The organism is Bacteroides sp. 1001136B_160425_E2 (assembly GCF_015559655.1).
Classification (GTDB): domain Bacteria; phylum Bacteroidota; class Bacteroidia; order Bacteroidales; family Bacteroidaceae; genus Bacteroides; species Bacteroides luhongzhouii.
Genome location: NZ_JADMQH010000006.1, coordinates 57,672 through 115,342, shown reverse-complemented (window position 1 = coordinate 115,342; position 57,671 = coordinate 57,672). Strand labels below are relative to the sequence as shown.

Genomic DNA, 57,671 nt, shown 5'->3' with positions numbered 1-57,671 from the left:
TTGTGTTTATTCGTTATACAAATAATCAGCCGACTCTCCAAGTTGACACTCATTTACGTTATTACACGTATAAGTCTTTCCCCCGTCCAATGTTGTGAGCATCGATACAATGACACGCATATGGTCTACATTCCACCCAGATTCCAACTGATAAGAACGTTGCATGGTAGATTCCACTCCCGCATTGACCTCACCATTGAAACGATCTCCGTTCAATGATGTGGAAAGCACTGCGCGAACTACATTATTATGAGTATAATCATTCCCGCCGTTCGTTTGGAAATATTTAATTCCGTCTTCCACCAGATAGATCAGACAACGGTAAGTGTTCGTTACATTGGAGGTTAACTTGGCAGTAACTGTCACCTTACGGTCAGAAGCATTATACACAGATTCAATGGCAACCCCACAAGAAGCAGGATAGTTGTTCAGTTCATTTTGAAGCTCCTCCTCAATCTGGCTTTTTATGCTGATCATTTCTTTTGTTCCTTTACGCAGATTGTAAAACAAACGGGGTAATCCTGAAAAATTGCCAAGAATATTGGTCCGGTAATTATTGGTAGCCGCTGTAGTCATAGGGTCTGTCATTCCTCCGAAATCCATATGGAAAGAAGCAATAGCCAATCGTCCCGGTTGTTCCGTCTGAATGGCCTTCAATGTAGTGCTAAGTGCCGGACAAGCCTGACAACCGATGGAGGTAAACTGCATTCCCAGCAACTTATGATAATAACTGACTCCTCCTGATATGGAACTGGCCCGGACAGTCACTTCATTTTCACTGACCATTGACTTTCCCTCATAATAACGGGCTTTAAAAACATATGTACCCGGCACCGAAGTGCTGAAAGCACGAACGCCATAATCCAGGTTTTCTTCCCCTGATTCCTTTACCAGAATCAGGTTCATCGTGCTTTCATCACTTACATCTTTTGTGCCTAGTCTGACTGTAAAGGTCACTTTCTCCACGCCGTCTGCCTGTATCGCGGTTTTATCGGCTGTGATACGCAAAATGCCGTCATCCGTCCCTCCATTCTCTATTTCGTCCGAACTGCCGGAACAGGATGACAGCATTGCTAAACAAAGGATCATTACAATTGGTAGAATTGTCGAGTATAATTTCTTCATAAGCCTTAGTCATTATAAATATAATCTACGCTTCCGTCGATAGAACATTCGGTTACATTATCCACCATATATGCATCATCCACTTTACGTAATGCATAAACCACTATACGTGATGTTTCAGGGCTTAGGTTCATTGCTTTAGAAACTGTAAAAGTACCGCCAGTGTGTTCTTCATTGGCTTTTACAGTAAATCTTCCGTCAGTTGACATTGCCATGTAGTTGTTGGAAATAACTCTTACTGTATAATCATAAGAATTCTCGTTACCTCCTGATGCCGTCAGACCGTCAGTAACCAACGCATAAACCAGATCATATTCTCCTCCCTTACTCGACTTCAATGCAGCATTTATCGTAATCTCACCAATAGAAGAGTTGTAGGACGTATTCAGTTTGATACCGCAAGTGGCCGGGTATTTTCTGATCTGGTCTTTCAAGGTTTGTTTGATAACGCTCACATTTCTGTCTATCGACATCACCTTCAAGTCATAGATATTAGTAGGAAAACCGGATGCTCCGAAACGGCTCATAATAGCACTTGTCTGTGACAAATGGAACGGGTCGGTGGCAGAACTGCTGGAAGAATGAAAAGCCATTTTCACCATACGGTTCGGCATCACGTCTTCAACTTTCTTCAATGCTGAAGTCATAGCGGGACAATAAGTACACCAGGTTCCGGTCATTTTGAAAACAGCCACTTTACGGTAAAAAAGTTCATAATTTTTCCGGTTCTGTACGGTTACGGCAACTTCTTCCGATTCCCAGTCCAGATAATATGCTTTAAACCGATGGGCTCCGTTCTCTACTGCCGAGAACGTATTAGTTCGTCTCTCCAGATAATCACCGGTATTAAGGTCCTCAAAATATACATTCTTCATATATTCAGGAGTCGTCAGCACTTTCCCATTCGCATCGATTACCGTGAAAGTTGCCATATCAGTTCCGTTCGCTTCAATCTTGGCTTTATCCACAGTCAAAGTAATAGGTCCTGTCACTTCGCCGTTATCCGGTTCCTCACCATTTTCGTCGGAATTACCACTACATGACACAAAACATCCGCACAGGCACATCAGGCCCGGCATAAAAAACATTGCAAATTTTCTCATATTCTATATTCTAGTTAATAAATGATTCACTGGCCTCAGAACGAAGTGGTAATAGTCAGGTTAGCCCCTGTGTATTTAGGTATCGTCCGGCAGACTCCACCGGAACATACATATCCTTCCCTGTTACGACCATAACTTAAAGCTATACGCGTACGTGATTTTGCATAACTGGCCCCCACATTGTAATAATGGATTTTTTCCTTGCCGTGATTATACATATCACTTCCATAAATACTCCATGCAGGAGCAAAGTTTATTTCCAGCAAAGCAGCCATCCAGTCTTTCTCATTTTCTTGGGTAGTCAGGTATTGCAACTCCATGCGGGTTGAAAAAGAAGGGGTGAACTTATACTGCAAATCCGCTACAAAAATATTCGACAGACAGGTCGCTTTTTTCGCTCCATAAGAAGGACTATATTCTTGCATGGAATAAAGCAGATTCATTTTGAATGACTTTGTCCACTGCTTTTCTACATCAAAACTAAAATCACGGAAGGACAAGTTACCAATCTGGGCTGTACCTTCTTTTTCTAAAGCATAATAGGTAGAAAAGTTAGCATGCAATTTCAGACCACGCTTACCTCCAATAGCCGTTCCTCTTTTGAAATGATAAAAGACATCCAGTTGTCCCCCCATCTCACCGCTGATTGTATTCGTCACATCTCCCACTTGCGGGGTATGAGGATGTAAATTGGTCAGCATATAGGTGTATTGCGTACTCATGGCCGGAACGTAATTCAACAGATTCGATGTAGAACCATTGCCGACAATAATCTCGCTGTTCATCCATTCCAGACGGCGCCCGGTCAGATTCACACCTAGTCCGCTGCCACTATATCCCAGTTCCAACAACTGCGCATTGGCACGTTTCTTCACAAAAGCCTTATCGTCGTGAATGAATCCGTAATATTTATTGCCACCATCTACATATTCACCTTTCATTATAAATCCGGAACGTTCAAAATTTACCCGTCCCGAGAAACCATTCGAATAAGGTTTCCCTCCTTCCTCTTCCAGATCGATGCTGATTTTCTCATACCGGTTCAATGCCCCTCCTTCAATACTCAAGGAAGTCTTTTGCCAACGAAGCATTTCAGATAAGGAGAAACTTACATCTACGCCACGTACTTGTGTATCAGAAAAATCCATACCAAAACGTGGAGTACCCCAGATGGCTTTCAAACCTATAATATTCTTGTAATTATAAGTAAAGCGTGCTCCCATCACCGCATTATTCAATCCAAGCATACGGTCCTCCCAGCTACGGAACAGCAGTCCGCTACCGAACTGTTCATAAAATGTACCCGCTGTTACGGAAAAGTCCTTGTCGGCCCAAGAAACGTAATAGTTGGTCAGTTTTGCCTTTTCCAGTTCTGACGGGTATCCCACCAGTACAGGCTCATAGGCTTCCAGCTGTACACCTACGGCAAACTTGCCCTGATAATAATCCAGTTTCAGATAATTGTTCGAACCGAAATGGTCTTCCGGAGATTCTGCATCTGTTTTACTATCATCTTTGTAATAAATCGTATTTGTTTCAAAACTTCCTGTCAAATAACCTTTCTTGTTATTTTCCTGTGCATTGGCCAAGGTCGATGCTAACGCTAATAAAGCGAACATCCGAAATCTTATTCTAGTCATGTCGTTGCATTTATCTATGAATAATAACAGATTTATTTCTGTAGTTTTTTAATCGCTTTCAGTAGCTCCAACTCACTTCCCGGAGCATAGCCGGTATGTGAATAGACAATTTTTCCCTCCGCATTTACCACATATACCTGCGGAGTCAAGCTTACATTCATAGCCCGCATAAATTCCTGGTTCTTATCATACAACATGATAAAATCGTCCCATCCATGTCCCTCTGCCAGCGCACGCGCTTTAGCTGTAGAACGGCTGTCGTCTGTTGAAACAGCTACCACACGAAACTTGGCCTCTTCCAGCCAGTCGGGCAACAGTTCATTAATAGCATCCAATTCACGAATACAAGGTTTACAGGTAGTTGCCCAAAAAGAAATAATCATAGGTGTCTTGTGATTAACCAGGGAAGCGGTGTTCACCTGCGTTCCTTTGGAATCTTCAACCTTGACTGAAGGTATTTGTGCCATAGCACAAGTTAGAAAAGCAAACAACAGAGTAATACAAACAATTAATGCTCTCATAAATTCTTTTATTAGTGACGTTAGTAATTTAGTTTTTTATCTTATGTGTTCCATTTTACAGTCGAAAAGCCTGAATTTCTGTATCTGTATCAAACCGTCTTTGTACATATCCCCTATCAGGTTGGCATTTTCGAAGATGACTGTTTTTGTATCGACATCATATTCCCCCCGGTAAACATTGGAAGTACTTCCATCCAAAGCCAGCCTCCTGAAACGGATGGTATACGAACCATAGGAAGCAACATCCTCATCCGACACAACAGACAAATATGTTTTCCGCGTAGCTGCATCATATTCATACTGTAACCGCCAGTTAAATTCCCACTCAATATCATTATCCGGATCAAATCCGTTTTTATTCGAACAAACCAGATAGTGTTCGTAAGCCTCCGTACCTTCTTCCGCCGTATTTACTTTTACGGAGAAGCCCACTGATACATTGGAAACATTGGTGGCAGACGCTGTTCCGGTAAATATCCAAGTTCCTGAAAGTGTTTCATAAAAACTGGAATCATTATCTTTGATAGTCACGGTCAACCGCTTCTTTTCACCAATAGACGCTCCTTCCACACTGGCTATTTCAATATCAAAAGAACGGTCATCATTGACTAATTTGTCATCTACGGTCTTAAACTCGAAATTAACAATCTCCTGTCCGGCAGGAATAAGTAGTGTTTTGGTTGTGACGATGTAGTTTTCATCTTCTTTTGCATTATGATCCTTTAACTCGAATGACACGCGGATCGTTCCAGTATGTTCACCCGTCACTACGACAGGTACAGTGCACAACCCGGCAGACTCTTTCACCGTCATCGCTGCCTCTTGTAGGTTTACCGTAGCCGCCCCGGAATTTAACTGCTCCTCATCGTCCGAACAGGCAGTTATAAGAACAGCACACAGAAGAAGGGTATATATTTTCAGATAGTTCATTTTACTCAAGTATTTGATGATTTACTTTATTCATTTATTAATATCCCGGATTCTGCTGACCTGCCAATTGAGGATTGGCATCCATTTCAGTTTTAGGAATAGGCCAGAGCATCCGCTGGTCGTCAGCCGGCTTATCCAATCCGTCAGTGCTTGCTTGTCCCGGGAAAAGTACTAACCCTTTACTTTGCGGCTTTCCACGTCTCACACCTTTTCCCCAACGTTTCAGGTCCATCAGTCGGTAACCTTCACCCACAAGTTCCCGCTCCCGTTCGTTCATGACTTCATTAAGCAAAGCCTCCTGATCATAGGTCGCTTCAGCCAGTCCTTCGATTCGCGCTTGTTTTAGCGCATTCAAGGCATCATTGCCTTTTTTCACAGCAGCTGCGGTCCCGATCCGGGCATTAGCTTCAGTAGCAATCAGATACATTTCAGCAATGCGAAATGGTTTCGGCTGATTCAAATAGCGTGTTTCGTTTCCTAATGCATTGAAATATTCATTTCCCGGATATTTATTAAAGAAATATATATCCGCCGCATTACCGGACGATACGGTCAAGTGATATTTTCCGAAATAAGTAACCAGTCGGACATCTTTTTCATTGTACAGATTGATCAACGTTTGTGTAGGAATATAATCCTTCTTGGTAGTAGGATAACCGATAAAAAGAGTTCCCAAAGGTACCCCAGCGTCATCAGCACTAGTCATAGCAATCTGCCAGATAGTTTCCGTTCCCTTGTCGCTTTTCCAGATACTTTCAAAGTCTGTTACCGTAGTTGATAACGGGTAATTATTCGCCTTAATCAGATCATTTGCATATTTTGCTGCATTTTCATAATCGTCCATTTGCAGGGCAACACGTGCTTTCAAAGCTGTCACTACGTCTACCGTAATATAATTCCCGCAGTTCTTGGGAGCGGTTTTGACAGTTACGTATGCTCCATTGATATATCTGTCATAATCAGCAATACCGTTTTTAGCTGTCTCTATACGTACTGCTGCTTCTTCCAAATCATTCACAATCTGTTTATAGGTATCTTCCAGTGAAGAACGTCCCGGGTACTGGGTGGCAGAAAGTTTGGGTTCATATTTCACCTGAAGCGGCAGTCCCGGAGTACTGCTTGCGGTAGCTGAATTATAATCACGGCAAAATAATGTTGCCAGATAAAAGTAACAATATGCTCTTGTAAAATAGGCTTCTCCCTCATATACATTTATCTGCTGCTTCTGGACTTCCGTCAATTCAATCTCCGGATTCTCATCTATCTTACCTACTCCGTCGATAAAGAAATTGGCACGTCCGATAGCAGCATAACAATTTGCCCAGATCGTTTCTATAGCCGAGTTGGTACTTTCGAAAGTCCAGCGGTGCAAATCACCATATTTATTAGAGAAATCCGCCACTGCGTTAAAGGCATCCGCCTGAATTTCCGGTATTAGCACATAGCTACCACCAGTCAGTCCCAGATATACGGAATAGATACCGGCACGCGCTTCTTCAAAACCGACTATGGTTGTCAATGCTTCCTCTGTCGGAATAGCATCGTATGGCATTTTATCCATATCACAGGAAGTCATTCCAAATGTCAGTACAGTCAATGCTATCATAGATATTTTCTTCATATTCACCATTCTTTATGTTTTTAGAAAGTTAGTTCGACACCGAAAGAATATTGCTTGGTATTGGGATAGTTACCCAACTGGATATTACTGTCCACTTCCGGATCATATCCTTTGTATTTAGTCACTGTGAGCAAGTTACGTCCCACAAAATAGATTCTGGCATTGCTGATTACTCCGGTTTTCTGAATCAGCTTGGCAGGGAAAGTATATCCGACAGTCAGATTTTTCATACGCATGAATGAAGCATTTTCCAACAAGTGCGTATCAAACTGCATTGGAGAATCAAGAGTAGAGATATTAGTCACGTCTCCCGGTTTCTGCCATATAGTGAGCATTTCGGTGGTCTGATTGTCCTTACCTGCAAAAGTCGGATTCTCAGTAAAGAAGCGTTCATTATTCAACATATATTGCCCAAGCATAAAAGAAAAGTCTGCACTGACGGAAATCCCTTTCCAACCGAATTGGGTACCAAAACCGCCTGACCAAGGCGCATAACGTTGCTTACCGACAAAAACGGCATCTTCTTCAGAGTAACTTTTCGTCAGGTTTCCATTCTTATCATACCACATATTATATCCGTCACGCGGATCAACTCCTGCCCATTTTACATAGTAATATTCTCCCCAAGGTTTTCCGACTTTCATTTTCAAACCGGTATCAGGCAAGGTATATTCATCCAATCCGTTAAACAGTTTGGTTATTTCATTTTTATTATAATTCAAATTTCCGGAAACACTCCATGAGAAATCTCTGGTTTTCAGAATATCTACCCCCAATGTGATATCCAAACCACGGTTACGCATACTTGCCACATTTTCCACACTGCTACCATGTCCGGTAGTGTATGACAGCGGATAACCCATCAGCATATCTTCTGTCTGTCGATTATAAAATTCCAGATCTATAGAAAAACGGTCAAACACCCTCGTGCTAATTCCTACATTCAGTGTTTTCATACTTTCCCATGTCAGATTATCATTACCGACGGTAGATGGAGCAATACCCGGTTGCCCGTTATACAGCAAACCGGAACCGACCAATGCCAACGCATTATAGGCACTGATGCCGGAATTACCCGTTGTTCCATAGCTTACTTTCAACTGCAAATTGTTCAACCATGAAACATTTTGCAGGAAATTTTCTTTTCTTATATCCCACATGGCTCCCAACGAATAGAAATTTGCCCATTGGTTATTCTTAGCAAATAAAGAAGAGCCGTCACGTCGTGCTGCCAGATCAATATAATAACGATCAGCGAGGCTGTAGCTGATTGTGCCAAAATAAGAATTGAAAACTTTATCATACATTGAATGTATCGGCACTTCAGATTCCGCTCCTGCTGCCATCAGCATCATACGTGAATCTACCATTTTCTTAGAAGTAGCCGAGAAATTTTCATTCTTTGTAATGATGGACTCCTGTCCTGCCAGAACTGTAAAATAGTGCTTGTCGGCCAAGCTGAATTTATATTCTGCCGTATTGGTGAAAGTAAACGAATAATAACGTTCAAAAGATTCGGAGGCCACTCCTGTACCTTCAAACGGTCCTTCCGGATATGCTTTATGAGAGTTGCGATAATCAAAAGCATCCACTGCCTGTGAAGTACGGATATTCAGTCCTTTTATCGGGTTTATATTAAAAAAGGTATTACCGTTGATGCGTACTGTACTCCGGTCATTAGGCTGAAGTTCTGACAGGTAATACGGACTATAGTAGCCCATATCATCAAAATAATCCAGTTGTTTACCATAACCAGTGAAATTACCTTCTTCATCGGTCAATATCTCGTTCAGTGTCTGGTCGGGACGATAAATACGGGCGGCGTATGCTTTATTATAAACGCTATTGGCTTCTGTACCAAAAGTGGTCGTATTATATTTCTGATAGGAAAGATTCACATTAATCCCGGCTTTCAGCCAGTCGGTCACCTTAACTTCCACATTACTGCGCAAAGTCTCACGGCGCAGGGAGGAATCATCCATAATTCCCTCTGTATCATAGTGTCCAAATGAAATATAGTAGTTGATACCTTCGGAACCACCGACCACATTTACATCGTATTGTTGGGTAGGAGCTGCATCTCCGAAGAAGACATCTGCCCAATCTGTAGATATACCATTATCTATATAGAACTTCTTCCGTTTTTGAAATGTTGTGTCGTATGCTTTTCCCGGGTCCAGCATTTCCTGCAGGTTAAGCCATTGATCGGTATTCATCATCTCTATGTTATCCCCAGTCATTCTCGACCAGCCATATTGCGCATTGATACTAACACGGGCTTTCTGTCCCATTTTTCCTTTCTTGCTAGTCATTATCACCACACCATTAGCAGCACGGGAACCATATATAGCTGTTGAGGAAGCATCTTTCAATACGGTCATGCTTTCGATGTCATTCGGGTTTAATGCTGTAAATGCTCCGGATGATATAGGTGAACCGTCGAGAATAAAGAGAGGTTCTGTATTTGAATTGATCGAGCTGACTCCACGCAATCGCATTACGACACTTCCACTTGGTTCCCCACTGGGAGTAAATACTTGTAAACCGGCAACTTGTCCTTGTAATGCATCTCCGGCATTAGCTACCGGTCTGTTGGCTATCTTGCTATTATTTACCGTTGTTACCGAACCGACTACTGACCCCAGTTTCTTTGCTGATCCGTAACCAACCACAACAACTTCATCCATCAATTGTGCATCAGATTTTAAGATGACTCTAACAGTCGGTTGAACAGGAACCGACTCCGTTTTCATACCGATATAAGAGATTTGCAATATTTTTGCTGAATTTGGCACATTTAATAATGTGAAACGCCCATCCACATTTGTTATTGTACCTAAGTTAGTGCCTTTTACAACAATCGAAGCCCCTACAACAGGTTGTTTGTCATCATCGGAAATAACTGTCCCCGTGACTTTCTGCGTTTGAGCTGTTATCAGCCCGATACCTATAAAAAGGTATCCAAATAGCAGCGCTAATTTTTTCTTCATAAATCTCTTTTTAAATTATTAAATAGCCCTAAAACATTTAAACTCACTTTTTACACTTTGATAAGTTCTATCAGAACTTAATTATAATCCATTGTTTTTGTAGTGTTTTTACATCAAATATGTAATTCAGAAAAGAAATGTTGCTTGATTTTACTTTTTCAATCAAATTAGATGACTATTTCATAAAAAAAATATGTCTTTTCGTTGTTTTTTGCAAAAAGAATATATACTTTTGTTCCATTATATAATACCAAACAGGAACTGTTAATAAATGCAATCCGAAAAAGAGATATAATTTGTATTTTAAGAACTATATATTTATTTTAATAAGAATAGAATATAAAAAAGCACTAAGTTCTGATAGAACTTAGTGCTTTTTCGTTTTAAAGAACTACTAATAGCCATTTTACTTAGATTTACTTCCTATTCTACTTTTCAGTTACCTTATAATTATATTTTAAATCTCCCTCAAACATAAAATAAAATCAGAAATATAAAAGAGGCTCATTTAAACTATGTTAAATAGCTTTCATCTAAAATTTCTTCATATATGACACTCTGTATATTTCTTCATACAGATAAAAACAAGCAAATATACAATAGTACTATTTGTTTACATCAAAAACAAACAGGTTATTTCATGATTTCAAGATTTTGAGAGATTTACTCTAGCTTTATCTCTTGATTTTAAGGAGCACCTCGTTGCATTAAAACCAACGAGGTGTTTCTCGGTGTGCAACGGGTCGTTCCTTTAAAAGGAACGACCCGTTGGTTTTAAACCAAAAACCACTTGTATAACCATCTGAAAAGCAAAGCATTACAAAAGTGTCCTCTCATCCTTTCTTTTTAAGTAAAATTTCCAACAAGAGAAAACGGATACCAATATCAAACACGGTACTCCACTAATAAATATTTTACAAATCAAATCTAAAAACAATGGTTACAGTTACTTTTCAGATCAAGCCCTATCTAGCGGCTTACATGTACATGCGCTATAAAAATCACCTCGACGTACCGTCAGACCGCTCTTCTTCCTCACTTTCCGCCATCCATCTTCTTGACACCCACCCCATCTACCACTTTCTCCACCGGCTCTCCATTCCCCACCCTTCCAACGCCTCATGGCACGAAACCGGAAATATCACCTTCACCCTCCCCCATCCCAGAAACGGAAAAAATCCAAATGTATATAATTATATAGGTCATGACAGCGCACTTATCATTGAAAAAGTAATGGAAGTAGAAATGAGGGTCGAGCTTTATGAATTTCTACTGGAAAATAAATACTGCCACGGCATCATGTTCAAAAGATCAATGGAAACTTTTGTCGAACATTATAATATGGTAGAGTTAGTGGAAGAAGAAAGTTTGATGAGAGCGTTTCAGAGATGGAGGAAGATGATGAAGGAGGAGAAAAATATGTGACTCTTTCATAGGTACCATATAAAATAAGACATCCTGCTTTTATTTTTGTGTCATACTTCATTAATAATCAAAACAAAAGTAGTATGGCAATAAAAAAGTATCAAATGAGTTTATGGCTAAGGTCCTTAACGATGTAGTTTGGAAAGAACTTTTCAATAATCAAGTTATATAAATATCAATTAAATCAAAATTATGATACAATAAATGAGGCTGTCTTTTCGTATTTTTGTATTAACAAAATATTAAAAATATGGAATTGAATGATCTTTTAATGGAAATAAGCAAGATTTGCCTTATTGAGCAAGAGCGAATGAAGCACAAACAGCGAAAAGGCGATTGTTTTAACGTTTTCAACACTCTTGGATTACGGTCTAACGAAGTTAGATTGCATTCCGCATTTCTTGCAGAATTGTTGAATCCTGACGGGAATCATGGCCTAAAAGATGCTATGCTTAAAGAATTTCTTGCAGCCATTGGCTTAAAACGAGATTATATATCTAATTGCAATACCAATATGGTCGAACGATATATTGGTGAACGGACAGAAACTACTGGTGGACGGATCGATATAATCTTGGAAGATGGTGAATATGCTATTATCATTGAGAATAAAATATATGCTATTGATCAATACCATCAATTACTGCGATACAATAACTATGGTAAACAACATTTTCCGAAAGGCTTTAAGTTGATTTATCTTACGCTTGATGGTCATGAGGCAAGCAAAGATTCATTAGGGGACAATGAGATTGACTATCACTGTATCTCGTACAAAGGACATATCCTAAATTGGTTATCAAAGTGTGTGATGTTAGCATACGACAAACCTCTGGTACGAGAGACAATTTCCCAATATATTACACTTATTAAACAAATCACAAGACAAGATATGAATAAAGATAGTAGTGATAAAATCGTAGATTTAGCCATCAATAATATGGAAGCAGTAGTTGCTTTGATGGATAACAGAGCTGAAATAAGTAGCAAATTAAGAACAGAATTCATTTTTAAACCGTTAAGCGAATTCGCAGTTAAAATGGGGATGGAATTTAAGCCCATTACAGAAGGAGACGAAAGTCCGGCTCTAAAATTCAGAATGCCCCAGTGGTCCCATTACATAGTCATTACAAGAGATGACGGAAGAGATTCGGATTGGAAGAACCTTTATATCGGTATTTCACAAAATTCACTGCTGGGGGCTAAAGAATTACCAATACGGCAATTATCATGTTTTTCAGAATGTAGTAATACGTACTGGCCTTATGGATGGGAATGGATTCTATACACCGATTGGCATTCCACCAGTAGCTACTTACCAATACGCACAGGAGAGGTCTCAAATTGGATTATCTCCAAAATCAGACAAATCATAGAAGAGATAGAAGATAAAGGTTTGCCTATGTAACAATCCGAGATACTACAATTTATGTCACTCATACAAAAATATATTTGGGTCATAGAAACCATTTACCGTGCCTGTCAAATCTCATTAAGAGAACTTAGTGAGAAATGGATGGACACGGAAATGAGCGGTAGCTCGTCTATATCGCGCCAGACATTCGACCACTGGGAAACAGATATTTTAGATAATTTTAGAATGATTTCTTTATCCCTTCATTATAAATATTTTAGGAAAATTACCCGATTTTGAGGTAACGAGTTGCCAACCATTTTTGTTGCTGTATCCTGCCCTGATATGCTTTCTTGGCATCTCGTCTATATCACAAAGGTGCATGATGTCCTCCTGACAGTCACGCAGAGGCGGGGTGGTAATCTCCGCTCCTGTATGGCGTAGAGTAATATCTGCTGGGGTTCCATAGCGAGATTGCCCACTTCGTTTAAGAACGCCGAGCCGTCACGCGAGAACACGGACATACGGCTTCGTCCAACGTGCCCAAACCACCGATAAATATGGGTGTTATCATTATTATTTCTTCATTTTTAAGTGGTTAATATCCTAATTTTTCGATCCACACACGGAAGGTTTTCTCATCGGTGCAGTTCAGAAGGCATCCTTCTTTCCAGTTCAGGGCGGGATAGGTTTTCTTCAATGCCGCCGCACTGCTTGCCAACGTACTGCCTCCGGATGTGGCGAATGGAATAACTGTTTTGCCTTTCAGGTCATGGCTTTCGATAAAGGTGTCGATAATGTGCGGTGCGAGATCCCACCAGATGGGATAACCGATGAAGACGACATCGTAATCAGCCATGTTTTCCTTTTTACCTTTGATTGCCGGCCGTGATTTGGGGTCGTTCATCTCCACCGAACTACGCGACTGTTTATCGTTCCAGTCGAGGTCGGCACTCGTATAAGATTTGGCGGGCGTAATTGCATAAAGCTCTCCACCTGTAACGTTTGCCAGTTTTTCGGCGGCTCGTGCCGTCGTTCCTGTCGCTGAGAAATAAGCGACCAGAATTCGTTTTTCATTATTCTGTGCCATAGTCTGTAAACTCGTGAATAAAAAAGTGATAGCGATAAATAAAAGTGTTTTTGTTTTCATGATTTCGTTTTTTTTTATTGAACATTGTCGAAAGTGAACTCCAACCGACTCTCCATTTCATCGAATATACCCAAGTCGGAGGTTACTTTCCCAATAGGGATAATACGCATCGTCAAAATACCCATGCTCGGATCATCGGCTTTCGCGTAGAAGATGGCAATCGTATCATTCACGTCACTGCATCCCGCAAAAGTCATCGTAGGAACAAGCTGCATCAGAAGAATGAATATCTTTTTCATATGCATATATCATTGCATTAGCGTCCCACCTGCCGCTGCTGTTCGGCATTGTAGCGATCGCCCACGACGGGAATGGCGGCGACAGCCGTTTCGAGTTTGCGCCACTCTTCGGGTGAAACGGTGAAATTGAGCGTGCGTAGGTTCTCATCCAAATGCGAAAGTTTCGTCGTTCCGGGAATCGGCACGATCCACGAGGCTTTCTGAAACAGCCAACCAAGCGCCACCTGCGCCGAGGTCATGCCGCGCGTGCGTCCGAACTGTTGCAGCACATTCACGATGCGCGTGTTGGCCCGTATCGCCTCCGGCTGGAAGCGCGGCAGGGTCTGGCGGTTGTCGTTCGTCGGATCGAAAACCGTGTATTCGTTGATGTTGCCACCCAGAAATCCCCGGTTAATCGGACTGTACGGCACAAAGCCGATACCTAATTCGCAGCAGACGTCCAACACACCGTTCGTCTCCACGAGTCTGTGCATTAGGTGATATTCGCTTTGTATAGCCGTGAGCGGACATACGGCATGCGCCCGGCGGATGGTGTCGGCACTAACTTCGCACATGCCCCAGTGCTGCACCTTGCCCTCTTTCATCAGGTCGGCGATGGTTTGCGCCACCTCTTCGGCAGGAGTGTTGGGGTCGGCACGATGCTGGTAGAACATAGGGAGTGTTTCAAGTTTCAGACGGCGGAGTGAGTCTTCGCAATATTGACGTACTGTTTTGCGGCTGCTGTCTTGGCGTCCCGTACCCTTGCCATTGATCACTTCGTGCCCGAATTTGGTCGTCACATTGATTTTGCCCCTGAATTCAGCGAGGGCTTCGCCAACAAGATTCTCGTTGGTCAACGGCCCGTAGATGATTGCTGTGTCGAAAAGCGTTACGCCACGTTCTACGGCTTCGTGCAACAGGCGGATACACTGCTTTTTGTCCGGATGCTGGCTGCGGTTATAGGTCATACCCATGACACCGAAGCCAATGGCGGAGACCTCAAAAGCCGCTTTGCCCGTGCCAAGTGTGCGGTGCGGTATGTCGCCTTTTTTCATAGACAAGGTATTTTCTCCATTGAGTGCGACATTGGCGGCTTTCACCCTATCTATTGCGGGCTGAATGGTCAATGCCGCTCCTGCTGCGGCCGCCGTTTTCAGAAAACCGCGACGGCTGATTCCTTTTTTCTCTTCCATAGTTTACTTGTTTTTGATTGTTTTAATGATTCTTGCCGGATTACCTGCCACGACGGCCATGGCCGGAACGTCTTTCGTTACTACACTGCCTGCGCCAATGATGGCTCCGTAACCGATTTTCACACCAGGCAATATCGTGGAATTGATACCGATCCACACCTTGTCCTCAATGACAATAGGACGTCCGTAGGTGGCACTGCGCTTATCAGGATCAGGGTCATGGTTGATCGTTATCAGGTTCACTTTCGGGCCAATGAATACGTCGTTGCCAATGGTGATGCCGCCACGTCCGAAGAACGTGCAGCATTGCTGGATGAAGCATCCCTTGCCAATGGTGACGGGCTTACCGTAGTCGATGTAAAGCGGCGGTAATACGGTGGTGCTTCCGTCGAGCGGCTTGCCGAGTATGCGCCCCATAAATCCGTGCACCTCTTCGGACGTGCGGTAGCCCGTGTTCATCTCCGTCGCAGTCTTCATTGTGGCGAAAATGTCGGCAATCAGTTCTTCGTAACCTGCGTCATTAGGCGAAACCATTTCACCGTTCAAATCCCTTGCGAAAATATCGTTGGGCGTTGCCCTTTGATTCTCTCGCTCGGTTGAGAAAACTTGTTTTCTCTCCTTTCGCTTATTCGAATCATTCATAATTTCTTTTGTTTTTAATATTCTGATGCAAAGGTAAAAAGGAAGCCTCGCAACAATTTTGCTGCGAGGCTCAAATAGCTTTGTTGTGAAGTTCACATGAATTTTGTTCCGCTCTGTCCGGCTCAAATCAGGCTGGGAGCATAACCGTAGGCTTCCTTATAAACTTTCGAGAAATGGGAAAGATTCTTGAATCCGACATCAAAGCAGGCTTCCGTCACTTTTTTCTTGCCGGATTTTATCAACTCATGCGCCGCCTCCAACCGGCGTTTGATAAGCCATTTCTGCGGTGTCAGGTCGCTTACCTTGGCGAAATCACGTTTGAATGTCGCCAGGCTGCGGCCCGTGTAACTTGCGATTTCTGCCATCGACAGGTCGTACATGTAGTTCTCGTTTAGATAATCGAGAATGTCAATCTTCCACGGATCAATGAAATCGAATAGCGATGCGTAGAGATTCTTGTCCGTGTTGAGCAAGACATAAGTTCCCTCTATCATTTTGAGTTTCAATACGTTGTCGGAGGGTTTCACGCCTGCGTCGAAATAAGGAATAACAGACTCGAACAAGCTACGGATGTCGGGACGGTTATTCGGCAGCACACGCAGGCTCGCTTTTTCTCGTTTTGATTCCACAGGAATCTCTTTCCGGTCGAGCGTCTGATAGAACTCCCGCAGAAACGGTTTTGTGAATTTCAGCACGATGGAACGATAAGGATGCTCCTGATCAGCATGTTTCTGCAACCACATCCGGTTGTCCCGCCGCATGAAAGCACATTCGCCTGGATGCAACACTGTTTTCTTACCGCGTTCTTCGATTTCAAGCTCTCCAGAACACAGATAGATAAGCGTATGCTCCCGATTTTCGTGAGCGCAGCTCCGGTCATCAGTGAAAAAACTCGCTATCAGGACGTTCGAGCAGTCGAATACATTCAGTCGTTCCATATCAATCTCTATTTTTTTGCAAAGATAAGGATTTACATGTACTCGCATTTTGTTGATAGGCTCATTTTTTTCGAATGATAAATATTTATGTGGCATTAAAATGCTTGCTATTTTAATATAGGTACTTTATCGAAAGCTTATCATCAAACAAATATCATAGTTGTTAACATTATCAAAAAAAAATCTTACCTTTACGGCAATAAACAATTCAAAATAAAATTATGGCACTTTACAAATATAATACCTCAGGCGTCTTTTCTGAAATAAAGGAAAAACCTTTTAAATTGGAAAGAGATATTCAACGTATGTTTGAAACTAATATGTCCGAAATCATGGGACTTGAAATGATTAAGTCCGAATTTACGATCAAAGACCGCCGTATTGATACGCTTGCCTTTGATCCTCAATCGAAGGCTTTTGTTATCATTGAATATAAAAGGGAAAGAAACTCCAGTGTCATAGATCAAGGATTTACTTACCTAAGTCTAATGCTGCAAAATCAGGCTGATTTTATTCTGGAATATAATGAAACACAAGCAAGGAATTTGAAACGGAATGATGTGGACTGGTCGCAGACAAAAGTCATTTTTGTTTCACAAGGATTCACGCCTAACCAACGAGAGGCCGTCAATTTCAAAGATTTATCCATTGAGTTATGGGAAGTGAAGCGCTATGAGAATGATAGTGTATCCATCACCCCTATTCGTAAAAGTCACGCATCGGCAAGTATTAAAACTGTGATGCAAAATAGTCCGGAATTTAAAGAAGTGACGGAGAAAATAAAAGAGTATTCCGAGGAAAATTTGTTAAAAGGAAAATCTGACGATGTAGTAGAATTATACGAGAGTTATAAGAATGCAATTCTTAATTTGAATACAGAAATTGAAGTCAAACCACAAAAGTGGTATATTTCATTCAAAAAGGCCAACAACCATATTTGTGCGCTTGAAATCCAGAAAAACGGAATAAAGCTTATTATAAATGTAGCTAAAGGACATTTAGAAGATAGTAAGCAATTAACAAGGGATATTTCAACTGTCGGACATTTTGGCAATGGAGATTATGAACTCAAAATCTCGGATACTAAATATTTAGAATATATCATGAGTCTTGTGAAGCAAGCGATCAAATAAACGCACAGATCTATAACAGACTTACATGTGAAGAACAAGACTACTTGGTTCCACTGAAAGGTATGTTGGATATATTGCTTAAGTAATACAATAGTACATATTTTAGTTTATATCATTTAAACTGAAAATATGTACTATATATTCTTTTACCCTATAATACTTTTAATGTAATCCGTAGGACATACATGATAGAAGTCTTTGAACTTCTTTCCAAAATATTTAGCATCACAATATCCCAGCATTCCTGCTATTTCCGAAACGTTGTACTGCTGGGAGGCCAGCAGTTTAAGCGCCTTGTCCATTTTGAACGAATAGATATAATTTTCCGGAGGATTCCCGGTAATCTCTCGTATCCTGCTATAAAAAGCAGTACGGCTCATTCCTATATCAATACTTAATTTATCTATTGTATATTTATCAGTAGAAATGTTCTTTTCCAGAATTTTATTGACTTTATCCATAAATATCTGATCCGTATTTTCTGTTTCCATTTCTTCTTTGGTAGGGACCATCGGAAAAACAGCATCCGACAAAAACAATTTGACCCGTTCACGCAAAACCATGCGGTTTTCTACAAGCATACGTATGTTCGCCCTTAGTCTGCAAATGCTTTCTGTTCGTAATTCCAAACGATCCGCCCCACTTCCTAAATGAGACAGATAACTTTCATTATCAAAGGCCCTTATCAAAAGGACAACCGGTATATACCCTATCATTTTATCTGTTTTGATCCGAAAACTAAGTGTATCTCCATTTGTTCCGTTGACATTATCGTCAATAATGATAGCATCAGGATTTTGACGGATTGCTGTATCCATCAGCAAATCAGGATCTTCCAAAACTGAAATCTGAAAATACCGCGATAAGGCTTTCCTTAAATAATTCCTGAATGCCCCGTCCGCCATTATCAACAAGAGATGGGATGTATCTTTTGTTTTAGCATTCGGGTTATCATCTTTATCACTTTCAGAAGATCCTTTCGTCTTTTTCTTCGTGTTTGCCGAAGAATGTTTGATAGCCGAACATTCCTGATTCCGGCAATGACAATCTGTTGGAATGGCAATTTGGAAAGCAAATGATTTGCCGTGTCTATATCCGTTTATTTTTCCACCATGCAGGCGAATTATTTTTCTTACAGTCCACAAATCACTATACCCATATATGGGAAATATGACCGGAATAAAAGGAAACATTTTCTCTACTCTTTTTTCTGCTATCTCACAATTAGTAATCTGCAACTGCCAGGAATCTATTGTATGTGTTATATTGATTGATATGCAACAGCCTAAATCAGAAACCAAAATTAGTTTACTTATAAGATGTTGAAGCGCTGCCGTCATTATGTTTTCATTGATCCTGCAACTGACGCAATCCGAACATTCACTGACAGTCAGTTGTATCCGGCGCGAATCAGCATAGGGGCGACATTGATTGACAATAGAAGTAATATAAGAAGAGAGTTCCAAATTTACTGTTGATGTCTTAGGAAGTATTTTTTTGTTTACCGTATTGAGCGTTACAATATTCTGGTTGCAATATATGATGCATTCGGTATATCCCAATGCCTCTTCTACTTGTTGGGAAAGCGCTTCGGGAAGATTACCGGTTTTAAGTTCTTCCAATTGATTTCGTAACAGTATCAATGGGGTATGCGTAGTATGGAGCATGTTCATGGCTATCTTAAGTTTTTCATGTGACAACAACTGAACATTATACTCTACCGCAAGATACACAAACAAAATAATAAATAGCCCAATGCCGAAACTCTCTACAGGAACTGCATAACCAAGCAATGATAAATCAGGCAAAATTACGCCAATAGCTTGTTTACTGTTTACTAAATTGGCTCCACTATCTATAGAAAGTAAAGCGCGAAAGTTTAATAATAAACTCAGGTAACAATCATTCATACTTATATAGGATTTGATTAATACTTACATTTTCAGCAAAACACGTTTGATGACCTTTTAACGTGTCTAAATCCGGCACAAGTATAAACTTTTCAATGCCCACACATGAGGTGGATTCTAACAAAAACAATGGGTGTTTTCTATCAAAAGTGGTAACAATATCGTTTGTTACCGAAATATTAAGGGGGAGATTATAAAGTTATCATTTCATTTGGAAGAATACAGCATTTGTAAAATATTTTATCACCAATAATACAATCACACGATAATATAGTTCCACTGAATCATTAAAATAATGAAATTAAGTAGAATTATAAAACCGCGTATATAATTTGAAAATAATAGACTTCAGATAAATACAGTCAGATCATGATTTACAGGAATACCTCATCATAAGACGGTATCTTTTGGATTCATAATAGAGTTCTCTGTCCTTGATACGTTTCTCCTGTCTTTCTTTGGGGCTATTCCGCTGGATATTTCCTCTTTCAAAATCAAGAACGAATTTTGCACGTTTCCAATACAAGTCACGACGCGTAACGAAAACCACGATCTGCGAGGCGGTAGAGGTAGCTTTCTGATCGAGACAGGTTCTTGAAACCTTTGCCAATAATTCGGGCTGCGTGATATGATAAAATTCCCACAGCTGCATGTCAGAACTATTGGGAGCCAGTGTTGCCAACTCCAAACAATGTTTCACTTTCTCTGCGTCTATTTGCTTTTCTTTATCATACACTCGTACGGAGCGACGATAATTTAAAATTTCGTCTAAATTCATATATTGCTTGATTTAATTGAATAATATTTTATTTGTGCAATGACAAATAGGTCTTGTTCCATATTGATTAGAACAGATTTGCCTGTTAATTGTATTTCAATCTACAGTATTTTAACATAATATATTCTCATACCTCACACCTGTTTATGACAAAAGCGGGCAAATATGAATATATTGCATATTTGCCCGCTTTCTATGATGAGAATCAATTTCTTACTTTCCGGATATTGAGTCTTTCTTGCCTTGTTTATTTACAACAGACCCTGATTGAACTGAAATTACCTATGTTATTCAAATCTTTCGTGATATACTTCTTACTGGGAGTAACGCTCTGCGCCTGTATGCCTGTAATACACAAGAACATCAGCATCACAAACATGGATGTAACATTAAAACTTTTCATAATTTCTTTTTATTAAATATTCTAATGACAAATATAGGAAGTATATTTCAAAATATGGCAACTAAAGATTGAATAAATAACTTCTGATTATTCCTGCTTCTTACTACGCGCATAGTGGGTACAAAATTCCCTTTCAATCGTCTTTTTATAAAAGTATAAAAGCAATTGGAAGGAAATGAATAAAAAGAGATTAATCGGATATCTGTTCGTCACGATGTCTGTTGGTTGTATTCAGGCACAGGAACAGAAGTCTTCTGTACCCGAATACAAGCTATGGTATGACTGTCCCGCACAGGTATGGACCGAAGCATTACCCCTTGGGAATGGTCGTTTGGGGGCCATGGTATATGGAACACCAGGCACAGAACAAATACAACTGAACGAAGAAAGCATTTGGGCGGGACGTCCCAATAATAACGCCAATCCGGATGCACTGGAATATATTCCGAAAGTGCGTGAGCTGGTCTTTGCCGGAAAATACCTTGAAGCACAGACACTGGCCACAGAAAAGATTATGGCAAAGACTAATTCAGGAATGCCATATCAGAGTTTTGGTGACCTGCGAATCGCTTTTCCCGGCCATACACGTTATTCCAACTATTATCGGGAATTAAGTCTGGATTCCGCACGTGCAATCGTACGTTATGAAGTAGACGGAGTGCAGTATCAACGCGAAACGATCACTTCATTTACCGATCAGGTAGTAATGGTACGACTGACCGCCAATCGTCCCGGACAAATTACTTTCAATGCACAGCTTACTTCCCCTCACCAGGATGTTATGATCGCTTCTGAGGAGGAAAATTGTGTGACACTCTCGGGAGTCTCTTCCTTGCATGAAGGATTGAAAGGGAAAGTAGAATTTCAAGGCAGATTGACTGCTAAAAATAAAGGTGGAAAAATAGCTTGTACCGATGGAATACTTTCTGTTGAGAAAGCCGACGAAGCGATTATCTATGTATCCATTGCAACTAATTTCAACAATTATCAAGACATCACAGGTAATCAGACAGAGCGGGCAAAAAACTATTTGGAGAAAGCAATGGTTCATCCGTTCATTGAATCGAAGAAGAATCATGTTAACTTCTACCGACAATACCTGACACGTGTTTCTCTTGATTTGGGAGAGGATCAATATGCGAATGTAACTACCGATAAACGTGTGGAGAATTTCAGAAACACCAATGACGCACACCTGGTTGCCACCTATTTTCAATTCGGACGTTATCTGTTGATCTGTTCTTCCCAACCGGGAGGACAACCCGCCAATTTACAAGGAATTTGGAATGACAAATTATTCCCTTCCTGGGATAGCAAATATACTTGTAACATCAATTTGGAAATGAATTACTGGCCTTCGGAAGTAACGAATCTAAGTGAACTGAATGAACCGTTATTCCGTCTGATAAAAGAAGTGAGTGACACAGGTAAAGAGACAGCTAAGATTATGTATGGAGCCAACGGATGGGTGTTACATCATAACACGGATATATGGCGTATCACAGGAGCAGTTGACAAAGCTCCTTCGGGTATGTGGCCCAGTGGTGGCGCATGGCTTTGTCGGCATCTTTGGGAGCGTTATCTATACACCGGGGATGTGGAATTTCTGCGTTCCGTCTATCCGATACTGAAAGAGTCCGGACGTTTCTTTGATGAAATTATGGTGAAAGAGCCCGTACACAACTGGCTGGTAGTCTGCCCCAGTAATTCACCGGAAAATGTACATTCGGGAAGTAATGGAAAAGCCACCACAGCTGCCGGATGCACCATGGACAACCAATTGATTTTCGATCTTTGGACAGCAATTATATCTGCTTCTCAAATACTGGATACAGATCAGGAGTTTGCCTCTCATCTGACGCAACGTCTCAAAGAAATGGCTCCCATGCAGGTGGGACATTGGGGGCAATTACAAGAGTGGATGTTCGACTGGGATGATCCGAAGGACGTACACCGTCACATTTCTCATTTGTACGGACTCTTCCCCAGCAATCAGATTTCTCCTTACCGTACTCCTGAACTATTCGACGCAGCACGTACTTCTCTAATTCATCGTGGCGACCCGTCAACCGGGTGGAGCATGGGATGGAAAGTTTGCCTTTGGGCACGCCTGCTTGATGGCAACCACGCTTACAAGCTGATAACTGACCAGCTGACTCTCGTACGCAATGAAAAGAAAAAAGGAGGTACCTACCCTAACCTGTTTGATGCGCACCCACCATTTCAAATTGATGGAAACTTTGGTTGTGCCGCGGGCATTGCAGAGATGTTGATGCAAAGTTACGATGGTTTTATTTATTTACTTCCCGCACTGCCTACCGTTTGGAAAGAAGGTTCTATCAAAGGAATTATTGCCCGTGGAGGTTTCGAACTTGATTTGAGTTGGAAAAACGGGAAAGTCAGCCGGCTGGTTATCAAATCTCATAAGGGAGGAAATTGTCGTTTACGTTCACTCAATCCATTGACAGGTAAGGCTTTGAAGCGTGCCAAAGGCGAAAATCCGAATCCTCTTTATGCAGTCCCCACCATTCCGGAGCCATTGATTAACGAAAAGGCAAATTTGAACAAAGTGGAAATTGCAGAGACTTACCTCTATGATCTGCCTACCAAAGCTGGAAAAGAATATGTATTGACTGGAAAATAATAACTCGACCGATATGAACAAAAACTTATTAAAACTGATTGTCGCCTGTGGAACTGCTTGTTTCCTAGCTTGCGCAGCACCTCAAAAAACAGAAACGGAAAAATGGAGTGAACGCATGGCACGCTCCGAAATGAAACGTTTCCCCGAACCCTGGATGATTGAAAAAGCTAAAAAACCGCGTTGGGGATATACCCACGGACTAGTAGTGAAATCCATGTTGGAAGAATGGAAACATACCGGGGACAGCGCATATTATGAGTATGCCAAGATTTATGCAGATAGTCTGATCGATACTGACGGACATATCAAAACCATGAAATATCTTTCATTCAATATTGATAATGTCAACGGCGGGAAGATTCTTTTCGATCTTTACGCACAGACCGGAGATGAACGCTACAAAATAGCCATGGATACTTTACGCAAGCAAATGGCAGAGCAACCCCGTACCAGTGAGGGGGGATTTTGGCATAAATTAAGATATCCTCATCAAATGTGGCTGGACGGAATCTTTATGGCTTCTCCTTATCTGGTTCAATATGGGGCAACTTTTAATGAACCCGCTTTATTTGACGAAGCAACAAAACAGATTCTTTTGATAAATAGCAAGACTTATGATCCTGCAACAGGGCTTTATTATCACGGATGGGATGAAAGTCGCGAACAGAAATGGTCAAATCCTGAAACGGGTTGCTCTCCTAATTTTTGGAGTCGCAGCATCGGATGGTATGGAGCAGCTATTGTAGATGTACTGGACTTTCTGCCACAGGAAACTGCCGGACGAGACAGCATTATACAGATTCTGCAGGGATTGGCAAAAGCGATTGTGAAATATCAAGATCCTCCATCCGGAACCTGGTATCAGGTAACCGATCAGGGAGCACGTGAAGGTAATTATTTGGAATCATCTGCCACTGCCCTGTTTATCTATACGCTTGCCAAAGCTATCAATAAAGGATATATTGGTAACGAATATATTGAACCGACACAAAAAGCCTTTGATGGAATGGTAAAGACATTTACCCGTTTGGAAGAGGATGGCAGCTATACAATTACCAATTGCTGTGCTGTTGCAGGATTGGGCGGAGATTCAAAAAGATATCGTGACGGCTCATTTGAATATTATATCAGCGAACCGATCATAGAAAATGATCCGAAATCGGTAGGTTCATTCATCTTGGCTGCTATTGAATACGAGAAAATGACAAAGAAATAAACTAAAAACGATAAAATGCAATGAGAAAATTCAAGATTCTTCCTCTTTTGTTGCTGCTATTGACAATGGCAACTCCGGCTGCAGCACAGAAGAAAACACAAAAGACGTATATCCCCTGGGACAACGGCAAACTCGTAGTTTCTGAAGAGGGACGTTACCTGAAACACGAAAATGGCGCTCCTTTCTTTTGGTTAGGAGAAACCGGTTGGCTATTGCCCGAACGCTTGAACCGGGATGAAGCCGAATATTATCTGGAACAATGCAAACGTCGCGGATATAACGTGATTCAGGTTCAAACGTTGAACAATGTTCCGTCTATGAATATCTACGGACAATATTCGATGATTGACGGATACAACTTCAAAAACATCAATCAAAAAGGCGTATACGGTTATTGGGATCACATGGATTACATCATCCGTACAGCAGCCAAGAAAGGTCAATATATCGGCATGGTCTGCATTTGGGGAAGCCCGGTGAACCGGGGCGAGATGACTGTAGAACAGGCAAAAGCATACGGCAAGTTTTTGGCAGAGCGTTATAAGGATGAACCGAATATTATCTGGTTTATCGGTGGAGATATCCGTGGTGACGTAAAAACTGCTGAATGGGAAGCTTTGGCAACCTCTATCAAAGCTATCGACAAAAATCACCTGATGACATTCCATCCACGTGGAAGAACAACTTCCGCGACTTGGTTCAATAACGCTCCCTGGTTGGATTTCAACATGTTCCAAAGCGGACATCGTCGTTACGGACAACGTTTCGGAGATGGTGACTATCCTATCGAAGAAAATACGGAAGAAGATAACTGGCGTTTTGTAGAACGTAGCCTGGCCATGAAACCCATGAAACCTGTGATTGACGGTGAACCGATCTATGAAGAAATACCTCATGGACTGCACGATGAAAACGAACTATTGTGGAAGGAGTATGACGTACGTCGTTATGCTTACTGGTCCGTATTTGCCGGGGCTTTCGGACATACTTACGGTCATAACTCAATCATGCAATTTATCAAACCGGGTGTAGGTGGTGCTTACGGTGCAAAGAAGCCTTGGTATGATGCTTTGAATGATCCGGGCTACAATCAGATGAAGTATCTGAAAAACCTGATGTTGACTTTCCCGTTCTTCGAACGCATACCCGATCAGTCTGTCATCGCAGGACAAAATGGAGAACGTTATGACCGTGCTATCGCTACACGTGGAAATGATTATCTGATGGTATACAACTATACCGGACGTCCGATGGAAGTTGATTTCAGCAAGATTAGCGGCGCAAAAAAGAATGCCTGGTGGTACACCACGAAAGATGGTAAACTGGAATACATCGGAGAATTTGATAACGGAGTGCACAAATTCCAGCACGACAGTGGTTATTGCAGTGGAAACGATCATATCCTGATTGTAGTGGACAGCAGTAAGAACTATGTGGAAAAAGACTGGACAGAATTACCAAATGCACAACAAAAATGGAATAAATAAACTTATATGATTAAGCACGGATTACACGGATTTCACAGTTTTCTGAATGACAGATAGGTACAACAACGTTAATCCATGCAATCCGTGCTTAAATTTATTATATATACGAATGATGAAAACATACTTATGAATAAAAGAATAGTATCATTTTTCTTTCTTCTGCTCTTTGCAGGTTCACTATACGCAGCCATAGGTATAACTGACCTGCGAACGGAGCAGTTGAAAAATCCGGCAGGTATCGACGTGCGCCACCCCCGATTGAGTTGGCGCATCGAATCGGATGAACAGAATGTGATACAAACTGCGTATCACATTCTTGTTGCATCTTCCCCAGAGCTATTGGAACAAGGAAAAGGAGATATCTGGGATTCAGGAAAGATTGAATCTGACGCTTCCCAATGGATCACTTATCAGGGGAAAACATTAAAGCTCAATGCCCCCTACTATTGGAAAGTGAAAATAGACACCAACAAAGGTGCAACGAATTGGAGTGCTCCGGCTTTCTGGACCACCGGACTATTTAATGAAGCAGACTGGCAAGGACAATGGATCGGCTTGGACAGAGCCGCTCCCGGAGACAGCGAAACACAATGGAGCCGTTTGGCAGCCCGTTATCTTCGTAAAGAGTTTGCAGTAAAGAAAGGTGTGAAACGTGCCACAGTACATGTCGCCGGAATGGGGTTGTACGAGTTGTTTATCAACGGGCAACGCATCGGCAATCAAGTACTGGCACCTGCTCCTACCGACTACCGGAAAACAATTCTGTACAACACATACGATGTTACTTCACTGCTTCAGACAGAAAATGCTATTGGAGTAACTCTCGGAAATGGTCGCTTCTATACGATGCGTCAGAACTATAAACCATATAAGATACCGACTTTCGGTTATCCTAAACTTCGGTTGAATCTGATTGTTGAATATGCAGACGGCAGCAAAGAAACAATTGCTACAAACACTTCATGGAAATTGACTACTGAAGGCCCTATCCGTAGCAATAATGAATATGATGGCGAAGAATACGATGCCCGTAAAGAGTTAGGAGACTGGACTCAATTCGGATATGATGACAAAAACTGGATACCTGCCCAACGTGTCAGTATTCCTTCGGGAACATTACGTGCACAAATGATGCCGGGCATGAAAGTTACAGAAACCATGAAACCCGTTTCTATTAAAAAGCTCGGTAACAAATACATCCTGGATATCGGTCAGAATATGGCGGGCTGGGTACGTTTCCGGATAAAAGGACAGACTGGTGACAGTATCCGTCTCCGTTTTGCAGAAAGTCTGCAAGACAATGGCGAACTTTATACGAAAAACTTCAGGGATGCCCGTTCTACAGATGTATACGTTGTCAGCGGACGCGAAACCAAAGACGCTACCTGGGCACCTCGTTTTATTTATCATGGGTTCCGTTATGTAGAAGTCAGCGGTTATCCGAATGCGAAGGCAGAAGATTTCGTTGCCGAAGTAGTAGAAGATGAAATGGAGCATACCGGTACTTTCAACTGTTCCGACGAAACTCTGAATAAGATTGTCCGTAACGCATTTTGGGGAATCCGAAGCAACTACAAAGGAATGCCGATTGACTGTCCGCAACGGAATGAACGCCAACCATGGTTGGGTGACCGTACCATGGGTTGTTGGGGAGAAAGTATGCTTTTCAATAATTATGCCATGTATACCAAATGGGCGCGTGACATCCGCGAAGCACAACGGGAAGATGGCTGTATTCCTGATGTAGCCCCGGCATACTGGAACTACTACTCGGACAATGTGACCTGGCCTGCCGCTTTACCAATGGCCTGCGACATGCTTTTCACGAACTTTGGAGATAAACGTCCGATCGAAGAGAATTATCCGGCTATCAAGAAGTGGGTATCACATATCCGTGAATACTACATGACAGAAGATTTTATCATCAACAAAGATAAATATGGTGACTGGTGCGTTCCACCCGAATCACTGGAGTTAATTCATAGCAAGGACCCTTCCCGCAAGACTGACGGAGCTTTGATCGCAACCGCTTATTATCTAAAGGTATTACAACTAATGCACCGCTTTGCAAGCCTGCAAGGACTGAAAGCTGATGCAGAAGAATGGGAAGATTTGGAACATCGCATGAAAGATGCATTCAATGCCCGTTTTCTTCACGTAAAGGAAGGCACTTCTCCCGTACCGGGACATACCTTATATCCGGATAGTATTTTCTATGGTAACAACACAGTTACTGCCAATATCTTGCCACTTGCTTTTGGTCTGGTGCCTAAGAACTACATCAATGAAGTGACTAAAAATGCCGTAACTTCCATTATTACAACCAACAAGGGACATATAAGTACCGGAGTAATCGGTGTACAATGGCTATTGCGTGAATTGAGCCGTCGCGGCCATGCTGATGTAGCTTATTTATTGGCTACCAATAAGACATATCCTTCCTGGGGATATATGGTTGAAAAAGGTGCTACCACTATTTGGGAGTTATGGAACGGTGATACGGCAAATCCTGAAATGAATAGCGGTAATCACGTGATGCTTTTAGGTGATTTATTGCCGTGGTGTTTCAATAACCTGGCAGGTATCCGTGCCGACCGCTGGAAGTCCGGTTACAAACATATCGTCTTCCAACCGGCTTTTGAAATTCAGGAGTTGAGTAACGTGGATGCATCGTACATGAGTATCTACGGAAAAATAACCAGCCGATGGACAAAGACTCCCACACATTTGGAATGGGATATCGAACTTCCCGCCAATACGACAGGGGAAGTACATCTTCCGGATGGACGGAAAGAAAAAATCGGATCGGGAAAATATCATTTCAGTGTAGATATTCCCACACAGAATACGGCTATTCTGACTGATGAGTTCCTGTACGAGAACGCTTCTTTCCCCGAATGTCATGGAGCTACGATAGTAGAACTGAAAAATGGCGACCTCGTAGCTTCTTTCTTCGGAGGGACCAAAGAACGCAATCCGGATTGTTGCATTTGGGTATGTCGTAAGCCTAAAGGCTCAAAAGAATGGACCGCCCCCAAACTTGCTGCCGACGGAGTGTTTTCACTCAAAGACTCACAAGCAGTATTGGCCGGAATCGATTCTACCTGTACCCCGGTGAAAGATGCAAAAGGAACACTTATTGCCCGCAGAAAAGCTTGCTGGAACCCGGTTCTTTTCCAGATTCCCGGAGGTGACCTGATTCTGTTTTATAAAATAGGTTTGAAAGTAAGCGACTGGACAGGATGGCTTGTCCGTTCACGTGACGGAGGAAAGACCTGGAGCAAACGCGAAGCGCTTCCGAAAGGTTTTCTGGGACCTATTAAGAATAAACCGGAATATATCAATGGACGTATCATCTGTCCTTCCAGTACGGAAGGAAGTAACGGATGGCGTGTCCATTTCGAGATTTCCGATGATAAAGGCAAGACCTGGAAGATGGTCGGACCACTGGATGCCGAGTTATCTGTCCCCACCCAAAATCGTAAAAAGGGAGGTGTGAATGTAGATGATCAGGAAGGCGGAGAAGCGATCAAAGGAGAAGGAGCCAAACCTGTTTATGCAATACAACCCAGTATTCTGAAACATAAAGACGGAAGATTACAGATACTCTGCCGTACACGTAATGCACAGGTAGCAACCGCATGGAGTAGTGATAATGGCGATACATGGAGTAAAGTTACGCTGCTGGATGTCCCGAATAATAATTCCGGTACGGATGCCGTGACTATGAAAGACGGCAGACATATCCTTATTTACAATAATTTCTCTACATTGCCCGGAACTCCGAAAGGTCCGCGTACTCCGCTCTGTGTGGCCGTTTCAAAAGATGGTATCAATTGGCAGCCTGTTCTTACATTAGAAGATAGTCCGATCAGCCAGTACTCTTACCCTAGCATTATTCAGGGGAAAGACGGGAAGCTGCATGCCATTTACACTTGGCGCCGTCAACGAATTAAATATGCAGAGATAGATCCAACGAAGTTTTAAATTTTGAACGATCATCTGAATGAAATCGACCGCTCCTTTGTCCGCAAAAGAGCGGTCGATTCTTGTATTTATCCATTTTATACTTTACATTTGCCAATAAATAAAAAAATAACGATGGCAGATAATTATATAGAAAGACAACAGGAACAATACGAAGCCCGAAAAGCTGCTTGGAAACAAGCACAAAAATATGGTAAGAAGAAACCAACAACAGTACGTCCGGCTGAATCGAAGTCTCACACTTCAACGGTTTCAAAACCGGAGGACTCAAAAAGAAGAGTATTTATAACAGGCGGAGCGGAAGGAATAGGCAAAGCAATAGTAGAAGCTTTTTCCCTGGCTGGAAATCAAGTTGCCTTTTGTGATATAAACGAAACATCGGGACAGGAGACTGCGAAGGCAACTGGGGCTATATTCCATAAAGTCGACGTAAGTGATAAAAACGCGCTTGAAAGTTGTATGCAAACCATTCTTGCCGAATGGAACGATATTGATATTATTGTCAACAACGTCGGTATCAGCAAATTTTCTTCTATCACAGAAACAAGTGTAGAGGATTTCGACAAAATTCTTTCTATTAACCTGCGTCCTGTATTCATCACTTCCCGGCTGCTTGCCATCCATCGCAAAAATCAGCCCTCTCCTAACCCATACGGCCGAATTATAAATATCTGCTCTACACGTTATCTGATGAGTGAACCGGGAAGTGAAGGTTATGCAGCGTCGAAAGGTGGTATCTATTCTTTGACTCATGCATTGGCTTTGTCTTTATCTGAATGGAATATCACAGTAAATTCGATTGCTCCGGGATGGATACAGACTCATGATTATGATCAACTCCAACCGAAAGACCACTCACAGCATCCTTCACGCCGGGTAGGTAAACCGGAAGATATTGCCCGCATGTGTTTATTTCTTTGCGAAGGAAACAATAATTTCATCAATGGAGAAAACATCACTATTGATGGGGGAATGACGAAAAAGATGATTTATATATCTTCGGACGCAACATAAATATCATTACGAATTCATGTTATATACTTCTGGATACAAAACAGATAAAGCTTTGTAAATAGCTGAATTTATTTCTATATTTTCAGAGCCCTTTTCTAATTTTATCCCGGGTTCTTTTTGAGAAAGATAACTCCTCATACTCCGCCCATCTGTAAAATGATAAGCATCGAAAGCCATATCAATATATCCCCAATATTGATTTAATGGATGTTGTAAAGTTGCACCACGTACTCCATTTATATATGATTTCCAATTAGGATTACCAGTGCAGAACAAATCATTGGTTTTAATGGCTTCTACCATACAAATTGCTCTAAGAGCAATACTATTCATTATCTCCTTCAAATCAATATCTAAACTCATATCATAGAACTTGTCTAAACAATAAAGTTTCATTTGTTTAGTACTTGTTATATTTCCGTGCACCTGCCATTCTTGGTGGGTATCATATCTATATCCTAATTCCCATAATGAAAAAAGAAAATCCAAATTACCCACTGTTCCGGCTTCTAATCCTATTTGCAATTTGGGATGTATCTCCGAGCTGTATAAAATATCCAGAACATCAGTCCTTGCATATTCTTTTAATTGCTCAAGGATAATATGTGAATCTCCAGAATTGAGACAAAGTAGTGCCATCAAAAAAGTATCATGTGGAAGAGTATTCCATAATGACAAAACCTTTTCTTCAGCTGTTCTACCTTCTATATCGTTGCATCCCCATGCCGGACGCTGTTTTCTTATAGCATAACCCAAAGAACTAAAAGTGTCTGATAGTTCCGATTTCTTAAAAATAGAATCAGCCTGTTCTAAAAGACTAACTGTTTTTCCTTTTATACGAATATCAGGCACTTCCAACTGTGGATATAGTAACTCCTCCCATTTTCCGCATTTTTTCAATGCAGCCTCACAAAATATCCAATAATCTCTATAATTAGTAATTGCGTTATTAGCAATACAAAGCCATACATTGGTTTTATATTCAAAATATACCGAAGTATTAGATAACAAAGACTCAATAGTATAAATTGACTTTATAAAAGAATCAACAGAATTAAATAATTCCGCTATCAAATCAGGACGTCCTTGTTCATATAAAGTAAAAGATAGCCTTGAAAGAGTGGCTAATTTTTTATATACTACATATTCACACTTGTCTCTTATAGTTTCTCTATCCTTACGAGTTATCTGATATCCGTGTTGTAAGAACAGAACTAAAAAGCTATTTGGGCTACTTTTTCTGCTATTTTTATTGAATAAATCAAGGTGAAACACTATCTTTGTAACAGATATAATAATATCTATTATAATCATATTTGTTACTTATCAGATACAATGATATGTCTTTATTATACAACTTTGATATAGATACGCCCGAAGATATTCTGCAGTTACTTGCCTGCAATTTACAAAAGAGGCGATTGGAGAAAGGACTTTCAAGAGATGCTTTATCCAAGTTAAGTGGCGTTCCTTCTCCCACTATAGCTAAGTTTGAACAGAAGTTTTCTATTTCATTGAGCTCTTATGTGGCATTAGCAAAAGCATTAGGATATTCCAAAGACGTAAAGGCACTTCTTGCAGAACCACTTTACAGTACAATGGAAGAATTGGACGTTATCAATAAAAATAAAAACAGGAAGCGAGGAAGAAATGAAATTAGTAAATAAGTTATCAGTACTTTATCGTGATCAAAAGATAGGAGAACTTACCATGACACACGATAACCGATGCTGCGCTTTCCAGTATGATAAGAAATGGCTGATATCAGGCTTTTCTATCTCTCCATTAGACTTACCATTAGAATCTAGTTTATTCATCGCCAAACCAGAACCTTTCTGGGGAAATTTTGGAATATTTGAGGATAGTCTCCCTGATGGATATGGTCGTTATTTGTTGAATCGTTTACTCAAAAAACAAGGTATAAATGATGCTTTGCTTACACCTATTCAGCGATTAAGTATAGTGGGAATTTCGGGAATGGGAGCACTTAGTTACGTGCCGGAATCTTATATTGGAGAAGAAAAATCTCTACCTGACTTGGACAACTTACAACAAATGGCTCTGGAAGTACTTTCAGAAAAATCTGAAGAAGGCGAAGATATTTTATATTTCAATAGTGGTAATTCCGGTGGCTGCCGTCCTAAATGCTTGTGGCATGACTGTGAAGGTGCATGGTTAGTGAAATTCCGCCATACATATGATCCGAAAGATATGGGGAGAATGGAATATAAATATAATGAAGTAGCCCGTAAATGTGGAATAAATGTTCCTGACTACAAGTTATTAGATGGCAAATATTTTGCCAGCAAGCGTTTTGATATAGAAAATGGAAAACGACTACACATTGCTACTGCTGGTGCGTTACTCAATGAATCAATATCAAATCCAAAACTAGATTACAAAGTATTGCTACACTTAACAGGATATTTGACACAAGATTCACAACAAGTTGATGAAATGTTCCAACGCATGGTATTTAATGTACTTACAGATAACAAAGACGACCATGTCAAAAATTTCAGTTTTATTTGTCGCGAAGGAAAATGGTCATTAGCACCTGCTTATGATTTAACTCTCTGTAAAGAGGGGTATCACGGTGAACATGCTACTTCAGCAAATAACAAAGGAAATCCGGATATTGAAGATATGTTGGCGGTCGGTGAAAGTATCCGTATACCCCGAAGAAAAGGAATGGAGATCATCAACCACATGATTAATCATTGCCAAGAGATTCTTTCAACACGTTTCGAGTAACTTCCGCTCCTGTCTTCACAATCGAAACTGCGTGATGGAACTCCAACATATCATACGTATCGCCGGAAATTTGAATTAAGATATCCGGCTGACAACGTTCTATCTGGTAACGAGTGATTTGTTGCATCATCATTCTCGAAGATTCTGTCAACAGATTATAAGGAGATATTTTCTTTTTCTTTCCGGTTTCAATGGGTGCATTCACATCGACAGCTATCAGAATGTCTCCTTCAGTGCGTTGCACATGACTCAATGGAAGAGGATTCAGAATACCTCCATCAATCAATACCATACCGTCTTTTCTTAATGGACGGAAAAGCATAGGGATAGAAATAGACGCACGAATAGCTTCATGTAAGCTCCCTCTGTCAAACCTGACTTCCTGATCGCGGACAATATCCGTAGCCATCGCTACATAAGGGACAGGCAGGTCTTCGATATTCATATCCGGAATAATTTGTTTCAGTTCTTTAATAAAACGGTCACCTTTCACTAATCCATCCCGGCTTAAGGTAAGATCCGCCAATTCCCACATCTTGCGTTTGTCCCAACTAAACAGCCATTCTTTACATTCTTCCATTTTTCCTGAAGCATACATTGCTCCCACCATTGCTCCCATAGAACTTCCTGCAATGGAAGTAATCTCAAAGTTGTGACGAAGTAATTCTTCAATTACTCCTATATGTGCTATTCCACGTGCTCCCCCCATAGAAAGGACTAATGCTACTTTTTGCTTATCCATATCATATATATTTCTGTTAGCCATCTACTAAATAACACATTTCCTGCGAAAAAGATGTTTAGTAATCGTGAAGAAATAAATTATAGCAGTGTTTTAGGGGAACTAAAGCATAGCTTTAGATATGATAAAGCTATGCTTTGTCAGTTGCAAAGCATAGCTCTATTATATTCTTTTATTATCCCGGAGATTTTCCGGTTATGTAGAAGGTTAAGGGTTTACCCTCATTTTATTTCTTTTCTTGAGCTTTCTTTTCTGCGTTTCGCTTATTCACATAATCTTTGAACATCTGACGCCAGTTGCGACCATGCTCATTGAAATACTGTTCGCATTTGGTTTTATAAATTTCGAAGATAGCAGATATCTGCTTCATATTCTTGTAGTCAATAGCCTGTTCGCGAGCTAGTTTCAACTGTTCCAAGACGAAAGCCGTTTCCTCTTCCGTCATATTGGGCACAATGGCCTGATAACCTTTCAAGGTAAAAGCAACTTTACCTACCGTGTATTTATCCAGGATTTGTTCAATCTGTTCTTCCGTCAATACTCTGCGCAAATCTTTCATTAACCTTTCATGCACTTCTTTCGGCATAGCGGAATCTGCAATCATTTCACGGTCGAGTTTAGAAAGCGGTTTGCCTGTCAGAGGATTGATACCTTCGGGGATTGTTGTATAAGGGTGTTCATTGTGCCAGTCACGCACTTTACGAAGATGATTATAAATGGCAGTTACTGCAAAACCTGCCTTCTTATCATCGTTCAACTCTAAAGAAGCTACCCAGTCGATGGCTTTCTTTTCGAGAGAAGCATCTGATTTTAAATTAGCATAAGCCTTCTTGTCAAAATAAGCAGCTACCTTGTCAAAAGAACGGATGGCTCCTTCGGGAAGCAAAGCTCCTTTTTCGCCAAAACTATACATAGCGGATTCCGGTTCAATGGTGACCTTGCTTTCATCCAACATCTTTTTATCCAATTTGAATACTTCTGCGAAGAAATCATAAACAGCATTCCGCTTATTCGGACCAAAGTCATGTTTCTCTTTGGGAAGATGTACATTCGTTACTTTATCTTTTGCCTGATAGAATCCATAGATTCGTTGCAGATAAGGAAATTCAAGAGCAGGAACACTGGCCGTCCAGTCGCCACCATCCGATACAATCAGTTGCGGACGAGGAGCAAAAGTAGCGGCTAATTCCGCATTACAGGTTCCTCCTGCAGATAATTGAATAGGCATTCCGCTTTCGCAGGGACAGCCACCGTCAAAGTGAGAAGCCAGGCTCACCACCGGAGCTGAAGCGGTGAAACGATCATCCAATACGCTCAACAATACAGTATGGGTACCTCCACCCGAACCACCATTCGTACCGATACGGCTGGTATCAATGTCCTTACGGGAAGCAAGCATGTAGTCAAGAATCAGTAAGCCGTTCATTGCCTGAATAGTGTGTGCCGCACTACTACGGTGTGCCGCACTGCCTACTTGCAAAGCCGACTCTCCCCATCCGAACAAATCATAGTCTACACAAACAGCTCCCATACGTGCCAAAGTTCCCATACGTTGTTGTTGGTCTTCCCGATAACGTCCGCCACCAAAATGTCCGTTAGGGCAGATTATCAACGCATGTTTTCCTTTCGATTGGGGCGTATAGATAGAACCGCAAATGTATAATCCGGGAAGTGTTTCAAGTGCGAAATTCTGCACGGTATAGCCATCAAACTTACGTATCTTTGAAAGAATAGGTTTGGTTTTGACACATTGAGCCAACAAAGTATCGATACCTAAACGCTGACGTACCTCTTTTTTCAGAGAATCGGCACGAAGTTGAAAAGACTGTCGGTCTGTATAAAGTGTATTCAGATAAGCCAGCATCTTCTCTCCGTCTGCATCTGTACGACGTGGATACTCGTATGCTTTCAGCTTATACATATTTCCTTTCTGCTTAACAAATTTATAATCGAAAGGTGCCAATACATTCGTCAAGGATTCTTCCACGGAATAAGGACGAATACGGAAATCGGCATAAGGCAGCACTTTTCCCACCGTATCAATGTCATATTTCAAACGGACTCCGAAACGGTTCTGTATATCCGTCAGTACTTCATTCAAGGGACGGGCAAATTCCGTCTCGTATGTTTGCGTCTGGGCTTCGGCCGAAAGAGATGCGGCAAGAAGCATAGTAAAAAGGATTCGTTTCATTTATTTTTAATTTATGCTAGTTGTTTTTTCACCACAGATTACACAGATTTTCACAGATTTATTATTCTTATAATTTAGTCGAATTAAAAATCAGTGTTAATCTGTGGTGCTTTTAATTACTTCACCATTGATGATTACGTCATCCATCGTGATACGTTCACAATTTTCGAAGATACAATTCTGTTTCCCTCCCTGAATATGAATATCACGCAAAACGATGTCAGATATCGGCGCTTCTTCCAAGCCCACTATTTTGATCGGAGTCTTTACGTTTGTCACAGTCATTCCGCTGATATGTACGTTACGGAATATCGGAGTGCGTTCACTCTTAGGTTCGGCAGGCATTTTACTGTATTTCAAATTCAATACAACAGCTTCCTGTTTAATGTTGCTCATTACGACGTTGCTGACACGAATATCTTCAACGACTCCTCCCCTTCCACGGGTCGACTTAATACGGATTCCACGATCTGTTCCGTCAAACACGCAATTGGAAATAGTAACTTTACGCACACTCCCACTCATCTCGCTGCCGATAACAACGCCTCCATGACCGGAAAGCATGGTGCAGTTGGTGATAGTGATATTCTCGCAAGGTACTCCCAAACGACGGGCCTGCGCATCTCTTCCCGACTTGATTGTGATGCAATCGTCTCCTACTGATATATGGCAGTCGCTGATATGTACGTTGCGGCAGGATTCCGGATTCACTCCGTCCGTATTTGGTGAGGGCGCATTATCTATGGTGATCCCCTTTATGGTTACATTGTCGCAAAACTCCGGATTGACCGTCCAGAAGGGAGAATTTATGATTTTCACTCCTTCAATCTTTACTTTCTTACAACGAACGGGCTGAATAAACGGAGGACGGAAAAAGCGACGTTGCAATGTACTTACATAATCCTTGTTCGTTTCAGCATAAATCGCCGTCGTATCGTTTGCCACATCCCACATCGGCTGATATTTATTCACATCACGCATGCCATTGTCTTTCAAATCAATCATGACACGAAAGAACTCCATCCACCATTTCTTTCCTTGTCCGTCCAAAGTTCCTTCTCCTTTGATCGTAATATTCTCGGCATCTACCGCATAGATCAAAGGCTGAAAACTTTTCATCATCACTCCTTCATGGCGAACCTCGACAAAAGGAAGATAGTCATCAAAGTTATCAGAAAAGAGCAAGGTAGCTCCGGCTTCCAACTCCAGTGTAATATTACTTTTCAGATGGATACTCCCCGTCAGGTAAGTCCCGGCAGGAAAGAAAAGAGTACCTCCGCCACCACGGTTCAGACGGTCAATCGTTGAATTGATTAGCTTTGTATTAAGAGCCTTACCATTTGCTTTTGCACCGGCCTTCAGCATATCTACACGCTCGGCACGAAGAACTGTTGTTGCACAGAAGCAAAGAAAGACGATAAGAGTTGTTCGTAAATTCATAATCGATATTATTAAAGTATAATTTCATTGTTACCTTCTAAAAAATCATGCTAATACATTGTTTTTTAATTCTACAAATATATACAAAAAGGTTCTTTCATTTTGCACAAACCAATTGATATGTTCCGCTCTGTATCTCTTTCGGTTCTTTTTCTCCCGGGAGGTAAACGACAGCGGTAGTATTCACTGGAACAGACACGTTTAAAGTGAAAATCCCATTCTCACAAGTCCAGTCCACAGTAATGGTACCGTATAAAGTTTCATACGACGCTTTGACATATTTCAAATCTCCCACAGGTTGGGGAGCAATGATGAACTTCTGATAACCTTGTTTGGGAGTAGTAGATGGACGAATACCGACCAGTGAATTAAAAAACCATTCATCAATCTGTCCCATCATAAAGTGATTCCAGGAAGAACCTTGACGGGGGTCCCACTGCTCGGTCAAAGTTGTAGCGCCGAATTTCAACTGGAAACCATATCCGGGAGCTTCTTCATGATTGAACATCTTATAAATAAGTTCATGTTCTCCATTACGCGCCAATGTCTGAATCAGATAACGGTTTCCCACATCACCGGTAGTCAAACGGTTGCCATGTGCTTCTACATCTTTTATCAGATTCATAAATACTTTCTCATTCAGATCTGCATCCTGCGTCATTTGGAGGAATAGCGGAAGTGCATTACTGCATTGGCTTCCTGTACCATATTGTGCCGCATCTTTATGAAGAAAACATTTATTAAATGCGGCCATTATATCCTGTGCCAGCGAAGTATAATAACGAATGTCAAAGTCATTACCTAGCATTTTCGCAGCTTGTACCAAATACATGACTGTCATATAATAATGCGCAGTAGCCACCAATGGAACCGGTGTATTCCGTGAGAATCCCGCACGAAAATCTCCGTAATCATACCAGTCTCCCAATCCGAAAGAAAGAATACCTTTATCTGCACGAGTCTTGAGATAATCCACATAACGACGCATATTCGGATAATACTTCTTAATCAATGAATCGTCTCCATAAGTCTCATAGTACATAAAAGGGAAAATAACCAGAGAACCACCCCACTCCGGAGATTCGGCAAAAGCATCCATCCCCGGACCTTCAAAAATCACATATTCCGGAGCAGTTGTCGGCATAGCTCCGTTGGCATGTTGTGCATCTGCCATATTCTGCATAATCTGCGGAGCATAAGCTGTCAAATCATAGTTATACAACAAACCCGGACCATTCAGATGTACCTGTTCCAGCCATCCAAGTTTCTCACGATGCGGACAATCCGTAAACACAGACTGCATATTGCTGCGAACCGCTTTCTCAATCAATCGATGGGCAGCATTAAATATCTGATTGGATGATTCGAAAGTGGAAACTTTCCTGGCCGAATTATATACGAAACAGGATTGAATATTCTTTAATACAGGCAATTTATGCGGATTCTTCTGCCCTTTTAAGACAGCACCCTCTACCTGAACATATCTAAAACCGTAATAAGAGAAACGAGGGTGCCAAGTTTCATCTCCTTCCCCTTTCAGAGTGTATTCGTAATAGTGTTGACGCCCTGTCTGACGCTGATTGCAAGCACCTTCCTCTGTCAATGCTTCAGCTACAATCAAAGTTACTTTCTGCCCCCGTCTACCACGTATTGTTATTTCCGGAAAGCCAGCCAGATTCTGTCCCATATCCAACACAAAAGCAGAAGGATCGACTGTTCTCTTAGTTGATACAGAAGCTGCTGCAACTTGTTCCGCATTTAGTTTGGTTACTTTTTGAATATCATACCGTTCCATGATTTTCACCGGAGCCGCCATCTGTGGACGAAGTACTCCTTTAGGAGCTTCCTGTATGACTACCGGACGCCAGTGACTGTCATCAAAGCCAATCTGATTCCATCCTTTCTGTTCACGACGCGCATCATAATCTTCCCCTCCATATATGCAATTGAAAGTTACCGGACTAAAATCATATTTCCAGTCATTATCAGAATGAACCGTTGTACATGTTCCATCTTCGTAGTTAATGACCAGCTCAAATAAAAGTGTGGGAGGGCCAAAGCTGATCTGTAATTTGCGATAACGTCCCCCCTGCACATTATAGAATCCATTTCCTAATAAGATTCCTACGGCATTCTCGCCATGTCGCAATTGTTCCGTTACATCGTATGTATTATAGTAAACAGTTTTATCATAATCACTCCACAATGGAGCAAACTCACTGTTACCTATTTTTTTACCATTCAAAGAAAACTCATAGAATCCCAGGCCACAAACGTATGCCGTAGCCTCCACAATTTTCTTGCCCGGTTTACGGTTTGTACCCCCTTCTGTCTCATCTCCTACTCGGAATGTTCTTCTCAAACAAATACTTTTCTTTGCCAAAGTGTCCACTGCTTCCCAAGCCGCTTTCACTTCCGGTTTCTTCAACTCTCCACCGTGGAACTTACGCCCTTCCGGTAAATGAGCATTTTGTCGGGTAATAGCTCCAATCCATTTTCCTTCGGAATACTTTGAGGAAACAGCGCGGAACTTTGCTTCACGACTCCATTCAGAAGGTGTATCCGTTTCATCCCAAACACGAACACGCCAACTATAATTGAAAGGATTATCAGAAGCTATATTCACTCCTTCCGTTGCAATCAACTGACTCTGTGAAGAATTGACTTTACCGCTATTCCAAATTAAACGTCCTGTAAAAGCTTCCCGAATATCAATCTCATAGGCAGATTGTCGTGTCCCATTTTCCGGTGACTCCATCACCCATCCCAAACGGGGTGCACCTTCAACCACAACAAACCCTTCCTGCATTTCACAGGTGAGACGAGTGATTGTTATATTTTTCGCTTGTACAATACAAGGTAGACAAAGCAATATTAAAAGAAAATAATTTCTAAAATTCATCTTTTCATATATCTTTATTTGTTTAATAAATGATCATTCAAGAACATCCTCACAAACGATTCTTGTCAATGTATCCGCCTGCCCTACTTCCTTACCATCTACAAAAATGCGTAATCCTTTTCCACAATGATAACGATCACCATTCTTATCCCAAAGAATCGTCAGATTATGACCATGATATAATACATTATCCAAGCAGAACCAATCCCACTTGTCGGCAGGTATTAAGGGATTCACTTCAATAGTATTATCCAAACGCGGACGAAGTCCGATCAGCCCTGTAATTATCAAATCGTTGAAAGTGGAATGGTTATAATAACGGCTACGTTCCTGATCTCCTTTCAGCCAATAGCCGGTCACCTCATCCAAATATTCACCAATATAGGGACGACCACGATGGTACTGTGATTCCACATATAATTCCATCTGATGGAAATATACACTGTCAGACAATACAGTCTGCGGATAATTATTCATAAAGTTAGCCATTGCTGTCAATGTCTGTGCGGAAGCGAACGGCCAGATAGCACCGTCCCACTCACATTTGCCTACTCCACGTGTACGGAATTCCGGATGACGACGTTCTGCGGTTGTCAGTCCATAAGGAGCAGAGAAGCCTTTTTCATCCATAATTTCTTTCCAGGCAATTTCATACTTTTGGGTAGTATCCGGCAGGTTGAAATACCAGGGAATATATCCGATTGCTTCACGCACATTCGCAGAAGAGTCCGTACGCATCGTTTCAAAAAACTGATGACGTGTATTCCACAATTCATTTTCTACCAGATTTTTTAAAGTATCTGCTCTCATGCCATATTTCATAGCCATCCCCTCATCACCAGAAAGAATTCCCATGTATGAAAGTGCTTTGGCATTGCCATACATATAACTATTAATTGTCGGCCGGGCATATTTCTTCTTCCGTCCCCCACTGATTGATTCTTCCATACCATCCTGTACGTCACCCTGCCAATACAATCCGTTCTTCAAACGGTTTGTACGTTCCCAACGCTGATATTCGGTTTCCAGATCTTTCTTCATATCCAGCAGATAGTCCTTATCACCATCTACCATGTAACGAGCCAGTAGAGCATCCGCATTCCATGAGCTGAACTTATCCATTTTCTTCATCGGACCGCCATCATTACCACGATACCATGTATGAATAATCTGATCTAAATATTTCGGATCACGCAACCAACGGCTTTCATAAATGTGATGTCCAATTGCACAAGCAATCAAATTATATTTATCAGAATAAGAACGCTGAACGAGAAACTCGGTCATGCCATATCCAACAGGAGTCTCTTTGATATGCTTACGGATTGACCACCAACGATAATAATACATTTCTTCAAAGTTATGTTGCGGACACTCGAACAAAGGAATATTTTCCTCCATCCATTCCGAAGCTTTTGCATTGGGAATTGCCTGAATAATATTTTCGTCTTCCATACTATTGAAATAGTCTGCATAATGACTGAAGTCAGCATACTTTAAAAACACAGAAGACGAATCCTTATCTGTAGAAGAAGTTTTCACATTGGCAATGCCATATTCAGCTAATGGATCTTGCGCACCTGCATTCGGCAGATCATAAGTCTGGTCGGCAGGAGTATCTACAGTCGGGAATGTACGAGGTACGCCAGTACGGAATACGATTCGTTCGACAGCAGCCACAGGCGCATAGAACATACGCAGCCCTACTCTCTTGCCATCTACATATACTTGAATATTACGATCAACAGTAGAAAGGACTGCTTCTACATGATAAACCTTTCCTGCTTCATATTTCATCATATTTGCAAACCGGGAGCCGCCTTTCATTCGGAAAATACCATCATCAGTAAGTTCCATACGAGAACAGGCGATTCCATTCTCATCCAAAAATTCAATCTGGAGTGTACCTTTATCATTTTGGCCGGCTTTCAAATCAAATGATACCTTCAATTCTTTAGAAGCCGGAATTTTACGTTCCACTTTGGCATAATCAAAGGGATCTTTATCCTGCAACTTCAACCATTGACCTTCCAAAGAAACAGGAGCCCAAACCGGAGAATAAATATTCCAGTCAGTCAGTTCCGCAATTGATTTATTTTTAGAGAAATCATCATCCGCATGTGCTGAAGCATTTATTTCCACCGGGACAGGAATACGGGAAATCCACATATCTTCCTTGTTCACACTGTAAGAAACCCACAAATCACCATCAGCAGGTACCCCATTGCCTTCCTGAATGCCACGTGGATATTGAGGACCGTATGATTTATAATTTCCTCCATAACGCATGGGAGTGATTTCACCATGCACCAGATTCAATGTTGTATATTCCAATCCATCTTTACTCAAAGATATAGCCAGCGGCCAACGGAATTCCGACGGATTATATACGGTAGCATATGTACCATCACTTAAACGCTGTCCCCAAATTTTCGCGTTACTATTGACGAAACCTTTTGCACGAAGCACAGGTTCTGCCCAAGTATGTCCGCCATCCTCACTGATAGAGGTAAGCGCATGTTTCCAAAGGCTGGCAATACGTCCGTCCGGCAATGTATAACAATTGAATGCCTTGTATCCTTTCTTCAGCGGGAGGATAGGATCTTCACGGTCGGCTTCTTCCACCCACTGCATCATATACAACGGATTGTCGAGAATTTCCTGGCAAGCCTTCACAAACTCACGATCCTTGCTTTTCTTAAAATACGGATAATCAGTATTCTTTTCATTAAATCCATGATTATAATAAATGAAATAGATCGGTCCGTAAGAACCGTCTTTCTTTATTTCACGAACCACCCGGCCAATACCGTTTCCATCATTGGGATCATCTTTTTTATCCAAAGCAACTCCATAATTTCCCATTGTAATCAGCCTGCCGGATTTAGAAACATAGAATCCGACACGCTGGTGCATAATGGCAATCAGATCTTTGGCTTGCACACCCGGACGAGACTCTTTGGTATATCCATCAGGAACTTGATAAGGAGGAAACACAATTTCCGGATTTGTCCAGCGATATCCATCCTTCGATGTCATCAGAAAAGTCTGTGAAGGCGGTACGTGTTCGTCAGAAGGATCTGCCAAGTACTGATAGAAAAACTGTCCATTCCAATAAGCCAGCATCGGCTGGTGATTATACGTCCATCCATTACCGTTCGAAGCATCGGGATGTTCACGATTGGCACGCACCAACTGAATGTTATGTACTCCGACTACCGGAGACAGTTGTCCGTCGTGACAAGCCGGGTTCGATAATTCTTTTCCTGTATAATGAATTCTATCTTGTGCAAAGGCTGTAGTAGTCAACCAACCGGCAACCAGTACAAAAAGAATTTTAGCAGAGTTGTTCATGATCTATTTCTGATTTAAATTGTTTCCGGATTTATTTCTTTTCTTCCAGCAATGCTTTTACGACTGATTCCGGAGCCGTAAATATGGTTCCATGCTTATGCCCTACAGGGATGCTTACCTCTTCTGTTACATCTGTAAAGTTCCGGAAATCCTTCGTACGCATAGCGCCATATATTTTCCTCTTATATACATCAAAGTAGATTAGATAATCATCTCCCACTTTCTCTACAGACGGTCCTTCTACAAAGGATTCAGTGAAAGGCTGGGATGCGGGCGAATAAGGACCGGTCATAGAATCGGAAAAAGCGATTTTCAGATTACGTTCCGGACGGGTGTTATCCTTGAGTACCATTACATAGTCATTCTTCGCCCGTTTCACGATAACGGCATCAATGGAACTGAATCCCGGATCGTATAAAAGTTTTGCTTTCGAAACGGTTTTAAAATCTTTTGTCGTGATATAGTATAAACGATGATTATTGTTCTCTTCTTCTATCCCCTTTTCAAAACGTCCGGGGACACAGGAAGCCCATACTACCATAAACTGATCGTTCTCGTCGTCATAGAAAATTTCCGGAGCCCATACATTTACAGTAGTCGGTTCGTCTGCCATTACAGGAATCATCTGTTGTTCCGACCAATGGATCAAATCTTTGGAATGCGCGTAACCAAATCCTAAATCACCTTTCCAACTTGTAGTCCAAACCAAATGGTAGGTTCCATCCGGAGTACGTACCATCGAGGGGTCCCGCATAAGCTGATGCTGTCCCAATTCCGGTTTTAGCCAAACTCCCGGAATACTGTCCCAATGCATTCCATCCTCACTATATAAGTATCTCAAACCCTCATCAGCCGGTTCATGAAACGAAGTGAACACATAATAGTCTTTGTTCCCCCCACAAGAAGCCAGAAACAGAAGACTTATTGCGGCTAATGTATTTCTTAACTTTTTCATTTGTATATTCTATATTTGTATCTTTTATACAAAGGAGACGATGGAAAGCGCCATTTGTACTCAAATATACTAGAAGAATCATTAGATTCAAAATTTATATACGATAAAAGGGCGACTCTCCGAGCCACCCTTTCCACCATCAAACAAACTAACCATTTACAATGGGAAAGAATTTCACTTCTTTTTATAGTATCTTATTTTTTAATTATAAAGAACCTCCACGGGCTTTTACACGTTTGTACCATTCTTCACGTTCTTTCTTCAAGTCATATCCACGTTTAGCCAGATAGTTATTGATACGTCCTTTGTATTTTCCGAAAGCTGCGTGTTTCTTATTCGAATTTTCTGCATCCAACGCAAATTCACGAGCCTCTATCAACCAAGCATAGATTTGAGCTTTTTCTTCTTCTTTCAAAGTAGGAATCATGTCCAAATGTGAGTCATAAGTCACTTTTACCACTCCATAAGTCATGCCATCTTTAACAGCTTCTATTTGCTTTTCATCAAGAAAGAGAGATAAATCGGCAGGAAAAGCGAAATGTGAACGATATAGTGCTGCATCTTTTTCATTTTCCGCAGCTTTCAAAGCTTCATTTTTAGCCTCACCAGTCAACCCGGATTCTTTTACTTTCTTGACTTTCGCATCGCGTACCTCATAAATATCATTTAATTCGAAGTAACGATTGGCTATGACATTGCGGACGTCTTCGGCTATTTTCGCATCTGTAAGTCCGAGTTTATCAACGATCTTTTGTGATCGGCTGACAATAGACTTTACATATTCAGGATCACGATTCTCTTTATTTAAGTCGACTGCCTGTACAGACATCCAACCGGATATAAAAAGCAATGATAGTATCAGTATCTTTTTCATAATTACATTAATTTTCCTTTTTCAGCCAATGTATCGTAGTTGTTCTTCATATCTCTCCAATCTACTTTATGCTTTGTGCTGATACCGTTGATGTATTTTTCAATATTCGTATATCCGTCACCAGTACAGTCCTTATTGGCATCACTCGGGTCATTCGGATTCAAGCCATTAGCAATTTCCCATTCATCCGGCATACCATCACCGTCTGTATCTACATAAGGAGTACCTTTATATTCAGGATAACCACCCATCTGGCGAATATCAGTAATAATACCCTGCTTATAAGAATCTTTCGGTAAACGACGATACTTGAACTGTCCGTCCTCACCCATTGATTTAGGAGACAAACCGGTAAGATCGCCGTATGCATCTTTGGGAAGTTTCTTTTCATAATAAGGAATACCTGTTCTAACTTCTTCAATCACACGTTCGTCAACAATATCACGACAAGGAATATTCGCACCTACATGTTTCAATACATAGTCATAAGCATCTTTGGCTCCCATGATATTGATATACGGCATCTCGAATGGCTTATAGCTACGCATGTATTCAGTATATCCGTCAGTATTCGGCTGGTCTTCAATCTGAATACCGCCATTCCAGTTGTCTTTAGTTATTTCAGGATAGCCTTCCATTATATTTCCGTCGGCATATACTCGCCCATATTCTTTATGATCCAGCTTACTACGTCCTGCTTCCGGTTTCAAGATACGATGTCCTACATTGGAATCCTTAGGAGTAGCAGGTCCCGGTTTGTAGTAGTTGTTAATCATATTGAACATAGCGGTATAATCACCACCATCAGAAGAACGGTGCACCCAATTGAATACTACATTATTAACGAAATTGAATATACCATTCCAACCGATAGAAGGATTACGTCCGGAGTTACTAGCCCAAAGGTTACGGGCAAATGCACAGTTCTCACCACCTAACGTACTACCAAATGCATGATTGTATGTATCCAACGCTTTTGCCGAGATAGTATTTTGAATAGTTACGTTTACAGTAGGAAGTTTCAAGTCTTTGCTTTCATATTGTCCTTCACTCGGGTCGTACATGTGGCGATAGAAAGAAATGTTTTCATCCAATCCCCATGTACAGGAGCAGTGGTCGATCATTATATTACCAACAGGATTACCTCCGAAAGAGTCATCACGATGCCATACTTTCGTTTCTCCACGACGGAAACGCATATGACGTACCACCACATCATGTGTATCTACCCAAAATGATTCTCCAGCAATACAAACACCATCTCCCGGAGCTGTTTGTCCGGCAATAGTTACGTAAGGAGCACGGACGATAATCGGAGATTCCAGACGGATGATACCAGCAACATTAAATACGATAATACGTGCACCACCAGTTTCACATGCTTCACGGAAAGAGCCCGGTCCACGATCATTCAGATTTGTGACAGTTATCACTTTACCTCCACGACCACCAAAACTGTACATACCACCACCTTCAGCACCTGGGAATGCAGGAATATCAGCCTGCGGCAAATCGTACGGACGACCAGCCCAAGGAATATATGGACGTCCTTCCTTCGCTTCTTTCTGTACTATTGGAAGTGCCTTCGCCCATGCTTCATCAGAGCGTTTCCGCTCTTCGGTCATCATTTTTGTATAGTTTTCTTTGGCTTCGCCAGATATTTGTGGGTATTGCGCCCATGCAACGGTCGGAGTCAACATTGTTGCAGCAAAAACTGCTAAAAGTACCTGTTTCTTCTTCATTTTTATTTGGTTTTGTGAAGTTGTTAATTCAAAAATACAATAATAAGACGAAAGAAGAAAAGATTTGTAATCAGTAGAGCCGAATTTATTATCTTAAATATGTTTTTTCCCTCAGAACCCATATTCCTATCAAAAAAATAACGTCTCCAATCCTCTCATTCAAGAGATATTAGAGACGTTATCAAGATAAATCAGATATTATAAATTTATTCTGCTAATGGATCAAAAGTACCGTTAGCACCACCATTATTATAATCTGCCCAACCAATAGTCTGTGGCAATGTCTGATTAGCCTTTTGAGCTCCTTCCGCAAAACCTAGGAAGTAATATCTAGGAAGAAAATTCATATATTTAGGTGTATGATCAGTAGTATATGCATCACCTTTCTTCATTTTACGCGTCAAATAAGTATTATAAAACTCAACTAACTTATTCTGTTGACTGGAAATATCCGCTTGTCTCAAATCTAATGCATCCGGACGTGTTACATCTTTTAAAGGGTCTGGATTTACTCCATTTATTTCCCACGATGTACCACCAAGCCCTTTACTCTCATGAGTACTACTAACACGGAATTCAAGATTATCACGGCGTTGCCCATTGAGTTGTTTAAAACCTAAATAAGTACAAGTGTTTCCATTCCAACCAGACGGAACCCATGTGTCAGGAGCACCTTCTGCTCTTTCTGCACCACCATCAAACAACATCCAACGGCGTAAGTCATCAAAACGTTTTCCTTCATAAGCCAATTCAATCTGACGTTCGTACAAGATGGCAGCAAAACATGCAGCTTGGTCACCTGACAAGTTGGTCTGTAAACCGAAATTATTTGCAGATGTATATCCTACACGAGCACGTATCTTCTTCAATTGTTCAACAGCTACTCCCATTTCACCAGCACCACATGCTGCTTCTGCATAATTCAACAACACTTCAGCATAACGAATCTCCAAATATGGGCTGCCACTAAATTTAAAACCATTTGCTTGACTAAATTTATATCTGGCATTCGAATTCACATCTAAATCATCCGAACGTTTACGTATATAGAAACCTTTAGCATTTGTCAACAAGTTATCCGCACCATAAGTATTAGAGCTACTAGCCTCTTCATTATCTCTATCACTCTCATTAGCATACCAAACATAATTCCACAAATTATACTTATCCCCTGTATAAGGATTATTATTGCTTGCGTTCTTAGGATCACCACTGAAAGCCCAACGTACTCCAGGGAAAGCAAACGTCCGATAAAAACGAGGATCACGATTGGCAAATGGAACATTTTTATCATAAGCAACAGAAGATTGCTCTAGTGTAGTATAAGTATTGCACGTAGAAGGTCTTTTTCCATCAGCCATAGGAAACATATCAACCATCATAGCAGAAGGAGTTTTGCCACCACCTCCCATGGCATTTGATGGCCGAATACCATGTTCCCATGAGTTGTTTTTACTAAAATCAGGTACTCCACCAGTGGCTATATCATTATATAGCGTTACGAATACAGCTTCTGTATTGCCATCAACCATTGAAAAAACATTCGCCCAACCTGAAGCATTAGCTCCGGCATTACTTTCATTAGCTAAACCATATCCACAAGCATTTATTCTGGGTAAATCAGCAGTGATTTCATTATAAGCCTTCCTCCAACGTTCTACATCATTTTTACGGTTAAACAACGGACTTGCATATAACAAAAGAGTCCGTCCTTTCAATGCCAGTGCTGTACCGGAAGTAACACGTCCAAAATCACTTGAAGGCCACCCTCCATTTTCGGTAAACGGAGCAAGTAACTGCGCTGAACGCTCTAAATCCTCACAAATAAAATCAACACATGCTTTTGTTGTAGAACGAGGAGTGATTGCCCCTGCCACTGGTTCCTGTACTTCCGTAATTATAGGCACTCCACCATACCATTTCACTAAGTTGTAGTAACACCATGCACGAAAGAAATAAACCTGTCCGAGTAACTGATTCTTTTCTTCTTCTGAAAGAGTACTATTTTCTATACCATAAATAACATCATTGCAATTACGAATACGTCCCCAAACACTTGCCTGAATATTATTACCACTATTATGAAAATAATCAGGAACCGTATTGTTTCCACTCTGACTGGTCATCGGAGCGTCAGGATCTACGAATGATCCGAATCCACTATACTCTTCTGTAGACTTAGACTGTAAATCGGCTGCTCCGGTACTATTGTATTTCCAACTTGGTTCGGAACTCGTATTAGGCAAGCACCAAGCATATATATCATCTACACGTGCTTTTGCGCCACTGAATGTATTATATGTACTTGCGTCAACATAGTCGTAATTCTTTTTATCTTGCAGAAACTCATCACTACATGAAGTGAAAGCACCTATCGCCATTAAAGCAACACTGAAAGCTATTATATTTTTTCTTTTCATCGTTATTTCTTTTTAGAATGTCACATTTACACCAATAGTAAACTTACGCAAAGTAGGATAACTACCATAAGAAGTCATAGGATCTATAAAATTATCAGGATAAGGATTATAGAAACTAAATAAGTTTTGTCCTGTTACATTGAAACGACAACTTTCGATACCTATCAATCTTGTAAACTTCGATGGTATGGCATATGCTAATGTTAAGCGATTCATGCTAACGCGAGTTCCACTCACTCTCCAAAATGTTGAATTCACACTATTAACACTACCCCATCTTAAGTTAGGATATTTTGCATTGCGATTAGCTTTTACAACCACATTACCTGACGCATCAACTACATCATTATAAACAAACATATTATCTGTATTCCAGAAGGATGGCATATTGGTATATTCCAAGTCTGTATACGAACCCGATCCTGAACCAACCATATTACCGATCTTAAGTGCCGATGTTGGGACAAAACTATATCCTCCCCAACTTGCGCTTATCTGTGCAGACAAAGAAATACCTTTCCATTCTGCACTCAAATTTGTAGTGAAACCATAAGGATTACTTCGGTTTGACAAACGAACTTGATCATTTTCATAACTTACAACTCCATCTGGTCCAGCATAGGTTCCATCGGTCTGTTCTGCACCACGAATATCCTTATATATTAACATACCAGGTTTTACATTATCCTTAGTCATACCCATATATGATGTAATATTATATTTGGTGAAATATTCATCTATATCTTGATAACTACGGAACATACCAAGACACTGCATTCCCCATGTTCCCATATCGGTACGACTACCCTCATGAATCTTCATATAACGTTGGTTGGTTTCCCAGTCCATCATGAGTACCTTATTATCCGTATACCCGGTATTCACAGACACTTTATATTTAAAATCTTTTCCTATTTTATCTCTCCAAGTCACAGATAACTCCATACCATATGTATCCAACTCTCCATAATTAAAATTCGCAGACTGTGTTCCTACCGTACCCGGAATAGAAGCTGAATATGGGAGTAACATTTCGCGATTCCACTCATAATAACCATCAATATTGAATGATAAACGGTTATTCAACACATTGAAATCCAAACCAAAGTTTGCTTTATATGACTTATCCCAGTGTGCATCACGGTTTACAGCAGATATTTCTTTATTAATAGTTATATGATTACCAGAGTTTGTTGATGTATTAACACCAAATATAGGTCCTTTATCTTTATCAACCGCATAGTTCTGCATCCATTGCCATGCTTTCGTATTATCCCGACCTGTTAAACCAAATGAAGCTCGTACTTTCAAATAATCAACCCATTTCACACTCTTTGTAAACCATTCTTCTTGTGATATAATCCAACCAGCAGAAACTGAAGGAAAAACTCCCCAATAATTTTCAGGAGCAAACTTGGTTGATGCATCCGAGCGAAGCAGGAACTCAAACAAGTACTTATCAGCATATGCATAGTTCACACGACCAATATATGATAATGTACCAGACTCTGCACGTTTAAATTCTGTAGTAGATGCACTATTATATTGAACTAGATTCGATTGTCCATTGGTAAATTCATAAGGATTAGTAACCTGTCCCACTAAATATTCACTTTCAGCCTCTGATTTTTCAATAGAAAACAAAGCACCTATATGATGACTACCAAAATCACGGTTATAAGTTGCAGTGAAGTTCATCTGATAATTATCAGCACGGCTCATTGTACGAGACAAATAAGGATCCCCACTGGCATTGTTTATAGCTGAACCATTATTAGCTAGTAAGAAATTGTTTTCTGCCAGCAACTCTTCATAAAGAGATTCCTGTCCTTGGATAGGTGTATACAAATGATTTCCACTTCCAGCACGTTTGGACATATAATAAAGTTCATATGACGAACCATATTGATTGTTTTTTGTAGAATTGATACTCTTTGAATAAGAGAATTTTAGTTTTAACCCTTTCAACCATTTATTCCATCCAAAATCATATTCCAGTCCCGCATTAATGTTCATATTCGATGTTTCTGTTCTATTATAATCCCCTGCGTTTTGAAGCAGAGAAAATGAATAGTTTTGCGAAGAACTTACCTGTGAATTGCTAATACCATAAGGCACGATTGGAATACCATTCACTTCTTCAGGAATATAATATGGACGAACTAACAGAAGATTATAGTCTTTCTCGTCATTACTACCTCCAACCTTCACATTCGGTTTGTTTTTCTTTCCATAGTCACCTGAAACCTGAAGACTTGCTTTTAACCATTTACTAATCTTCACATCAACACCAGCACGATAGTTCCAACGGTTATAATCCAGATTACCTAAATTACCATCTTGATCAAAATAAGATATTCCTCCAAAATAATTAGCTCTTTCTGAACCACCGGTCATATTGATACTATGTTTTTGTGTCAATGCAGCTTTCCAGTATTTGTCCAACAAGTCATAATTCAAACCTTTCATTGCATTCAACTCGTCTGCCTGAAACAAATCATTTTGTAAATTAATAGATATATCAGTTGGATCAGCTGCACATACAGCATTCCAAAGTTGACCATATTGGTAAGCATTCAACATCTTAGCACGCGAAACCTCATCCACAACGCCAAAAGTTCCACTATATGAGATCTTAGGCGCACCTTGTTTACCTCTCTTAGTAGTAACCAATATAACACCATTGGCAGCACGAGCACCGTATACAGCAGCCGCAGCATCTTTCAAAACCGAAATACTTTCAATTACAGACGGATCCAAATTATTAAATGCTGTTGCTCCTAAATTTTCTGTAACATCACCAATTTTCACTTCTACAGGATAAATATACCCATCAATAACATATAATGGTTCTGAAGCAGTACCACCAATATCTGATAAAACATCATTTTGACGAATATTAATCCGAGCATTCTCACCAGGTCGCGCATCTCCACCACTAACGCTAAGTCCATTTACCATACCACTCAACGTACTTGCCAAGTTACCGGAAGCAAGATCCTGAATATCATCCATAGGTACAGTAGCAATAGCTCCTGTTAGATGCGCTTTTTTCTGCGTACCATAACCTACCACTACAACCTCATCTAACTGCTGCGTATCTTCTTTCAGTTCAATCTTAGTCTGCTTAAAATCTGATAATACCTGTGTTATATATCCTATATAAGATATTTCAACCTGTTTTCCGGATGGAACAACAACCATAAATTTACCATCCAAATCAGTTATAGTTCCAGTAGTTGTACCTACCACCTTCACAGAAGCACCAATAATAGGTTCCCCCGTCGTATCTACCACTACACCTTTGAATGTCTGTGTTTTCTGGGCAATAGCAGGCAAAGCCATTGTGAAAGCCAGAAATATGCCAAGACACATTTTGATTATATTATTTTTATGTTTCATCTTTATTGTATTATATATTACATTTAATATTACTCATACCAACGAGGGTCACCTGCTTTTTTTTCTGTAGCTAAACTAGCATTAGGCTTGAAATCAACTCCACCTTTAGCTTGTGTAAGGTCAAAACTAAGATCAATAGGTCCTTTAAAGTTAGGGTCCTCAAGTGTTGCATAAGGTTTGCCATTTGAATCCGTTCTTCCTCCAGTGTCATTATTTTCAGAAGCCCTTGTTATTCCCCAAATAGTATTACCATCTGTATATCTTTTAGCTTGTGACTGTATCGCTTGATATAAACGCCAGCAATCATAAAAAATATTATATTGTATAGTAGTGGTTAAAGTATTTGTATTAGGTAATTGATTCGCAAAATCTTTATTTGCCATTGTTTTACAGAAAGTATTATAGGTAATTGTTATACTACCAGTATTATCTGTATTTCCCCATGTTTTTTTAGGTTGGGCATTACTAGAACTACTATAGCGTACAAAATAACCACTACATGTAGTATTCAAATTATAAAATGTACTATTTTCAACTCGCAAGTCTTTAATCCATCCACCGCCATTAAAGTCGATAACAGAATATGATCCCTCGTTTTTCAATTGTACAATACAATTTGCAATACGGAAATCTTTCACACCATAGTTCTTTTTATTACCATAAATCAAACTATTAGGAATATTTCTAAAATTACATTCTTGAAATATAATAGGACTGTTAATTACATAAAATCCTGAATTAGCTCCATCATTTGTATACCCTAAAGCATCAGTCGTAATAGAAGCATCCGGATTTTCGCTTAAACAAAGAATCCCTTTTTGTGAGGACATATCTGTGCACTCAAAATTAATATACTTAATCTTTAAACCTCCCTGTGTCACAAGTCCCCCATTGGCACCAACTTTTATAGTCGGACGATTGTCTTTGTCTCCGCGGAATGTCACCGTATTCAGCTTAAAATCTGCTATATCATCTAATGTATAAACTCCTCCTGGCTCCAATACAAAACACTGCTCCTGATCTTGGTTAAAATCTTGAATATTAGCATTAACATAAGCTGCAATTTCATTGTTTTCATGAATAGTTGCAACTGCCGCAAATGCTTTGTAATCTTGAATAGTAGCTGTTTGAGCATCCTTATTATTTAATTTTTCATTACCCATTGTTTGTACAGTAACCTGATAATTAGTATCTTCTAATTTCGGGAATACCATTGAACTCCCGTCTACTATACTATCTGCTATTACTGCAACTGGATTAACTGGATCGTTCATATTATAAACATTCACTTTAAAACCACCAGCTCCCATAACAACAGGCCATGTTAGCTTCAAACTCTCTGACCCATCAGCATTAGTTAAGGTAGAGAAACTTATATTTTCAGGAGATTCCAACTGTGCATTTGTCACACCTCCAGAAAAGGTTTCATTATCATCAAAACCTTTAGCACAAGAAACGAATAAAAGAATTGCTGACAAGCTCCATAACTTTCCGGCAATCTTCATTTTAATCTTCATCTTACTCTTCATAGATTAAATTTTAATTTAAACAAAAATAATATATTATTCTTCAAAATCTAAAAGTTCTTTTAAGGAAAGACGTATAATAAAAAAAAATGTAATCACTTAAAAGAATAAAAAATAGATTTTGTGCTTTTTTCTCTCTATTATATTAACTATATCATAATCTCCTCCTATCTTTACTGAAATACCTCTTTCAAATACTTAATATTCGTACCATAATTCTTTTTCACATTCCGCACGTCATCCTTGTCACGCGAACGTTCTACCACCAGCCATCCACTCCATCCCATCTTATCCAGTGTCTTTTTCACCTTATTCATATCCAATCGTTTATTATAAGGTAAAGTCACTCCATCGGTATCCGTACAGTGAATCTGGCAAATCCTCTTTTTCCCCAGAATCTTCAGCTCCTTGCACAAATCCCTTCCATTCTCCAATGCATTTTGAAATTTAAAATAGATCTTGATTCCGGGAGAATTAATTTCTTTCAGTAGTTTCACATCTCCTTTTGCATCCAATTGAGTTTCAATACCAATCACCACTCCTTCAGAAGCAGCCATATCTCCTACCTCCTTCAAGCGTTTTACAACTTCTGTCCGTAGTGCCGGAATCTTTTCCCATCCAGCTTTGACTCCTCCTAAAGGAAGAAAGGCTACTTTGGCATTCATCACTTTCATGGCATGAAGGCAATCTTGAACTAAATCTTTATAGTTAGCCCGCTCCAGAAAAGACTGTCCATAAAAACCGGACATAGCAATAGAAGAAACTTCTAATTGATATTTTTGAGCTGTTTCACGAAATAACTGCTGGAAATGGGGTTCGCGCAATTTATTATCAAACATTTCCCTCTTGCCAAGACCACCCATATCCAATTCTACACCGTCACCATTCAATTCATGTACCAATTGAAATGAACCGATTTTCTGACGCTTCAGAATCATCCAGTCACATACGGCTATTTTATAACGTTGTTCCTTTTGCTGCGATCCGGCAATTGCCAATAGAGGAAAACACTCTGCAAGTATCAATATCCAAAGGATATGTTTGAATAAATTTCTTCTCATTTTTTATTTTATTGCATACGATTTACATAGTAGACGTACGGAATAGATTTTTGTAATCACCTATAAAAGAGAGAATAACTAAAAATACAACAGAATATAATTTAATAAAAGTAAGATAGTGACGGTATCCAAGACAAATAGTGACGCTATCATGGTCCGATACCGTCACTATCCCAAGCATATACCGTCACTATTTCCGATGAAGTAATAACAGAAATAAATGTAAAAAAAATGGGCTGCCGAACTATAAGAAGTCCGACAGCCCTGTCAACCCAAAAACGATACCTATGAAACACTGTGTGTTATTTCAAATCAAACTTTAAATATTTGCCGTGAACAAGTTCATCATGTGTAATATGATATTTATTGAACTTCTTGCCATTCAATAGTACCTTATCAATATATAAAGCTCCTGGTTGAGTACGATTGGTTTCAATCACCAGTTCGTTCTCTTTATACCATTTCGGATCTAACCGGATCGTTACCTTATTAAAGACCGGAGTCGTCAATGTATATTCGGGTAATCCGGGACAATCCGGATAAAAGCCAATCATATTGAAAATAGCCCAGGAAGACATCGTTCCCGTATCATCATTTCCTGGAATACCATCAGGTTTTGTTGTAAAGTACTTATCTAATAAACGCTGCGTCTCTTTCTGTGTACGCCATTCTTCACCTTTAAAGTATGAGAATAAATGAGCATAAGCAATATCCGGTTCATTTGCCGGGTCGTAAAGTCCTTCGTCAAAAACCATTTGTAGCTTATCGATAAAAGGTTTCTTTCCACCCATTAATTTCGCCAAGCCATATACATCATGTGGTACATAGAACGTATAATTCCAGGAATTACCTTCATGAAAACCGGGATTCGGTTCAAAGTTCTCTC

37 protein-coding genes and 2 pseudogenes (1 of these 39 only partly in view) are annotated in these 57,671 nt (G+C 40.5%); 10 read left to right on the top strand and 29 right to left on the bottom strand.

Translation table 11 applies throughout. From position 1 onward, the window contains the following. Positions 1 to 6 precede the first annotated feature (6 nt). Genes I2I04_RS07625 through I2I04_RS07595 form a run of 7 tightly spaced genes read right to left on the bottom strand, consistent with a single transcriptional unit; the run spans position 7 to position 9,930 of the window. Positions 7 to 1,125 (bottom strand): Omp28-related outer membrane protein, encoded by a 1,119-nt coding sequence (locus I2I04_RS07625; RefSeq protein ID WP_143260134.1) that lies wholly within the window; start codon positions 1,123 to 1,125, stop codon positions 7 to 9. Positions 1,126 to 1,130: 5 nt separating this feature from the next. Then, positions 1,131 to 2,228: an Omp28-related outer membrane protein gene (locus I2I04_RS07620; protein ID WP_195471454.1), complete on the bottom strand. Its 1,098-nt coding sequence runs from the start codon at positions 2,226 to 2,228 to the stop codon at positions 1,131 to 1,133. A 35-nt stretch (positions 2,229 to 2,263) separates the two neighbouring features. After that, entirely contained in the window at positions 2,264 to 3,868 is a 1,605-nt protein-coding gene (locus I2I04_RS07615) for a DUF6029 family protein (RefSeq protein ID WP_143260132.1), read from the bottom strand. Positions 3,869 to 3,900: 32 nt separating this feature from the next. Continuing rightward, positions 3,901 to 4,389 (bottom strand): TlpA family protein disulfide reductase, encoded by a 489-nt coding sequence (locus I2I04_RS07610; RefSeq protein ID WP_143260131.1) that lies wholly within the window; start codon positions 4,387 to 4,389, stop codon positions 3,901 to 3,903. 36 nt (positions 4,390 to 4,425) lie between these two features. Continuing rightward, the gene (locus I2I04_RS07605) at positions 4,426 to 5,319 is read right to left on the bottom strand and encodes a Calx-beta domain-containing protein (protein WP_143260130.1); all 894 of its coding nucleotides are present in this window, start codon (positions 5,317 to 5,319) and stop codon (positions 4,426 to 4,428) included. A 37-nt stretch (positions 5,320 to 5,356) separates the two neighbouring features. Beyond that, positions 5,357 to 6,940, bottom strand: coding sequence for a RagB/SusD family nutrient uptake outer membrane protein (locus tag I2I04_RS07600; protein WP_229126950.1), 1,584 nt, complete (start codon positions 6,938 to 6,940; stop codon positions 5,357 to 5,359). Between the two features lie 20 nt (positions 6,941 to 6,960). Beyond that, on the bottom strand, positions 6,961 to 9,930 hold the full coding sequence (locus I2I04_RS07595; protein ID WP_195654713.1) for a SusC/RagA family TonB-linked outer membrane protein: 2,970 nt from the start codon (positions 9,928 to 9,930) through the stop codon (positions 6,961 to 6,963). Positions 9,931 to 10,866: 936 nt separating this feature from the next. On the opposite strand from I2I04_RS07595, the gene I2I04_RS07590 reads away from it, so the two are divergent. Together I2I04_RS07590 and I2I04_RS07585 are read left to right on the top strand one after the other, a co-directional pair. Next, on the top strand, positions 10,867 to 11,355 hold the full coding sequence (locus I2I04_RS07590; protein ID WP_195654712.1) for a hypothetical protein: 489 nt from the start codon (positions 10,867 to 10,869) through the stop codon (positions 11,353 to 11,355). 250 nt (positions 11,356 to 11,605) lie between these two features. Continuing rightward, positions 11,606 to 12,763: a PD-(D/E)XK nuclease family protein gene (locus tag I2I04_RS07585; RefSeq protein WP_195654711.1), complete on the top strand. Its 1,158-nt coding sequence runs from the start codon at positions 11,606 to 11,608 to the stop codon at positions 12,761 to 12,763. 544 nt (positions 12,764 to 13,307) lie between these two features. Here the strand turns inward: I2I04_RS07585 and I2I04_RS07580 are convergent. From I2I04_RS07580 to I2I04_RS07560, 5 genes are all read right to left on the bottom strand, one after another. Continuing rightward, the gene (locus I2I04_RS07580; RefSeq protein WP_229067503.1) at positions 13,308 to 13,799 is read right to left on the bottom strand and encodes a flavodoxin; all 492 of its coding nucleotides are present in this window, start codon (positions 13,797 to 13,799) and stop codon (positions 13,308 to 13,310) included. 74 nt (positions 13,800 to 13,873) lie between these two features. Then, positions 13,874 to 14,098: a hypothetical protein gene (locus tag I2I04_RS07575; RefSeq protein ID WP_195654775.1), complete on the bottom strand. Its 225-nt coding sequence runs from the start codon at positions 14,096 to 14,098 to the stop codon at positions 13,874 to 13,876. 17 nt (positions 14,099 to 14,115) lie between these two features. Further along, the gene (locus tag I2I04_RS07570) at positions 14,116 to 15,270 is read right to left on the bottom strand and encodes an aldo/keto reductase (RefSeq protein ID WP_195470454.1); all 1,155 of its coding nucleotides are present in this window, start codon (positions 15,268 to 15,270) and stop codon (positions 14,116 to 14,118) included. Between the two features lie 3 nt (positions 15,271 to 15,273). After that, complete coding sequence (locus I2I04_RS07565) at positions 15,274 to 15,804, bottom strand: DapH/DapD/GlmU-related protein (protein ID WP_195470552.1); 531 nt, start codon at positions 15,802 to 15,804, stop codon at positions 15,274 to 15,276. A 230-nt stretch (positions 15,805 to 16,034) separates the two neighbouring features. Beyond that, entirely contained in the window at positions 16,035 to 16,850 is an 816-nt protein-coding gene (locus I2I04_RS07560) for a helix-turn-helix transcriptional regulator (RefSeq protein WP_195470455.1), read from the bottom strand. Between the two features lie 221 nt (positions 16,851 to 17,071). Here I2I04_RS07560 and I2I04_RS07555 point away from each other — a divergent pair, with 221 nt between their 5' ends. Further along, positions 17,072 to 17,983, top strand: a complete 912-nt coding sequence (locus I2I04_RS07555) for a DUF5655 domain-containing protein (RefSeq protein ID WP_195654710.1) — start codon at positions 17,072 to 17,074, stop codon at positions 17,981 to 17,983. A 146-nt stretch (positions 17,984 to 18,129) separates the two neighbouring features. On the opposite strand, the gene I2I04_RS07550 is transcribed toward I2I04_RS07555, so the two are convergent. The 3 genes and pseudogenes from I2I04_RS07550 to I2I04_RS07540 all read right to left on the bottom strand — a co-directional run. After that, positions 18,130 to 19,893 (bottom strand): helix-turn-helix domain-containing protein, encoded by a 1,764-nt coding sequence (locus I2I04_RS07550; protein ID WP_195654709.1) that lies wholly within the window; start codon positions 19,891 to 19,893, stop codon positions 18,130 to 18,132. A gap of 415 nt (positions 19,894 to 20,308) precedes the next feature. After that, a pseudogene (locus tag I2I04_RS07545) lies at positions 20,309 to 20,671 on the bottom strand (nitroreductase family protein); the annotation flags it as partial. A 259-nt stretch (positions 20,672 to 20,930) separates the two neighbouring features. Further along, a pseudogene (locus tag I2I04_RS07540) lies at positions 20,931 to 21,074 on the bottom strand (DUF2807 domain-containing protein); the annotation flags it as partial. A gap of 175 nt (positions 21,075 to 21,249) precedes the next feature. On the opposite strand from I2I04_RS07540, the gene I2I04_RS07535 reads away from it, so the two are divergent. The 5 genes from I2I04_RS07535 (at position 21,250) to I2I04_RS07515 (ending at position 31,422) form a co-directional block, all read left to right on the top strand. Then, entirely contained in the window at positions 21,250 to 23,718 is a 2,469-nt protein-coding gene (locus I2I04_RS07535; RefSeq protein ID WP_195654708.1) for a glycosyl hydrolase family 95 catalytic domain-containing protein, read from the top strand. A 13-nt stretch (positions 23,719 to 23,731) separates the two neighbouring features. Next, complete coding sequence (locus I2I04_RS07530; protein WP_143260118.1) at positions 23,732 to 24,934, top strand: glycoside hydrolase family 105 protein; 1,203 nt, start codon at positions 23,732 to 23,734, stop codon at positions 24,932 to 24,934. 20 nt (positions 24,935 to 24,954) lie between these two features. Next, positions 24,955 to 26,421 (top strand): glycoside hydrolase family 140 protein, encoded by a 1,467-nt coding sequence (locus I2I04_RS07525; RefSeq protein ID WP_195654707.1) that lies wholly within the window; start codon positions 24,955 to 24,957, stop codon positions 26,419 to 26,421. A 126-nt stretch (positions 26,422 to 26,547) separates the two neighbouring features. Beyond that, entirely contained in the window at positions 26,548 to 30,408 is a 3,861-nt protein-coding gene (locus tag I2I04_RS07520; protein WP_195654706.1) for a family 78 glycoside hydrolase catalytic domain, read from the top strand. 114 nt (positions 30,409 to 30,522) lie between these two features. Then, on the top strand, positions 30,523 to 31,422 hold the full coding sequence (locus I2I04_RS07515) for an SDR family NAD(P)-dependent oxidoreductase (RefSeq protein ID WP_195654705.1): 900 nt from the start codon (positions 30,523 to 30,525) through the stop codon (positions 31,420 to 31,422). Positions 31,423 to 31,428: 6 nt separating this feature from the next. Here I2I04_RS07515 and I2I04_RS07510 read toward each other — a convergent pair whose 3' ends face one another. Next, positions 31,429 to 32,736, bottom strand: coding sequence for a DUF6035 family protein (locus I2I04_RS07510; RefSeq protein ID WP_195654704.1), 1,308 nt, complete (start codon positions 32,734 to 32,736; stop codon positions 31,429 to 31,431). 26 nt (positions 32,737 to 32,762) lie between these two features. Between I2I04_RS07510 and I2I04_RS07505 the strand changes: the two genes are divergently transcribed. Together I2I04_RS07505 and I2I04_RS07500 are read left to right on the top strand one after the other, a co-directional pair. Next, the gene (locus I2I04_RS07505) at positions 32,763 to 33,089 is read left to right on the top strand and encodes a helix-turn-helix domain-containing protein (protein ID WP_120143600.1); all 327 of its coding nucleotides are present in this window, start codon (positions 32,763 to 32,765) and stop codon (positions 33,087 to 33,089) included. Beyond that, on the top strand, positions 33,073 to 34,176 hold the full coding sequence (locus tag I2I04_RS07500; protein WP_195470465.1) for a type II toxin-antitoxin system HipA family toxin: 1,104 nt from the start codon (positions 33,073 to 33,075) through the stop codon (positions 34,174 to 34,176). Before I2I04_RS07505 ends, I2I04_RS07500 begins: the two co-directional genes overlap by 17 nt. Here the strand turns inward: I2I04_RS07500 and I2I04_RS07495 are convergent. The 13 genes from I2I04_RS07495 to I2I04_RS07435 form a co-directional block, all read right to left on the bottom strand. Continuing rightward, complete coding sequence (locus I2I04_RS07495) at positions 34,136 to 34,942, bottom strand: patatin-like phospholipase family protein (RefSeq protein ID WP_143260112.1); 807 nt, start codon at positions 34,940 to 34,942, stop codon at positions 34,136 to 34,138. The genes I2I04_RS07500 and I2I04_RS07495 overlap by 41 nt on opposite strands. A gap of 202 nt (positions 34,943 to 35,144) precedes the next feature. Further along, entirely contained in the window at positions 35,145 to 37,109 is a 1,965-nt protein-coding gene (locus I2I04_RS07490) for a DUF3826 domain-containing protein (RefSeq protein WP_195654703.1), read from the bottom strand. 96 nt (positions 37,110 to 37,205) lie between these two features. Further along, positions 37,206 to 38,549, bottom strand: a complete 1,344-nt coding sequence (locus I2I04_RS07485; protein ID WP_195654702.1) for a glycoside hydrolase family 28 protein — start codon at positions 38,547 to 38,549, stop codon at positions 37,206 to 37,208. A 97-nt stretch (positions 38,550 to 38,646) separates the two neighbouring features. Next, positions 38,647 to 41,451, bottom strand: a complete 2,805-nt coding sequence (locus tag I2I04_RS07480; protein ID WP_195654701.1) for a glycoside hydrolase family 78 protein — start codon at positions 41,449 to 41,451, stop codon at positions 38,647 to 38,649. Between the two features lie 33 nt (positions 41,452 to 41,484). Further along, on the bottom strand, positions 41,485 to 44,805 hold the full coding sequence (locus I2I04_RS07475; protein WP_195654700.1) for an MGH1-like glycoside hydrolase domain-containing protein: 3,321 nt from the start codon (positions 44,803 to 44,805) through the stop codon (positions 41,485 to 41,487). Positions 44,806 to 44,836: 31 nt separating this feature from the next. Further along, positions 44,837 to 45,760, bottom strand: a complete 924-nt coding sequence (locus I2I04_RS07470) for a glycoside hydrolase family 43 protein (RefSeq protein WP_185911481.1) — start codon at positions 45,758 to 45,760, stop codon at positions 44,837 to 44,839. Between the two features lie 205 nt (positions 45,761 to 45,965). After that, positions 45,966 to 46,634 (bottom strand): DUF3826 domain-containing protein, encoded by a 669-nt coding sequence (locus tag I2I04_RS07465; protein WP_143260108.1) that lies wholly within the window; start codon positions 46,632 to 46,634, stop codon positions 45,966 to 45,968. Positions 46,635 to 46,636: 2 nt separating this feature from the next. After that, entirely contained in the window at positions 46,637 to 48,376 is a 1,740-nt protein-coding gene (locus I2I04_RS07460) for a thrombospondin type 3 repeat-containing protein (RefSeq protein ID WP_195654699.1), read from the bottom strand. Positions 48,377 to 48,582: 206 nt separating this feature from the next. After that, positions 48,583 to 50,796, bottom strand: coding sequence for a RagB/SusD family nutrient uptake outer membrane protein (locus tag I2I04_RS07455; protein ID WP_195654698.1), 2,214 nt, complete (start codon positions 50,794 to 50,796; stop codon positions 48,583 to 48,585). 12 nt (positions 50,797 to 50,808) lie between these two features. Then, a complete protein-coding gene (locus I2I04_RS07450) occupies positions 50,809 to 54,198 on the bottom strand; it encodes a SusC/RagA family TonB-linked outer membrane protein (RefSeq protein ID WP_195654697.1) in 3,390 nt (1,129 codons plus the stop codon). 29 nt (positions 54,199 to 54,227) lie between these two features. Beyond that, positions 54,228 to 55,727 carry a DUF4992 family lipoprotein gene (locus I2I04_RS07445; RefSeq protein WP_195654696.1) on the bottom strand — a complete coding sequence of 500 codons (1,500 nt, stop codon included), beginning with the start codon at positions 55,725 to 55,727 and terminating at the stop codon, positions 54,228 to 54,230. A gap of 170 nt (positions 55,728 to 55,897) precedes the next feature. Further along, positions 55,898 to 56,785 (bottom strand): sugar phosphate isomerase/epimerase family protein, encoded by an 888-nt coding sequence (locus I2I04_RS07440; RefSeq protein WP_195470475.1) that lies wholly within the window; start codon positions 56,783 to 56,785, stop codon positions 55,898 to 55,900. A 302-nt stretch (positions 56,786 to 57,087) separates the two neighbouring features. Beyond that, a protein-coding gene (locus tag I2I04_RS07435; protein WP_143260102.1) for a GH92 family glycosyl hydrolase crosses the window boundary here: on the bottom strand, positions 57,088 to 57,671 show its end. It continues 1,690 nt past the right edge of the window; 584 of the gene's 2,274 nt are visible here — the last part of the coding sequence; its start codon lies beyond the right edge, outside the window; the stop codon is at positions 57,088 to 57,090.

Bases quoted from the DNA above. Each gene is read 5' to 3' on its own strand.
- I2I04_RS07575 (WP_195654775.1), bottom strand. From the start codon at position 14,098: ATGAAAAAGATATTCATTCTTCTGATGCAGCTTGTTCCTACGATGACT.
- I2I04_RS07525 (WP_195654707.1), top strand. From the start codon at position 24,955: ATGAGAAAATTCAAGATTCTTCCTCTTTTGTTGCTGCTATTGACAATG.
- I2I04_RS07465 (WP_143260108.1), bottom strand. From the start codon at position 46,634: ATGAAAAAGATACTGATACTATCATTGCTTTTTATATCCGGTTGGATG.
- I2I04_RS07445 (WP_195654696.1), bottom strand. From the start codon at position 55,727: ATGAAGAGTAAGATGAAGATTAAAATGAAGATTGCCGGAAAGTTATGG.
- I2I04_RS07550 (WP_195654709.1), bottom strand. From the start codon at position 19,893: ATGAATGATTGTTACCTGAGTTTATTATTAAACTTTCGCGCTTTACTT.
- I2I04_RS07470 (WP_185911481.1), bottom strand. From the start codon at position 45,760: ATGAAAAAGTTAAGAAATACATTAGCCGCAATAAGTCTTCTGTTTCTG.
- I2I04_RS07515 (WP_195654705.1), top strand. From the start codon at position 30,523: ATGGCAGATAATTATATAGAAAGACAACAGGAACAATACGAAGCCCGA.
- I2I04_RS07460 (WP_195654699.1), bottom strand. From the start codon at position 48,376: ATGAAGAAGAAACAGGTACTTTTAGCAGTTTTTGCTGCAACAATGTTG.
- I2I04_RS07475 (WP_195654700.1), bottom strand. From the start codon at position 44,805: ATGAACAACTCTGCTAAAATTCTTTTTGTACTGGTTGCCGGTTGGTTG.
- I2I04_RS07505 (WP_120143600.1), top strand. From the start codon at position 32,763: ATGTCTTTATTATACAACTTTGATATAGATACGCCCGAAGATATTCTG.
- I2I04_RS07620 (WP_195471454.1), bottom strand. From the start codon at position 2,228: ATGAGAAAATTTGCAATGTTTTTTATGCCGGGCCTGATGTGCCTGTGC.
- I2I04_RS07455 (WP_195654698.1), bottom strand. From the start codon at position 50,796: ATGAAAAGAAAAAATATAATAGCTTTCAGTGTTGCTTTAATGGCGATA.
- I2I04_RS07530 (WP_143260118.1), top strand. From the start codon at position 23,732: ATGAACAAAAACTTATTAAAACTGATTGTCGCCTGTGGAACTGCTTGT.
- I2I04_RS07610 (WP_143260131.1), bottom strand. From the start codon at position 4,389: ATGAGAGCATTAATTGTTTGTATTACTCTGTTGTTTGCTTTTCTAACT.
- I2I04_RS07510 (WP_195654704.1), bottom strand. From the start codon at position 32,736: ATGATTATAATAGATATTATTATATCTGTTACAAAGATAGTGTTTCAC.
- I2I04_RS07450 (WP_195654697.1), bottom strand. From the start codon at position 54,198: ATGAAACATAAAAATAATATAATCAAAATGTGTCTTGGCATATTTCTG.
- I2I04_RS07595 (WP_195654713.1), bottom strand. From the start codon at position 9,930: ATGAAGAAAAAATTAGCGCTGCTATTTGGATACCTTTTTATAGGTATC.
- I2I04_RS07560 (WP_195470455.1), bottom strand. From the start codon at position 16,850: ATGGAACGACTGAATGTATTCGACTGCTCGAACGTCCTGATAGCGAGT.
- I2I04_RS07605 (WP_143260130.1), bottom strand. From the start codon at position 5,319: ATGAACTATCTGAAAATATATACCCTTCTTCTGTGTGCTGTTCTTATA.
- I2I04_RS07625 (WP_143260134.1), bottom strand. From the start codon at position 1,125: ATGAAGAAATTATACTCGACAATTCTACCAATTGTAATGATCCTTTGT.
- I2I04_RS07490 (WP_195654703.1), bottom strand. From the start codon at position 37,109: ATGAAACGAATCCTTTTTACTATGCTTCTTGCCGCATCTCTTTCGGCC.
- I2I04_RS07485 (WP_195654702.1), bottom strand. From the start codon at position 38,549: ATGAATTTACGAACAACTCTTATCGTCTTTCTTTGCTTCTGTGCAACA.
- I2I04_RS07500 (WP_195470465.1), top strand. From the start codon at position 33,073: ATGAAATTAGTAAATAAGTTATCAGTACTTTATCGTGATCAAAAGATA.
- I2I04_RS07440 (WP_195470475.1), bottom strand. From the start codon at position 56,785: ATGAGAAGAAATTTATTCAAACATATCCTTTGGATATTGATACTTGCA.
- I2I04_RS07495 (WP_143260112.1), bottom strand. From the start codon at position 34,942: ATGGCTAACAGAAATATATATGATATGGATAAGCAAAAAGTAGCATTA.
- I2I04_RS07520 (WP_195654706.1), top strand. From the start codon at position 26,548: ATGAATAAAAGAATAGTATCATTTTTCTTTCTTCTGCTCTTTGCAGGT.
- I2I04_RS07480 (WP_195654701.1), bottom strand. From the start codon at position 41,451: ATGAATTTTAGAAATTATTTTCTTTTAATATTGCTTTGTCTACCTTGT.
- I2I04_RS07570 (WP_195470454.1), bottom strand. From the start codon at position 15,270: ATGGAAGAGAAAAAAGGAATCAGCCGTCGCGGTTTTCTGAAAACGGCG.
- I2I04_RS07615 (WP_143260132.1), bottom strand. From the start codon at position 3,868: ATGACTAGAATAAGATTTCGGATGTTCGCTTTATTAGCGTTAGCATCG.
- I2I04_RS07580 (WP_229067503.1), bottom strand. From the start codon at position 13,799: ATGGCACAGAATAATGAAAAACGAATTCTGGTCGCTTATTTCTCAGCG.
- I2I04_RS07585 (WP_195654711.1), top strand. From the start codon at position 11,606: ATGGAATTGAATGATCTTTTAATGGAAATAAGCAAGATTTGCCTTATT.
- I2I04_RS07565 (WP_195470552.1), bottom strand. From the start codon at position 15,804: ATGGTTTCGCCTAATGACGCAGGTTACGAAGAACTGATTGCCGACATT.
- I2I04_RS07600 (WP_229126950.1), bottom strand. From the start codon at position 6,940: ATGAAGAAAATATCTATGATAGCATTGACTGTACTGACATTTGGAATG.
- I2I04_RS07590 (WP_195654712.1), top strand. From the start codon at position 10,867: ATGGTTACAGTTACTTTTCAGATCAAGCCCTATCTAGCGGCTTACATG.
- I2I04_RS07535 (WP_195654708.1), top strand. From the start codon at position 21,250: ATGAATAAAAAGAGATTAATCGGATATCTGTTCGTCACGATGTCTGTT.
- I2I04_RS07555 (WP_195654710.1), top strand. From the start codon at position 17,072: ATGGCACTTTACAAATATAATACCTCAGGCGTCTTTTCTGAAATAAAG.